At 34.3% G+C, this 57,671-nt stretch carries 48 protein-coding genes and 5 tRNA genes (1 of these 53 running past the window's edge); 37 read left to right on the top strand and 16 right to left on the bottom strand.

Annotation, left to right across the window (positions count from 1 at the left end):
- The 4 genes from MODO_RS12230 to MODO_RS12215 form a co-directional block, all read left to right on the top strand.
- Nucleotides 1–473, top strand: the 3' portion of a protein-coding gene (locus MODO_RS12230) for a GNAT family N-acetyltransferase (RefSeq protein WP_006257249.1). The gene continues 73 nt to the left of window position 1, outside the view; the window shows 473 of its 546 coding nt (coding positions 74–546); its start codon lies beyond the left edge, outside the window; its stop codon occupies nucleotides 471–473.
- Between the two features lie 306 nt (nucleotides 474–779).
- Nucleotides 780–1,757 carry a pyruvate dehydrogenase complex E1 component subunit beta gene (locus tag MODO_RS12225; protein WP_006257250.1) on the top strand — a complete coding sequence of 326 codons (978 nt, stop codon included), beginning with the start codon at nucleotides 780–782 and terminating at the stop codon, nucleotides 1,755–1,757.
- Nucleotides 1,758–1,830: 73 nt separating this feature from the next.
- Complete coding sequence (locus MODO_RS12220; RefSeq protein ID WP_006257251.1) at nucleotides 1,831–4,320, top strand: DUF5686 and carboxypeptidase-like regulatory domain-containing protein; 2,490 nt, start codon at nucleotides 1,831–1,833, stop codon at nucleotides 4,318–4,320.
- A gap of 83 nt (nucleotides 4,321–4,403) precedes the next feature.
- The gene (locus MODO_RS12215; RefSeq protein ID WP_006257253.1) at nucleotides 4,404–4,931 is read left to right on the top strand and encodes an inorganic diphosphatase; all 528 of its coding nucleotides are present in this window, start codon (nucleotides 4,404–4,406) and stop codon (nucleotides 4,929–4,931) included.
- Nucleotides 4,932–4,992: 61 nt separating this feature from the next.
- Here the strand turns inward: MODO_RS12215 and MODO_RS12210 are convergent, their stop codons facing one another.
- Nucleotides 4,993–5,484, bottom strand: coding sequence for a DinB family protein (locus MODO_RS12210; protein WP_006257255.1), 492 nt, complete (start codon nucleotides 5,482–5,484; stop codon nucleotides 4,993–4,995).
- 288 nt (nucleotides 5,485–5,772) lie between these two features.
- Between MODO_RS12210 and MODO_RS12205 the strand changes: the two genes are divergently transcribed.
- The 4 genes from MODO_RS12205 to porT all read left to right on the top strand — a co-directional run bounded on the left by MODO_RS12205 (nucleotide 5,773) and on the right by porT (nucleotide 9,555).
- Nucleotides 5,773–7,221: an alanine/glycine:cation symporter family protein gene (locus MODO_RS12205; RefSeq protein WP_006257256.1), complete on the top strand. Its 1,449-nt coding sequence runs from the start codon at nucleotides 5,773–5,775 to the stop codon at nucleotides 7,219–7,221.
- Between the two features lie 55 nt (nucleotides 7,222–7,276).
- Nucleotides 7,277–7,837: a GNAT family N-acetyltransferase gene (locus tag MODO_RS12200; RefSeq protein WP_006257257.1), complete on the top strand. Its 561-nt coding sequence runs from the start codon at nucleotides 7,277–7,279 to the stop codon at nucleotides 7,835–7,837.
- Nucleotides 7,838–8,027: 190 nt separating this feature from the next.
- On the top strand, nucleotides 8,028–8,756 hold the full coding sequence (ubiE, locus tag MODO_RS12195; RefSeq protein ID WP_006257258.1) for a bifunctional demethylmenaquinone methyltransferase/2-methoxy-6-polyprenyl-1,4-benzoquinol methylase UbiE: 729 nt from the start codon (nucleotides 8,028–8,030) through the stop codon (nucleotides 8,754–8,756).
- A 1-nt stretch (nucleotide 8,757) separates the two neighbouring features.
- A complete protein-coding gene (gene porT / locus MODO_RS12190) occupies nucleotides 8,758–9,555 on the top strand; it encodes a type IX secretion/gliding motility protein PorT/SprT (protein ID WP_006257259.1) in 798 nt (265 codons plus the stop codon).
- 50 nt (nucleotides 9,556–9,605) lie between these two features.
- Here the strand turns inward: porT and MODO_RS12185 are convergent, their stop codons facing one another.
- Nucleotides 9,606–10,340 carry a TrmH family RNA methyltransferase gene (locus tag MODO_RS12185; protein WP_006257260.1) on the bottom strand — a complete coding sequence of 245 codons (735 nt, stop codon included), beginning with the start codon at nucleotides 10,338–10,340 and terminating at the stop codon, nucleotides 9,606–9,608.
- Nucleotides 10,341–10,418: 78 nt separating this feature from the next.
- Between MODO_RS12185 and tamL the strand changes: the two genes are divergently transcribed.
- The 3 genes from tamL to accD are packed head-to-tail and all read left to right on the top strand — an operon-like array spanning nucleotide 10,419 to nucleotide 14,960.
- Entirely contained in the window at nucleotides 10,419–12,947 is a 2,529-nt protein-coding gene (gene tamL, locus MODO_RS12180; RefSeq protein ID WP_006257262.1) for a translocation and assembly module lipoprotein TamL, read from the top strand.
- A gap of 46 nt (nucleotides 12,948–12,993) precedes the next feature.
- Entirely contained in the window at nucleotides 12,994–14,061 is a 1,068-nt protein-coding gene (fbaA, locus tag MODO_RS12175) for a class II fructose-bisphosphate aldolase (RefSeq protein WP_006257263.1), read from the top strand.
- A 44-nt stretch (nucleotides 14,062–14,105) separates the two neighbouring features.
- The gene (gene accD, locus MODO_RS12170; RefSeq protein WP_006257264.1) at nucleotides 14,106–14,960 is read left to right on the top strand and encodes an acetyl-CoA carboxylase, carboxyltransferase subunit beta; all 855 of its coding nucleotides are present in this window, start codon (nucleotides 14,106–14,108) and stop codon (nucleotides 14,958–14,960) included.
- Nucleotides 14,961–15,033: 73 nt separating this feature from the next.
- On the opposite strand, the gene MODO_RS12165 is transcribed toward accD, so the two are convergent.
- A complete protein-coding gene (locus MODO_RS12165; RefSeq protein WP_006257265.1) occupies nucleotides 15,034–16,281 on the bottom strand; it encodes an ABC transporter permease in 1,248 nt (415 codons plus the stop codon).
- Between the two features lie 192 nt (nucleotides 16,282–16,473).
- Between MODO_RS12165 and purH the strand changes: the two genes are divergently transcribed.
- The 7 genes from purH to MODO_RS12130 are packed head-to-tail and all read left to right on the top strand — an operon-like array spanning nucleotide 16,474 to nucleotide 24,180.
- Complete coding sequence (purH, locus tag MODO_RS12160; protein ID WP_006257266.1) at nucleotides 16,474–18,000, top strand: bifunctional phosphoribosylaminoimidazolecarboxamide formyltransferase/IMP cyclohydrolase; 1,527 nt, start codon at nucleotides 16,474–16,476, stop codon at nucleotides 17,998–18,000.
- A 53-nt stretch (nucleotides 18,001–18,053) separates the two neighbouring features.
- Nucleotides 18,054–19,082, top strand: a complete 1,029-nt coding sequence (locus MODO_RS12155; protein WP_059051044.1) for a rod shape-determining protein — start codon at nucleotides 18,054–18,056, stop codon at nucleotides 19,080–19,082.
- A gap of 9 nt (nucleotides 19,083–19,091) precedes the next feature.
- Nucleotides 19,092–19,922: a rod shape-determining protein MreC gene (gene mreC / locus MODO_RS12150; protein ID WP_006257268.1), complete on the top strand. Its 831-nt coding sequence runs from the start codon at nucleotides 19,092–19,094 to the stop codon at nucleotides 19,920–19,922.
- A complete protein-coding gene (locus MODO_RS12145) occupies nucleotides 19,915–20,439 on the top strand; it encodes a hypothetical protein (RefSeq protein WP_006257269.1) in 525 nt (174 codons plus the stop codon). Before mreC ends, MODO_RS12145 begins: the two co-directional genes overlap by 8 nt.
- Nucleotides 20,436–22,316 (top strand): penicillin-binding protein 2, encoded by a 1,881-nt coding sequence (mrdA, locus tag MODO_RS12140; RefSeq protein WP_006257270.1) that lies wholly within the window; start codon nucleotides 20,436–20,438, stop codon nucleotides 22,314–22,316. Before MODO_RS12145 ends, mrdA begins: the two co-directional genes overlap by 4 nt.
- A gap of 18 nt (nucleotides 22,317–22,334) precedes the next feature.
- Nucleotides 22,335–23,588: a rod shape-determining protein RodA gene (gene rodA, locus MODO_RS12135; RefSeq protein ID WP_006257271.1), complete on the top strand. Its 1,254-nt coding sequence runs from the start codon at nucleotides 22,335–22,337 to the stop codon at nucleotides 23,586–23,588.
- Between the two features lie 49 nt (nucleotides 23,589–23,637).
- Entirely contained in the window at nucleotides 23,638–24,180 is a 543-nt protein-coding gene (locus MODO_RS12130) for a hypothetical protein (RefSeq protein WP_230456708.1), read from the top strand.
- Nucleotides 24,181–24,502: 322 nt separating this feature from the next.
- Here the strand turns inward: MODO_RS12130 and MODO_RS12125 are convergent.
- The 3 genes from MODO_RS12125 to MODO_RS12115 form a co-directional block, all read right to left on the bottom strand.
- Nucleotides 24,503–24,575 (bottom strand) — tRNA-Phe (locus MODO_RS12125).
- Between the two features lie 26 nt (nucleotides 24,576–24,601).
- Nucleotides 24,602–24,674: transfer RNA gene (locus tag MODO_RS12120), tRNA-Phe, on the bottom strand.
- A gap of 35 nt (nucleotides 24,675–24,709) precedes the next feature.
- Nucleotides 24,710–24,782, bottom strand: a tRNA-Phe gene (locus MODO_RS12115).
- Nucleotides 24,783–24,910: 128 nt separating this feature from the next.
- On the opposite strand from MODO_RS12115, the gene MODO_RS12110 reads away from it, so the two are divergent.
- From MODO_RS12110 to MODO_RS12080, 7 genes are all read left to right on the top strand, one after another.
- Nucleotides 24,911–25,660: a type III pantothenate kinase gene (locus MODO_RS12110; RefSeq protein ID WP_006257273.1), complete on the top strand. Its 750-nt coding sequence runs from the start codon at nucleotides 24,911–24,913 to the stop codon at nucleotides 25,658–25,660.
- A complete protein-coding gene (gene bamG, locus MODO_RS12105) occupies nucleotides 25,638–26,903 on the top strand; it encodes a BamG family beta-barrel-assembly machinery protein (RefSeq protein WP_006257274.1) in 1,266 nt (421 codons plus the stop codon). The genes MODO_RS12110 and bamG overlap by 23 nt, the downstream gene beginning before the upstream one ends.
- A gap of 18 nt (nucleotides 26,904–26,921) precedes the next feature.
- Entirely contained in the window at nucleotides 26,922–27,479 is a 558-nt protein-coding gene (gene lptC, locus MODO_RS12100) for an LPS export ABC transporter periplasmic protein LptC (protein WP_006257275.1), read from the top strand.
- A 1-nt stretch (nucleotide 27,480) separates the two neighbouring features.
- Nucleotides 27,481–27,672 carry a hypothetical protein gene (locus MODO_RS12095; protein ID WP_006257276.1) on the top strand — a complete coding sequence of 64 codons (192 nt, stop codon included), beginning with the start codon at nucleotides 27,481–27,483 and terminating at the stop codon, nucleotides 27,670–27,672.
- Nucleotides 27,673–27,908: 236 nt separating this feature from the next.
- Nucleotides 27,909–30,014, top strand: a complete 2,106-nt coding sequence (locus MODO_RS12090; RefSeq protein ID WP_006257277.1) for a peptidylprolyl isomerase — start codon at nucleotides 27,909–27,911, stop codon at nucleotides 30,012–30,014.
- Between the two features lie 114 nt (nucleotides 30,015–30,128).
- Nucleotides 30,129–31,001, top strand: a complete 873-nt coding sequence (gene fabD / locus MODO_RS12085; RefSeq protein WP_006257278.1) for an ACP S-malonyltransferase — start codon at nucleotides 30,129–30,131, stop codon at nucleotides 30,999–31,001.
- 85 nt (nucleotides 31,002–31,086) lie between these two features.
- Nucleotides 31,087–32,265: a multidrug effflux MFS transporter gene (locus MODO_RS12080; protein ID WP_036471117.1), complete on the top strand. Its 1,179-nt coding sequence runs from the start codon at nucleotides 31,087–31,089 to the stop codon at nucleotides 32,263–32,265.
- A gap of 61 nt (nucleotides 32,266–32,326) precedes the next feature.
- On the opposite strand, the gene MODO_RS12075 is transcribed toward MODO_RS12080, so the two are convergent.
- Nucleotides 32,327–33,457, bottom strand: a complete 1,131-nt coding sequence (locus MODO_RS12075) for a DegT/DnrJ/EryC1/StrS family aminotransferase (protein ID WP_006257280.1) — start codon at nucleotides 33,455–33,457, stop codon at nucleotides 32,327–32,329.
- A 170-nt stretch (nucleotides 33,458–33,627) separates the two neighbouring features.
- Between MODO_RS12075 and MODO_RS12070 the strand changes: the two genes are divergently transcribed.
- From MODO_RS12070 to MODO_RS12060, 3 genes are all read left to right on the top strand, one after another.
- Nucleotides 33,628–34,863, top strand: coding sequence for a 3-deoxy-D-manno-octulosonic acid transferase (locus MODO_RS12070; RefSeq protein WP_006257281.1), 1,236 nt, complete (start codon nucleotides 33,628–33,630; stop codon nucleotides 34,861–34,863).
- A gap of 709 nt (nucleotides 34,864–35,572) precedes the next feature.
- Nucleotides 35,573–37,726 carry a S46 family peptidase gene (locus MODO_RS12065; protein WP_006257282.1) on the top strand — a complete coding sequence of 718 codons (2,154 nt, stop codon included), beginning with the start codon at nucleotides 35,573–35,575 and terminating at the stop codon, nucleotides 37,724–37,726.
- A 119-nt stretch (nucleotides 37,727–37,845) separates the two neighbouring features.
- Nucleotides 37,846–38,076, top strand: coding sequence for a hypothetical protein (locus MODO_RS12060; protein ID WP_006257283.1), 231 nt, complete (start codon nucleotides 37,846–37,848; stop codon nucleotides 38,074–38,076).
- A gap of 207 nt (nucleotides 38,077–38,283) precedes the next feature.
- Here MODO_RS12060 and MODO_RS12055 read toward each other — a convergent pair whose 3' ends face one another.
- A complete protein-coding gene (locus MODO_RS12055) occupies nucleotides 38,284–39,807 on the bottom strand; it encodes a GH3 auxin-responsive promoter family protein (RefSeq protein WP_006257284.1) in 1,524 nt (507 codons plus the stop codon).
- 111 nt (nucleotides 39,808–39,918) lie between these two features.
- On the opposite strand from MODO_RS12055, the gene MODO_RS12050 reads away from it, so the two are divergent.
- The gene (locus MODO_RS12050) at nucleotides 39,919–40,716 is read left to right on the top strand and encodes a DUF2797 domain-containing protein (RefSeq protein WP_006257285.1); all 798 of its coding nucleotides are present in this window, start codon (nucleotides 39,919–39,921) and stop codon (nucleotides 40,714–40,716) included.
- 52 nt (nucleotides 40,717–40,768) lie between these two features.
- Here MODO_RS12050 and MODO_RS12045 read toward each other — a convergent pair whose 3' ends face one another.
- Together MODO_RS12045 and sppA are read right to left on the bottom strand one after the other, a co-directional pair.
- Nucleotides 40,769–43,399 (bottom strand): AsmA-like C-terminal region-containing protein, encoded by a 2,631-nt coding sequence (locus MODO_RS12045; protein WP_006257286.1) that lies wholly within the window; start codon nucleotides 43,397–43,399, stop codon nucleotides 40,769–40,771.
- Nucleotides 43,400–43,534: 135 nt separating this feature from the next.
- Nucleotides 43,535–45,301, bottom strand: a complete 1,767-nt coding sequence (gene sppA / locus MODO_RS12040) for a signal peptide peptidase SppA (protein ID WP_006257287.1) — start codon at nucleotides 45,299–45,301, stop codon at nucleotides 43,535–43,537.
- Between the two features lie 126 nt (nucleotides 45,302–45,427).
- Between sppA and folK the strand changes: the two genes are divergently transcribed.
- Nucleotides 45,428–46,576 carry a 2-amino-4-hydroxy-6-hydroxymethyldihydropteridine diphosphokinase gene (gene folK, locus MODO_RS12035; protein WP_006257288.1) on the top strand — a complete coding sequence of 383 codons (1,149 nt, stop codon included), beginning with the start codon at nucleotides 45,428–45,430 and terminating at the stop codon, nucleotides 46,574–46,576.
- On the top strand, nucleotides 46,566–47,126 hold the full coding sequence (locus tag MODO_RS12030) for a DUF1543 domain-containing protein (RefSeq protein WP_006257289.1): 561 nt from the start codon (nucleotides 46,566–46,568) through the stop codon (nucleotides 47,124–47,126). The genes folK and MODO_RS12030 overlap by 11 nt, the downstream gene beginning before the upstream one ends.
- Nucleotides 47,127–47,171: 45 nt before the next feature.
- Here MODO_RS12030 and MODO_RS12025 read toward each other — a convergent pair whose 3' ends face one another.
- The 6 genes from MODO_RS12025 to MODO_RS12000 all read right to left on the bottom strand — a co-directional run bounded on the left by MODO_RS12025 (nucleotide 47,172) and on the right by MODO_RS12000 (nucleotide 52,689).
- Nucleotides 47,172–47,894 carry a DUF3667 domain-containing protein gene (locus MODO_RS12025; protein ID WP_006257290.1) on the bottom strand — a complete coding sequence of 241 codons (723 nt, stop codon included), beginning with the start codon at nucleotides 47,892–47,894 and terminating at the stop codon, nucleotides 47,172–47,174.
- Nucleotides 47,895–48,065: 171 nt separating this feature from the next.
- Nucleotides 48,066–48,596: a YceI family protein gene (locus tag MODO_RS12020; RefSeq protein WP_006257291.1), complete on the bottom strand. Its 531-nt coding sequence runs from the start codon at nucleotides 48,594–48,596 to the stop codon at nucleotides 48,066–48,068.
- A 130-nt stretch (nucleotides 48,597–48,726) separates the two neighbouring features.
- Nucleotides 48,727–49,563, bottom strand: a complete 837-nt coding sequence (locus tag MODO_RS12015) for a DUF3806 domain-containing protein (RefSeq protein WP_006257292.1) — start codon at nucleotides 49,561–49,563, stop codon at nucleotides 48,727–48,729.
- A gap of 106 nt (nucleotides 49,564–49,669) precedes the next feature.
- On the bottom strand, nucleotides 49,670–50,722 hold the full coding sequence (locus tag MODO_RS12010; RefSeq protein ID WP_006257293.1) for a serine hydrolase domain-containing protein: 1,053 nt from the start codon (nucleotides 50,720–50,722) through the stop codon (nucleotides 49,670–49,672).
- 104 nt (nucleotides 50,723–50,826) lie between these two features.
- Nucleotides 50,827–51,705, bottom strand: coding sequence for a DUF3806 domain-containing protein (locus MODO_RS12005; RefSeq protein WP_225582007.1), 879 nt, complete (start codon nucleotides 51,703–51,705; stop codon nucleotides 50,827–50,829).
- A gap of 459 nt (nucleotides 51,706–52,164) precedes the next feature.
- Complete coding sequence (locus MODO_RS12000) at nucleotides 52,165–52,689, bottom strand: RNA methyltransferase (RefSeq protein WP_006257295.1); 525 nt, start codon at nucleotides 52,687–52,689, stop codon at nucleotides 52,165–52,167.
- Nucleotides 52,690–52,973: 284 nt separating this feature from the next.
- On the opposite strand from MODO_RS12000, the gene MODO_RS11995 reads away from it, so the two are divergent.
- From MODO_RS11995 to MODO_RS11970, 6 genes are all read left to right on the top strand, one after another.
- Nucleotides 52,974–53,261, top strand: coding sequence for a hypothetical protein (locus MODO_RS11995; RefSeq protein ID WP_006257296.1), 288 nt, complete (start codon nucleotides 52,974–52,976; stop codon nucleotides 53,259–53,261).
- Between the two features lie 163 nt (nucleotides 53,262–53,424).
- Complete coding sequence (locus MODO_RS11990; RefSeq protein WP_006257297.1) at nucleotides 53,425–53,943, top strand: FUSC family protein; 519 nt, start codon at nucleotides 53,425–53,427, stop codon at nucleotides 53,941–53,943.
- A 71-nt stretch (nucleotides 53,944–54,014) separates the two neighbouring features.
- Complete coding sequence (mutS, locus tag MODO_RS11985; protein ID WP_006257298.1) at nucleotides 54,015–56,612, top strand: DNA mismatch repair protein MutS; 2,598 nt, start codon at nucleotides 54,015–54,017, stop codon at nucleotides 56,610–56,612.
- A gap of 201 nt (nucleotides 56,613–56,813) precedes the next feature.
- Nucleotides 56,814–56,886, top strand: a tRNA-Gly gene (locus MODO_RS11980).
- A gap of 9 nt (nucleotides 56,887–56,895) precedes the next feature.
- A tRNA-Leu gene (locus MODO_RS11975) sits at nucleotides 56,896–56,981 on the top strand.
- 108 nt (nucleotides 56,982–57,089) lie between these two features.
- Nucleotides 57,090–57,461: a hypothetical protein gene (locus MODO_RS11970; RefSeq protein WP_006257300.1), complete on the top strand. Its 372-nt coding sequence runs from the start codon at nucleotides 57,090–57,092 to the stop codon at nucleotides 57,459–57,461.
- Nucleotides 57,462–57,671 lie beyond the last annotated feature (210 nt).

Below are 57,671 nucleotides of genomic sequence, written 5' to 3'. Positions count from 1 at the left end.
CAAAAGACGAACAAGTAGGTCCAGCAGCAGGTTGGCCAGCCCATAAAAGTGTAGAAGAAAGTAAAGCAGTAATCAACAACGAATTTGCACACCCAGAGATATACGCCGTAGCTCTAAAAGACACTAATGAAGCGATAGGATGTATTGGTTTATTAATCGGAAAAAACAGCAACTTTGACATTTCTGAAAACGAAGCAGAAGTAGCCTACTGGATAGGTGTACCACACTGGGGCAAAGGCTATATCCCAGAGGCACTTGAGCGATTAATCAAACACGCATTCGTAGACCTTAAGATGGTAGACCTCTGGTGTGGATTCTACGAAGAAAACACAAAATCACTACGTGCACAATCTAAGTGTGGATTTACATTCGCTTATAAATCAAAAAACAGATACGACAAATACTTTAAAGACGACCGTATCGAAGTAATCACCAGACTTAAATATGAAGATTGGTTACAATCACAGCAATAACACTTCACCCTTCTATCTCTATAGGAGGGTTTCTTTTGATTGGGCACATAGAGATGGCGTAACACCATGAGTTAAGAAATCTCAACGATACAACGATAAACTATAAAAGCTAAAATACTACAACACCTTCAACTAAAGGCGTATAATATTAAAGAATTGTAAATCAGAAATAAAGTAGGTTATAAAAAATATAATAAAAGAGGACGCATAAGATTAAAACCTATAAAACAATAAAACAGATACTCAAGATAAAGATATTTTTTCCTATTTTTGCTTTCGTAAATTAATTACACAAAATAGAAAATTATGAGAACGATTCAATTTAGAGAGGCCGTGTGTGAAGCGATGAGCGAAGAAATGCGTCGCGACGAATCAATATATTTAATAGGTGAAGAAGTAGCTGAATATAACGGTGCTTATAAAGCTTCTAAAGGTATGTTGGACGAATTCGGTCCAAAACGTGTTATCGATGCTCCGATTGCAGAGTTAGGATTTGCTGGTATTGCAGTTGGATCTGCAATGAATGGTAACCGTCCTATCGTTGAGTTTATGACTTTCAACTTCTCTTTAGTAGGAATCGACCAAATTATAAACAATGCTGCTAAGATGCGTCAGATGTCTGGTGGTCAATTTAATATTCCTATCGTATTCCGTGGACCTACTGCATCTGCAGGACAATTAGGTGCAACTCACTCACAAGCTTTTGAAAACTGGTATGCTAATGTACCTGGATTAAAAGTAGTAGTACCATCTAACGTATATGACTGTAAAGGATTATTAAAAGCGGCTATCCGTGATAATGACCCTGTTATCTTCATGGAATCTGAGCAAATGTATGGTGATAAAGGTGAAGTGCCAGAAGGAGAATACACTATCCCATTAGGAGTAGCTGATATTAAGAGAGAAGGTACTGATGTAACTATCGTTTCTTTTGGTAAAATCATCAAAGAAGCTTATAAAGCTGCTGATGAACTAGCTCAAGAAGGTATCTCTTGTGAAATTATTGACTTGCGTACTGTACGTCCATTAGATCAAGAGGCTATTCTTAAATCTGTAAAGAAAACAAATCGTCTAGTAATTCTAGAGGAGGCTTGGCCATTTGGAAGTATTTCTTCTGAAATTACTTATATGGTACAAGAGCAAGCATTCGATCATTTAGACGCTCCTATCCAAAGAATCACGACTGCTGATACACCAGCACCATATTCTCCAGTATTACTACAAGAGTGGCTACCTAACGCTAACGATGTAGTGAAAGCTGTAAAAAAAGTACTTTACAAGTAAAAAAAATAACGTATATTTGATAGACTCCATCTTATGCTAAGATGGAGTCTTTTTTTATGAATACTACTTTACTATGAAAAATAAAGTTAAGTTTCTATTATTATTTCTACTCGTTTCAGCATTTAGTTGGGGACAAACCAAAGTAAGTGGGAAAATAATTGACGAAAACAACTTAGAGGTGCCATTTGCTAGCGTTTACTTTAAAAACTCTACTGATGGGGTAATTGCTAATGAATCTGGTAAGTTCTACTTAGAGTCTACCAAGACCTATACTACCCTAGTGGTATCTTTCGTGGGTTATAAAACACTTGAAATTCCGTTAGAGGGAAAAACAAATCTAGATCTAAAAGTCGTTCTACAAGATGACAACACCTTAGATGAAGTTAAAATCTATGCTGGTAAAACTTCTAAGAAGAATAACCCTGCCTTAGATATTCTACGTAAAATATGGGAGCGTAAACGCAAGAATGGTTTATATATGTTCTCTCAATACGAGTATGATAAATACGAAAAAGTAGAGTTTGACTTAAACAGTATAGATAGCGCATACCAGAAGAAAAAACTATTCAGAGGTATGGAGTTCATCTTCGAACAAGTAGACACCAACCGCATTACAGGGAAGACATACCTACCTATTTTTATCAATGAAAATATAGGTCAGGTATATGGTGATAATAGAAACGGTAAGAAAATCGAAAAAACCTTAGGAAACAAAAACTCAGGTTTTGATACGAATCAACATATTATCGAATTCGTTAAAGACCTATACGCTGAGTATAATATCTACAACAATTATATCAAGATATTCGATAAAGACTTCGTCAGTCCACTATCTCGTACAGGTATTAATGTGTATAACTATGTACTAGCAGATAGTGCTTATATAGATGATAAATGGTGTTTTAATATCGTATACTACCCTAGACGTAAAGGAGAACTAACATTCAAAGGAGACTTCTGGGTGAACGACTCTACATTCGCAATCAAGAAAATTAATATGGAAGCGAGTAGAGATGCAAATATTAACTGGGTTAAAGAGATTTATATAGAGCAAGAATTCGATGTTCTAAATGATTCTGTATTCCTATTGACTAAAGATCACTTCATGTCTGACTTTGCCCTTTCTAAAAGAGAGAAGTCTAAAGGGGTCTATGGTAAGCGTACTTCTATCTATAAACATCACAAATTTGATATAGAGCATCCTGATGAATTCTATCAAAAGAATGTGAATGTATATGATGAAGGAATCTATAAAAGAGATGAAGACTTCTGGAAAAGTTATCGCTTTGAATCATTAAGTAAAGACGAACTAGGAATCTATAAAATGCTAGATACATTAAAAACAGTACCTAAGTTTAAGTTCCTATTTGATCTATCATCTACTATAGCGAGTAACTACTACAATATCGATAAGTATAAATTTGACTACGGACCTATCTTTTCTACTTTTGGATATAACGATATTGAAGGGTTGCGTTTGCGTGCTGGTGGAAGAACTTACTTTGGTCCGAATGACAGATGGAGATTAGAAGGATATGGTGCATACGGATTTAAAGATAATCAGTTTAAATATGGCGTAAGTGCTAAAGTACTATTGCACAACGATAGTAGATTAATCTTATTCGGAGGAAACCGTAGAGATATAGAGCAAATAGGTGTAAGTCTTACAGAGACAAATGATGTATTGGGAAGAAGTTTTGCTTCGAACTCTTTATTTGCGAGTGGAGATAATACGAAATTGACTAAAATTAATCTTTCTACAGTAGGTTTAGAAATAGAACCTGTCAAGAACTTAAAGTTTAGTACTTCGTTTAATTATAGAACACTAAGAGCGGCATCAGACTTATTTAACCTAGACTACTACGAGGATAAAGAGAATAATATCATCGCTAACGAAACAAAACAGTCTGAGTTTAACCTAACTGCCGAATATACACCTAAACGAAAAACAATAGGATACGGTGTAGATAGAACAGATGTAGATAAAAAATACCTACGTATGTTCTTAAAGTATACACAAGGGTTCAAAGGTGTAATAGATAGTGACTTCGAGTATAAAAAAGTTCAATTCTATGCTAGAAAACCTTTATTGTTAGGAGGCTTTGGTACATTGACACCTACATTCGAAGCAGGGAAGACATTCGGAGAAGTACCTCTAGGGTTATTAAGTGTTGTACCTGGTAACCAGTCGTGGTTTAATATCGAAAATACGTTTGCGAACTTAAACTACTACGAATTTGTTACTGATCAATATGCATCATTGCATTTAGAGCACAATTTTGGAGGTCGTTTATTCTCACGTATTCCATGGTTAAGAGATTTCAATTTACGTGAGATCGTAGGAGTTAGAGGAATATACGGAAAGGTTTCACAAGAGAACATAGATTTAAATGCATCAGGACTACAATACAAGGCACCTAGTGATGTGTATTATGAATATTATATAGGTGTAGGTAATATATTTAAAATCTTTAGACTTGATTTAAGTTGGAGAGGAAATTACCTAGATATGCCTGACGCTAGAAAGTTTGCTATTAGAGGATCTTTCGGAATTTATTTCTAATAATTAATCTAAAACTTGTTATAAACAAGTAATTAGAGTACTTTTGCACACGATTTTTAGAAATAAGATTTAAATAAAAAAATATGAATACATTCGAAACTTTTGATGCATTTGTTGAGATTCCAGCAGGCAGCAGAAACAAATATGAGTATGATTTTGATTTAAAAAGATTGCGTTTTGACCGTCTTTTATATTCTAACATGAGATATCCAGCTGATTACGGATTCATTCCAGAAACATTAGCTTTAGATGGAGATCCTCTAGACGTACTTGTAATGTTCACTGAGCCATCTCTTCCAGGAATGGTAGTAGAGGTAAAACCTGTAGGTGTTTTCTATATGGCTGATGATAAAGGACAAGATGAAAAAATCTTATGTGTACCTGTATCTGATCCAATCATGAATAAACTAAACGATATTCAAGATGTAAACGAGCACTTCAAAAAAGAAGTAGAACACTTCTTCAAAGTATACAAAGACTTAGAAAACAAAACAGTTACAACTGATGGTTTTGGAGATAAAGCAGCTGCTGTTCAACTAATCAAAGAATGTACTGAGCGTTTTGAAAAATTAGAAAACAAAGCTGAAGGTTTATTCAGCATCCGTTACTAATAAAATATAGTAAGAGAGCCACTCAAATGAGTGGCTCTCTTCTTTTATATCTACTACTTAATTATTTTTTATCTAAATATCTTTCTAATAAGATATCTATATGGTGTAAAGTATGACCATAGTTAAGCCTACCAATCTCTTCTACAGAGAGTACATAATGAGCCATTTGGTTTTTTAAAGCTAAAGCTTCTGTTGTAAAACCTTTAAACTGATAATACACACTCTTCATCAGTGTGATATATTCTTCTCTTAAATCTTGAGGTTCTTTACATTCCCCTTTTGAATTATCTACATACAGATTCTCATCAAATCCACTTAAGACACTTGTGTCCTGACGTGCGATATGCAAGGCACGATAACTAAATATACGTTCACAGTCTATCAGATGCTGTATCAGTTCCTTTACCGTCCACTTCCCTTCTGCATAAGCATAATCCCATTTATGTTGTAAGGTTACTTTATCCATTACCTCTAAGACAATAGGGATACGAGCTAATAATATCTCTTCTAAAGGCAATCCTTCTGAACGTCGAATGTAATCTGTGTGTGACATAGAGTTTATTTATAAGGTTTAGTCTGGTTATTTGTCTATCCAAAGTTAAAAAATGTCTTCATTAGTTATCGATATTTTTTACAAACAAAAACACAATACTTCACCGAAATAGCTTCATAAATAAAGTAAGATTTAGAAAGAATGATTTTAAATTTAAAAAAAGATAATTTTAACACCTTTCAATACTTAAAATTTTCTTAATTTCCACAAATATAAAACAAGCATATCTCTACTTAATAACAAAGAGATGTACTACAAACACACACAACAAAAAGCACAAACAACACAATGGAAGAAATTATTAAATTACTAAATGACTTAATTTGGTCTAACATTTTTATTGCACTCTGTCTATTAGTAGGACTTTATTTTACGATTACAACAGGATTTATACAGATCAGATACTTTCGCCATATGGTGAAATTACTTTTTACAGAAGGTTCTTCCGATAAAGGGGTAAGCCCATTTCAAGCCTTTAGTATGGCTATCGCTGGACGTGTAGGAGTAGGTAATATCGTAGGAGTAGCTACCGCTATCGCTGCCGGAGGTCCTGGAGCTATCTTCTGGATGTGGGCTATTGCCTTCTTAGGAAGTGCATCTGCTTTTATAGAATCTACATTAGCACAAATTTACAAAGTAGATAAAAATGGTCAATACGTAGGAGGTCCAGCCTTCTACATCGAAAAAGGAATGAAGAGTAAAGCATTTGCCCTATTCTTCTCTATCGTAACTTTAATCAGTTGTGGTCTATTCTTACCGAGTATCCAAAGTAATAGTATCGCCGTAAGTATGCATTCAGCTTTCTCTATCCCTACATGGGTTAGTGGTATTGCTATTTGTTTATTCTTAGGATTTGCAGTATTTGGTGGAGCGAAGAAAATGGGATTAATTGCTCAGATCATTGTACCTTTTATGGCTAGTGCATATATTATCATGGCTGCCATTATTATAGGGTTAAACATACAAGAGGTACCACACATCTTTGCTTTAATATTTAAATCTGCCTTTAACTTAGAGTCTGCTTTTAGTGGAGTCTTCGGTGCTGCAATCGCATGGGGTGTAAAAAGAGGTATATATTCTAATGAGGCTGGGCAAGGTACAGCACCACACGCTTCAGCTGCCTCTGAGACATCTCATCCTGTAAAACAAGGATTAGTACAAGCTTTCTCTGTTTATGTAGATACCTTATTCGTATGTACAGCAACAGCCTTAATGATCTTATTTACAAATTCGTATAACGTGATAGATGAATCAGGGACTTATATAGTAGAAAATATGCCCGGTGTAGAAGCTGGAGCTGCTTATACGGTAAAAGCAGTGGCAACACACTTTCCTGTATTCGCTTCTCAATTCATTGCTATAGCACTAACTTTCTTTGCTATCACTACAGCTATGTCTTATGTGTTCATCGCTGAATCAAACTTCGAATACTTAAGTAAAAAGAAAAACATTATCCTAAGATGGATCATGCGTATCATCATATTAAGCATTGTATTCTTTGCCTCTACTAGTGAACCAAGTATAGCATGGGGAATCGGTGATATCGGTGTAGGAGCTATGGCATGGATTAATATCATCGCTATCTTTATCCTAAGAAAACCAGCATTAAAGGCTTTAAAAGATTATGTAGCACAACGCAAAGAAGGAAAAGATCCTGTGTTCGAACCTAGTAAAATAGGTATAGAGAATGCTTCTGAGGAATGGGATAAAATAAATGAACGAAGAGCACATCAGTAATAATCACGAGTTCTCTTAAACTTTCTTACCTTTGTACTAATTCAAATTAAGAAAAATGCATTATACAATTAGACCTGCAAAAAGAGAAGATTACGACGTAGTTCCAGAATTAATGCTACAAGCAATGGAAGATATTGTCTTCACATTTATCCAAAAAGAAGACATCGAAGAAGCCATTAACTTTCTAACTATTATGTTCCGTAAACCGGGGAACTTATATAGTTATGAAAACACTTTCGTAGCGATAGATGAAGAGGGTGATATCGTAGGTTCTATAACTGGATATAACGGAGATGACTTTATCACGTTAAGAGAGCCTGTACTAGACCTAATGAAGCAACAGTATAATAATGACATGATACCTGAACCAGAAACCACTGGTGGAGAATATTACTTAGACACTGTAGCTGTATCTCCTAAAGTACAAGGTAAAGGAGTAGGTAGCCACTTACTGAAACATGCTGTAGACTATGCTAAGTCACAAGGTCATAAACAAGTAGGACTAATTGTAGATTTAGAAAACCCTAGTGCAATGAAGCTTTATTCTCGACTAGGATTTAAACAAGGAAATCAACTAGAGTTTGCAGGTGGTGAATACTACCACATGTATATCTAACCTCATACAGATAAACCTGAGCATGTGTTCAGGTTTTCTTTTTTTTTCAGATCCCCTATTCTTTGTTTTAGACAATAGATCATTGTCTTTATCTACTTCCTTATTTAAAAAGCATTTATTCTTCATTTTGACACAAAACGAAACTTCTCATTTGGCTTTTAATAATTATATTTGTCAAAAATAAAATACAATGTCAAAAAATATTACTCCATACGAAGGATCTGAATTAGGCAAGAAACAACAAGTCGAACAAATGTTTGATACTATTTCTGGCAATTATGATAACTTAAATAGAATGATTTCTCTTGGTACTGATCAAGGATGGAGACGTAAGGTATTAAAGTTAGTATCTGAACAAAAACCAACTACAATATTAGACATTGCTACTGGTACTGGTGATTTAGCTATTCTGCTATCTAAAACAGAAGCTACTAAAATCACTGGACTAGATTTATCCGCTGGAATGCTAGAAGTAGGTAAACAAAAAATCAAAGCGTTAAACTTAGATAATAGAATCGAAATGGTACAAGGAGACTCAGAAAACTTGCCATTTGCAGACAATACTTTTGATGCTATCACAGTAGGTTTTGGTATTAGAAACTTCGAAGACTTAGAAAAAGGATTGTCAGAAATACTTCGCGTATTAAAACCTGGAGGAATATTCGTTATTCTAGAAACTTCTGTTCCTACTAAATTCCCATTTAAACAAGGATATTTCTTCTATACGCAGAATGTAATGCCGTTCATGGGTAAATTGTTCTCTAAAGACCAAAAAGCTTATAAATATTTATCTGACTCTGCAAAAAACTTCCCTTTTGGAGAAGCTTTAAACAATATTTTAAGAAAAGTTGGGTTTAAAGATGTAAAGCATCTTCCACAAACGATGGGAATTGCTACGATATATTCATCTTCAAAATAATATGAAAAGACTAATTGTATTTTTTTTAATCCTATTCGTTAGCTCACAGTCTTATGGGCAATGGATATTTGGTAGAAACCCGATGCTTAACAAAAGAGATTGGGACAAACAGCGTGTCCATTGGGGCTATTACTTAGGAGTCAATTCATACAATTACAAGTTTGATTATAATGCAGACTATTATCACAAGCTACAAGCATTAAAAGAAAAATACCCAAATGACTATACTGAAATACAAGTAAAGTCTTCTATGGGATTTAATGTAGGACTTGTTGGGAACTTGCGTATCATGGAGCATTTAGACTTGCGCTTTGAGCCAGGACTAACATATGCAAAAAGAGAATTGTCTTTCCCTAGAGCGCTTATCTATGATTATTATGCTACACAGCACAATAATCCAGAACCTTCTGAATATGAATTAAACAGTTCTTCGGTCAAGTCAACTAGTGCTACATACCTACACTTCCCTTTATTATTAAAATTCTCTGCTCTGAGAACTGGAAATATACGTCCTTATGTCTTAGGAGGTTTTTCTTTGGACTTAAACTTAGGAAGTAATAATAAAGTAGATAGCGATAACTATGAGGGAGTCTGGCGAGTAGAGAAGCTTACAGCTAACTACGAAATAGGGGTAGGTATCGACTTTTATTTTGAATATTTTAAATTTTCTCCTTCTATTAGAGGGGTATTTGGAATTAATGATGAATTAATCAGAGATAAAAATGCGCAAAGTCCATGGACTGGAAATATAGAATCAATGAAATCTAGAGGGATATTTGTCAACTTTACCTTTCATTAAAAACAGATATAAAAAAAGGGAACTTACTTAAGTTCCCTTTTTTTATATGCTTAAAAATTATGTCTTCTAAATTCGCTTAGTACAATAGAGGCTGCCATGGCAACATTTAAACTTTCTGTCTGTTGTAAATTTCCATAACGAGGAATCGCTACTCTTTCTGTTACTAAATTTTCAATAACATTCGAAATACCATTAGCTTCATTTCCCATGATGATAATTCCTTTATTCGCCACTGTTTTCTGATAGATATTATCTCCATCCATAAAAGTACCATAAATAGGAAGCTCCCCTCCTGCTCTAATTAATTCTGGTAACTCTCCATATACAAGATTAACACGAGCAATTGACCCCATTGTAGCCTGTACCACTTTAGGATTATAGACATCTACTGTCTCACTGGTACAAATAATATGCTTGATCCCAAACCAATCGCATAATCGTATAATAGTCCCTAGATTACCTGGATCTCTAATATCATCTAAAGCAACGATAAGATCACTATAATCTACAGACTCTTGTTCCGTGCAATGAAATACAGCCAAACAATTAGAAGTCGTACTCAGCGCAGACATCTTTTTTAAATCTTCTTTACTGACAATAGAAACCTTCGACTGAGGAACATTAAACTTCAGTTCTTCTGTACAATATATGTGCTCTAAAACCAACGAAGACTTCACTAATTCTCCAACCACCTTAACTCCTTCTGCAATAAAAAGTTGGTGTTCTTTTCTATATTTTTTCTGATGTAAACTCTTAATTAATTTGATTTGGTTTTTCGTAACCATAAAAAACTGTATTTTTGACTGAAAATTGACTATACTACTTTGAGCAGATTTTTACCAAAAATACTACTATTTCTATTAATGAGCATAAGTTTTTTTGCATGCTCTATCACGGAGCAGGTTCCAAACGACCGTGCTCTATTAATGGATAATACCATTCTCGAAAATGGTAAAAAAATATCTAAAGAAGAGGTTATGGCGCAGCTATACCAACACCCGAACAGCACTTTTCCCATGACTAATATGAGGTTAAGACTATATCTGTACAATCTGGCAAAGCCAAATGCTGATTCACTATATCAAATATGGTTAAAAGAAAACCCTGGTAAAGAAAAGGTAATGGAGAGTGTTCTTTCTAAGAAACAAGTTGACCGATTAGGAGAGTCTTTTATTATATCTGGGATTAATAACTTCCTATTAAAAACAGGAGAAGCACCTGCTTTATACGATAGCCTGAGAACAAACAAATCTAAGATTCGTCTAAAAAACTACTATTTCAACAAAGGTTTTTTTGATACAAAAATTACAACTCAGTTAGATACCACTGGAGTAAAAAAAGTAAAAAACACATATAGCATTACTACAGGAGAACCGTATGTAATAGATAGTATTAACGCTAATATCAGTACGAAAGCTTTAGAAGATCTATACCTTAAGTCTCTATCAAAATCAAAAATCAAGAGCAATACTGTATTTGATGTTAAAAACTTCGAAGAAGAACGAAAAAGATTAGCTACAGACTTTAGAGATAATGGTGCGTATCATTTTCAAGAATTAAATATTCGCTATGAAGTAGATACTATTATCAATAAAAAAAACAGAGCGAATATAGAATTAATCATTGATCCTAGAACAGTAAAGTCAGGGGATTCATTAAAAGAAGTTCCGTTTAAAATATATACGATTAGCGACGTAAATATCTTCACAGATAATAGTTCTAAAAACAAAGAATACGTCTTAGATAGTGTTCACTATAACAACTTTAATATTTATAGTTCTACAAAACTTCAGTATAAGCCAAAGGCACTTACAGATGCTATATTTATAACAAAAGGAAGTACTTTTAGTGACTTCAGAAGAGTATTAACCTCTCGCTCTATCAGTAATTTACGTACTTTTAACTATCCTGTTATAGAATATGTAGAAGATAAAAGAGATACTACTGGACAATCATTAATCAGTAATATCTACCTAACATCTCGTAAAAAGATGACTTTCAACCCATCATTTGATGTTACTCACTCGAATATTCAAGATTTCGGTATTGGTGGTAGTATGGGGTTACTGTTCAGAAATGTTTTTAGAGGAGCTGAGATATTAGAAATCAACTTAAAAGGATCATTAGGTTCTTCTCGCCAAATGAGCAACCCTAATGATGTGTTCTTCAATGTAACAGAATATGGTGGAGATGTTAAACTAACTTTTCCACGACTATTATTTCCAATAAATACGGATAGATTAATTCCTAAAAGTATGTTACCAACAACTTCTATGAGCTTTGGGCATACTAAACAGAAAAATATTGGGCTAGACAAAAACAGTTTAACAGCTATTATAAACTATACGTGGCTACCATCAAGAAGGAATAGCTTTAGTGTGGATTTAGCTAATATACAATACATTAGAAACACCAACCCTAGTAATTACTTCAGTGTTTATAAATCATCTTATACTAGATTAAATGACCTGTCTAAAAACTATACTACTATCAATCCAGACTATTATGATCAGAATGGAAATCTAACGATAGCTGAAGGAGGAAGTAATCTATTTATAAAAGATGCTCTAGATACAAATAATCCTCTAGGTATCTCTGCTCAAGATCATCAAGAGATAAGAAGTATAGAAGAAAGACGTATACGCCTATCTGAAAACAACTTAATTATAGCGAGTAATATCACTTTTACGAATACGACTAGAACTAATCTATTAGATAACAGCTTCTATACGCTAAAAGCTAAAGTAGAGTCTGCAGGTGGTCTTATGAACTTATTAATGCAAAATACAAGTTCTAAAATAGGACCAACAGGGAAAAAAACAATAATGGATGTAGAGTTTTCTCAATATGTAAAAACAGAGGTAGACTTCGTTAAATACTTTGATCTAGGCAAAAAACGTGTTGTTGCAATGCGTGCTTTCGCTGGTCTAGCAGTACCTTATGGCAACTCCAATTCCATTCCATTCACAAGGAGTTATTATTCAGGAGGATCAAATGACAATAGAGGATGGCAATCTTACCGATTAGGTCCTGGGCAAAGTGGAGGTATCAATGACTTTAACGAAGCGAATATGAAATTGTTCTTCAGTACTGAGTATCGTTTTAACATAGGAGGGAAATGGTATGGAGCACTTTTCGTAGATGCCTCAAATATTTGGAACGTATTTGATGATATTAAAGATAATACCTATACCTTTAACGGCATTTCTTCATTAAAAGATATGGCAGTAGCATCGGGATTAGGATTGAGATATGATTTTAGTTTCTTTGTATTCAGATTAGATATGGGATTCAAAACATATAATCCTGCACAAGATAAAGGACAAAAATGGTTCAAGGAGTTTAGCTTAAAAGAATCAGTCTTAAACGTTGGAATTAATTATCCATTCTAATTCAAATAATAATTAGTATTTTTGTACAAAATTTAAACACACAACTATGGCTCATAATATTAAACCAGGAGTTGCTTTTGGCGACCAAGTTCAAGAGATTTTTAGATATGCAAAAGAAAAAGGTTTTGCACTACCAGCAGTAAATGTAACTAGTTCAAGTACTATCAATGCAGTATTAGAAACTGCTGCTAAATTAAATTCTCCAGTGATTATTCAGTTTTCAAATGGAGGAGCATCTTTTATGGCAGGTAAAGGGTTGTCTAATGAGAATCAAAAATCAGCTATCATAGGAGCTATTGCAGGAGCAAAACATGTACATGCATTAGCAGAAGCTTATGGAGTAGCTGTTATTCTACATACAGACCACTGTGCAAAAAAACTATTACCTTGGATAGATGGCTTATTAGATGCTGGTGAAGAACATATGAAACAATATGGTAAACCTCTATTTAGTTCACACATGATTGACTTATCAGAGGAGCCTATTAAAGAAAATATTGAGATTTCTAAACAATACTTAGAGCGCATGGACAAACTAGGTATGACATTAGAAATAGAATTAGGAATCACAGGAGGAGAAGAAGATGGAGTAGATAATACGGATGTAGATTCATCTAGATTATATACGCAACCTGATGAAGTAGATTACGCTTATGAAGAATTATCTAAAGTAAGCCCTAGATTTACAATCGCTGCTTCTTTCGGAAACGTACACGGTGTATACAAGCCAGGTAATGTAAAACTGACTCCTATCATTCTTAAAAACTCTCAAGAATACGTAGCGAAGAAACACAACTTAGGACACAATCCTGTTGATTTCGTATTCCATGGTGGATCAGGTTCTTCTTTAGAAGAAATTAGAGAAGCTATTAGTTACGGTGTAATCAAGATGAATATCGATACAGATACACAATTTGCTTACACAGAGGGAATCAGAGACTATATGTCTTCAAAAATAGACTATTTAAAAACTCAAATAGGTAACCCTGACGGTTCAGATATTCCAAACAAGAAATATTATGATCCAAGAGCGTGGGTTAGACAAGGAGAATTGACTTTAATCGCTCGCTTAGAACAAGCTTTTGAAGATTTAAATAACGTAAATACGTTATAATTCCCCCCTTGCTTTCAAATTAGTATAAACAAAAGAAACATTTTATGGCTTGGTTTAAAAGGAAAGAAAAAGGTATTCAGACGCCAACAGAAGACAAAAAAGATATTCCAAAAGGATTATGGTATAAATCTCCGACTGGAAAGATAATTGATCAAGATCAGTTAGAACAAAATTTATGGGTGAGTCCAGAAGATGGATATCACGTTCGTATTGGTAGTAAAGAATATTTTGAAATTCTTTTTGACAACAACGACTACAAAGAAATAGCCAAAAGCCTTTCTTCAAAAGATATTTTGAAATTTGAAGATACTAAAAAGTATGTAGATCGTTTAAAAGAAGCAATGACTAAAACACAATTAAAAGATGCTGTTAAAGTCGCTGTTGGTCAATCAAAAGGAGAAAAATTAGTAGTTGCTGCAATGGACTTTGCTTTTATTGGAGGTTCTATGGGATCTGTAGTAGGAGAAAAAATCGCACGTGGTATAGACTACTCATTAAAAAATAAGATACCGTTCTTAATGATTTCAAAATCAGGAGGAGCTCGTATGATGGAAGCAGGTTTTTCATTAATGCAAATGGCAAAAACATCTGCTAAATTAGCAATGCTAAGCGATGCTAAAATTCCATACATTTCATTATGTACAGACCCTACAACAGGTGGTATATCAGCTTCTTTCGCTATGTTAGGTGATATCAATATAGCTGAACCAGGTGCATTAATTGGTTTCGCAGGCCCACGTATTGTAAAAGATACAACAGGTAAAGACTTACCTGAAGGCTTCCAAACTTCTGAATTTTTATTAGAACACGGATTCCTTGATTTTATTACACACAGAAGAGACCTGAAAAAGAATGTAAATCAATACTTAGATTTGATCTTAAATAGACCTATGAGATAATCTCTTAAGGTTAGAACATAAAAAAAGGATACTATTTTTTGCAATTAGTATCCTTTTTTATTTCTACTTATTTCTATCCTCCCATTCTAATAGCTTCTACAGGATCTAACTTTGCAGCTGATCTAGCAGGTAAGTACCCAGACAACACTCCTATAAAACCTGATAAAATCAGTCCTACGAAAATATTAGAAAGACTCAATACAAAAGTAAAATCTAATAAACTAGTAACTAGTAGACCTATCCCCCATACCATAACGATCCCCACTAGCCCACCAATAAGTGATAATATAATTGCTTCAAACAAAAACTGAAATAAGATAAAATGTCTCTTTGCTCCAATCGCTTTTTGAATACCAATAAGATGAGTACGCTCTTTCACTGATACAAACATAATATTAGCAATACCGAAACCTCCTACCAATAAAGAAAAGCCACTAATAATCCATCCCACTACATTCATCTGTCCGATAATTTTCTCAATCATATCTAACATCCCTCCAAATACATTGATAAAGAAATTATCATCCTCTCCTTCTTTCAATCCCCTATACAATCTTAATTTCGCTGCTATTTCATCTTCAAACTGTTTAATATCTACATCTTTACTAGGTTTAAGAATCACTACGGTAGTAGAAACTAAACTATTATCTCCAAACATTTGTCTCATAATATTCACTGGCATATAAACACTCTCATCTTGACTCCCTCCAACGCTTATAGATCCTTGCTTTTCAATAACACCAATAACTGTAAAACGCTTACCATAGAGTCGAACATACTGTCCTACTGGATCAAAATCCTCAAATAATGTATTAGCTACTTCATGCCCTATCACTACCACAGGAACACCATTTGTTGCCTCTGATTCATTAAAAAAACGCCCGTTAACCACTTTCACATTATCCAAAAACTGCATATCAGAAGAACATGGTCTCATAATAACTTCTGCATAGTTCGCACCAAACTTCATCTGTTCAGACTTAGTAAAATAATTAAACGATGCATACTCTACATTGGCTAGATTTCGTTTAAGATAATCGTATTCGTCATACTTCATCTTTGGATACTGCTCATACTTCCATTTAGGAACTTCGGTTGGCCCAAAAGAACGATCGAAAACATAAATCATATTTCGATCAAAACCACTCAATTCACTTTTAATATTCCTATCCATCGAATCTACTGCTGCTAAAACAGCTATAATCGAAAAAATCCCAATAGTAACACCAAGAAAAGAAAGTGCAGTACGAAGCTTATTAATACGTAACGCATTAATTGCAAAACTAAAACTCGTGGATAAAAGTCTTAAATACACTCTCATAAGGCTAATCGCTTTTCTTTATAGATATAACATAACTCCCTTAATCTTGTCAACAACACAAAAAACAGAGAGATATTTTTCTAAATTAATCAATATTAGAAATAAAATAAAAAGAAAGTTAAAAAACTTCTTCATTAAACTTTATTAATACCTAGACAATAGTTACTTTTGCGCATTGACAAAAAACACAACATGAGCACAACTAAAAAAATTCAATCAGCCCTAATTTCTGTTTTTGATAAAAATGGATTAGAGCCAATCGTAAAAGAGTTACACAAGCACAATGTAACTATCTATTCTACTGGTGGTACAGAAACATTTATCAAAGAGTTAAACATACCTGTAGTACCTGTAGAAGACGTTACTTCTTACCCTTCTATCTTAGGAGGAAGAGTAAAAACATTACATCCTAAGATCTTCGGAGGGATTCTTAATAGACAAGATCACGAAGGAGATATTGCTCAAATGAAAGAATATGAAATCCCACAAATTGATTTAGTAATTGTGGATTTATATCCATTCGAAAACACTGTAGCATCTGGAGCACCTGAAGCTGATATTATTGAAAAAATAGACATTGGAGGTATTTCTTTAATCAGAGCTGCTGCTAAAAACTTTAAAGATACAGTAATCGTACCTTCTGTAAACGAATACGAACTATTCTTACAGATGATTCAAGAGAATAATGGGGCGACTACTTTAGAAAACAGAAGATTATTAGCTACAAAAGCTTTCCATGTTTCTTCTCATTATGACGGAGCTATTTTTAACTATTTCAATACAGACGAAACAGTCCTTAAAATTAGCCAAGCGAATGGAAATGAACTTAGATATGGAGAGAATCCTCACCAAAAAGGTCACTTCTTCGGAAACTTTGATGCCCTTTTTGACAAGTTAAATGGAAAAGAACTATCTTACAACAACCTACTAGATGTAGATGCAGCTGTAAACTTAATGAATGAGTTTAAAGGTGAAGCTCCTACATTCGCTATATTAAAACACAATAATGCATGTGGTGTAGCACAAAGAGGTACAATGAAAGCAGCGTACTTAGATGCTCTAGCTGGTGATCCTACTTCTGCATTTGGTGGAGTTTTAATTGCAAATAACACTATTGATGTAGCAACTGCTGAAGAAATCAACAAATTATTCTGCGAGGTTGTAATCGCTCCTGCATACGACGAAGCTGCTATTGAGATTTTAAAAGAAAAGAAAAACAGAATTATTTTAGTAATAAAAGAAACTGAACTTCCTAAGAAACAAGTACGTACTTGCTTAAACGGAATTTTAGTTCAAGATAAAGACAATATTACAGACAATAAAGAGCTATTAACAAACGTTACAAAATTATCTCCTTCAGACAAGGAAATAGAAGATTTGTTATTTGCTTCTAAAATCTGTAAACACACCAAGTCAAATACAATTGTATTAGTAAAAGATGGTCAACTGTGCTCTTCTGGTACAGGACAAACCTCTCGTGTAGATGCTTTACGTCAAGCAATCGAAAAAGCTAATTCATTTAATATAGAACTAAAAGGTGCTGTTATGGCTAGTGATGCATTCTTCCCTTTCCCTGACTGTGTAGAAATAGCTCACAACGCTGGAATTACAGCTGTAATCCAACCTGGAGGGTCTATAAAAGACGATTTAAGTATCAATTATTGTGACGAAAATAATATCGCTATGGTTTGTACAGGAATTCGTCATTTTAAACATTAATTTACTACTTTTGTAAAGCATTAAAATATTAACTATAAAAGCCTTTTAATTATATGGGATTTTTTGATTTTATGACTGAGGATATCGCTATAGACCTTGGAACAGCGAATACCCTAATCATCCATGGAGGAAAAGTTGTGGTAGACAACCCTTCTATTGTTGCCCGAGATAGGACCACGGGTAAAATTATTGCTGTCGGAAAAGAAGCAAGCTTGATGCAGGGAAAAACGCATGGTAATATCAAAACAATTCGCCCATTAAAAGACGGAGTTATTGCTGATTTCGATGCTTCAGAAAAAATGATAAGCCTCTTTATCAAGAGCATTCCTGCATTAAGAAAAAAAATGTTTACGCCAGCATTACGTATGATTGTATGTATTCCTTCTGGAATAACAGAGGTAGAAATGCGTGCTGTAAAAGAATCTTGTGAGCGTGTGAATGGTAAAGAGGTTTACCTTATACATGAACCTATGTCTGCTGCAATTGGTATTGGAGTAGATATTATGCAACCAAAAGGTAATATGATTGTAGATATCGGAGGTGGTACTACTGAGATTGCTGTTATTGCCTTAGGAGGTATTGTATGTGATAAATCTGTTAAAATTGCAGGTGATGTATTCACTAACGATATCATCTATTATATGCGTACACAACACAACTTATTCGTTGGAGAAAGTACTGCAGAAAAAATCAAAATTCAAATCGGAGCAGCTACTGAAGATTTAGAAACTCCTCCAGAAGATATGCTAGTTCAAGGGCGTGACCTATTAACTAGTAAACCAAAACAAGTAACTGTATCTTACAGAGAGATCGCTAAAGCTTTAGACAAATCTATCCAACGTGTAGAGGATGCTGTAATGGAAACATTATCTCAAACTCCACCAGAACTAGCTGCTGATATCTATAATACTGGTATTTATTTAGCAGGTGGAGGTTCTATGCTTAGAGGTTTAGACAAACGTATTTCTCAAAAAACAGACCTTCCTGTATACATTGCAGAAGATCCGTTAAGAGCAGTTGTAAGAGGTACTGGCCTAGCAATCAAGAACATTGACAAATACAAAAGTGTATTGATCAAATAAAAATAACTTATGCAGCAGATAATCAATTTCTTTATAAAAAACAGTACTAAGCTACTGTTTTTGCTGCTTTTAGTCATATCATTCGGGCTAATAATACAAACGCATACTTTTCATCAAAGTTCGTTTATTAGCTCAGCGAATGGTGTGACTGGTTATGTCTATGAAAATGTAAACAACTTTAAGGAGTATATGCATTTAAAAACAGAGAATGACGCTCTTGTTTTAGAAAATGCACACCTAAAGGCCATCGCTTTCAACAATACTACTGCACAAGATTCTATAGAAATTAGAAACTTAATGCCAGAAGAAAGACAAGAATACTCTATTATAGTCGCTAAAGTAATCCGTAATACTTTTAATACTAAAGAAAACTATCTTACCATAAAAGGTGGTTCTAAACAAGGTATTGAAAAAGATATGGGGGTGATTAATAGTAATGGAGTGATCGGAGTTATAGAAAAAACATCTAAAAACTACTCTACAGTACAAAGCATCTTGAACGTTAAATCTAAGATCAATGCTAAAATAAAAGGTACGAATCACTTCGGTCCTCTAGAATGGGATGGAAAAAACACTGGATATGTTAATTTATCTGATATACCAAGGCTAGCTGAGATTTACAAAGGAGATACTATTGTTACAGGAGGTATATCTACGATATTCCCTGAAAATATTCCTATTGGAGTAATCGAGAAAGCATATACTAATGAAACTTCAAATTACTTTACAATTTCTGTTCGCTTGTTCAATGACATGACGAACCTTGGTTATATATACGTAATTAAGAACAAAGATATTGAAGAAATTAACCAACTAGAAGCTGAAACAAAAGATGAATAGTGTTGCATTTTCAAATATTGCTCGTTTTATTGCGTTACTAATCGCACAGATTCTTATTTTCAATAATATAGATCTTTTTGGTTTTATAAACCCATTTCCATATATCCTTTTTATCATTTTATACCCAACAGACAACAATAAAGCTGTTTTTTACTTAACAAGCTTTTTTTTAGGTCTTATTGTAGATATGTTTGAGAACTCTGGTGGAATGCATGCAGCTGCTAGTTTAATTCTAGCCTTTGCTAGACCATCAATATTAAAGTTCTCCTTCGGGATCAGCTATCAATATCACAATTTAAATATCATCAAAAAAATCACTAAAGATATTTTTAAATCTCTGGAGGTTTTTGGTTATATTTCAATATCCGTTGTTATACATCACATTATACTCTTTGGATTAGAATTCTTTAGATTTAATTTTATCTGGGAGATTCTTTTAAGAACTGTACTAACAACTATAACTACACTACTAGCGTGTATTTTGATATTATTTCTGATTAAACCGTCAAAAAAATGAGAAAGCTTTTATTACCCTTAATTATTATAGTAGTTACTATTGTAGTACTAGCTAGATTGTTTTTTTTACAGATAATAGACGATACTTATATTAAAAAGTCAGAGAATAACGCTTTAAAAATTGTTTACGAATATCCTGAAAGAGGATATGTCTTTGACAGAAACAATAAATTACTTATAGCGAACCAACCTTCTTATGATATTATGGTTGTTCCTAGAGAAGTTAAGAATATTGATACTCTAGCTTTATGCAGTTTACTAGATGTTACTTATGACCAGTTTGTTTCTAAATTAGAAAAAGCAAAGGTATATAGTCCTAGACTACCTTCTATTTTCTTACCTCAATTAAGTAAAGCTGAATATGCTGCCTTTCAAGAAAAAATAAGACACTTCAATGGGTTTTATATTCAAAAAAGATCTCTAAGAGACTATCAAGTATCTTCAGGAGCAAACCTTTTCGGTTACATACGTCAAGTAAATGAACAGAATATAAAGTCTAATTCATATTATAAATCAGGTGACTTGATTGGTATACAAGGTATCGAACAAGAATATGAAGAGACATTAAGAGGTACTAAAGGTGTAAAATATATTCAAAGAGACCGTTTTAATAGAGAAATAGGTTCTTTTAAAAATGGAATATATGACACTTTAGCCGTAAAAGGAGATGACATTATTCTTACAATAGATAGTGAACTACAGGCTTATGGAGAGTTATTAATGCAGAATAAAAGAGGGGGTATTGTTGCAATCGAACCTAAAACGGGAGAAATACTAGCTTTAATTAATGCTCCTAGTTATGATCCTGCTCTACTCGTTGGAAGAGAACGTTCTAAAAACTATACTGCACTATATAATGATTCACTTGCTAAACCATTGTATAATCGTGTATTATCAGGAGAATATTCTCCAGGATCCCCATTCAAAATACTTACTGGTTTAATAGGTTTACAAGAAGGTGTTATTAATGAACATACTACTTTTGCTTGTAATAGAGGTTTCTATTATGGTAAAGGTGCGTGGATGGGATGCCACGATTCTGGTCATTGGAATTTAAACATCGCTATTGCAAAATCTTGTAATACATACTTCGCTAATACATATAAAAGAGTAATAGAGAAGTATAAATCACCTGCTGAAGGAATCAATAAATGGAGTGAACATTTACATTCATTTGGATTAGGCCAATTCTTAGGATATGATCTACCTGAAGGAAGAAAAGGACATATCCCTGATGCCGACTATTACAACAGATGGTATCCAAATGGAGGATGGAAAAGTACGACTACTATTTCTAACTCTATTGGTCAAGGAGAAGTTATTATGACTCCAATGCAATTAGCCAATGTAATGGCTGCTGTAGCTAATAAAGGTTATTACTATACACCTCATATCATTAAGAATATAGAACATCACGACATAGATAAAAAGTTCACTACTAAAAATATCACATCAATAGATCCACGCCATTTTGAGCCTATTATAAAAGGTATGAATGATGTATTTAATATTGGTACTGGTCGTTCTGTGAGAGTAGATGGCTTAGAAATGTGTGGTAAAACAGGTACTGTAGAGAACTTTACTAGAATCAATGGTAAACGTTACCAATTAACCGATCACTCTGTATTCGTAGCATTCGCTCCTAAAGATGATCCTAAAATAGCAATTGCTGTATTTATTGAAAACGGATATTGGGGAGGTAGATGGGCAGCTCCTATTACTAGCTTAATGGTTCAGAAATATCTTCTACCTGAAATAGTAAGAACTGATTTAGAAAAACGAATGTTAGAAGGAAGTTTGAAAAATGAATATGACAAAGTGCTTCATCTTTATGACACGTCAGATAAACCTAAAAAAACACATAGAATTAATATATAGCTTTAGATTAAATCAAAAATGAAAAACGTTAGTGTTCAAAAAAACATAGATTGGATATCAATACTTCTGTATATGCTTTTAGTCATAGCTGGGTGGATTAATATCTATTCGGCTTCTCTACCTGCAGAAACCACATCTATTTTTGACTTAAGCCAAATCTATGGTAGACAACTAATGTTTATTATTTTTTGTATTCCACTTATTATATTGATTGTATCCATAGACACTAAGTTCTATGAGAAGTATGCTATGGTTTTCTATATCATTGGGCTGCTTTCCATACTTGGTTTATTTGTATTTGGTAAGTCAGTAAAAGGTCAAACGAACTGGTATCAAATAGCTGGTTTCGGTATACAGCCCTCAGAGTTTGTAAAAACTACTACTGCCCTGCTACTCGCTAAATTTTTATCAGATAGTCAATCCCATCTAAGTTCTTTTAAAGAACAAATTATAGCTTTAGTTATCATCGGTGTACCTACCCTATTTATATTAAAGCACGATACTGGTAGTGCTATGTTATTCGTTTCTCTTGTATTTGTTTTGTACAGAGAAGGACTGCCTAGTTGGTACTTATGGACTGGATTTATAACAATTATTCTATTTGTCGCAGCACTTGTAGTAAAACCAGGTATCATCATAGCTTCTATACTTGCAATAGCGGCATTACACTTCTATTTAAACAAAAAGATTACTCGTAACCCTTTAATATATATTATACTAGTTGTAATCATGTCAGCCTTCGTATTCTCTGTAGATTACGTTTATGATGAAGTACTAGAACCACACCAAAAAGACAGGATTAATGTATTAATAGGAGAAGACGTTAACTTACAAGCTGAAGGGTACAACCTTAATCAATCCAAAATAGCCATTGGATCAGGAGGCTGGACAGGAACAGGATTCTTAGAAGGAACTCAAACAAAGGGAGGATTCGTACCAGAACAACACACAGACTACATCTTCACTACAGTAGGGGAAGAATGGGGGTTTGCTGGTGCTTCTTTTGTAATCATTCTATTTGTCTGCCTATTTTTCAGATTAATACACTTAGCAGAAAGACAGAAAAAAATATTTAACCGTGTTTATGGTTATTGTGTTATCTGTTTTCTGTTTATACATTTCGCCTTTAATATTACAATGCTTATTGGACTATTCCCTACCATTGGTGTACCCCTACCATTCTTTTCATATGGAGGTTCTAGTTTAATGGCATTTACTGTATTACTTTTCATCTTTCTAAAGCTAGATGCTAATAGAATTAATGAATGGTAAATACATACTCACGAAACAAATATTTAATACAATTCACACAAACAAAACAATGAAAAACAAAATGCTATGTGCTGCTGCAATATTTGTAGCAACAACATCTGTGGTTAAAGCTCAAGAAATTAAAACTACTGATCTAAAAGAGATCCCTACAGAACACACTTCACTTGAGTCATTAATTGATGAAAAGAAACTAGTTGAAGAAAGCTTAAAACTTGAAGAGATTAAACTTCAAAATGAAAAGGATGCTACTAAAAGATTAGAACAAGAAAAAGAAATAGCTAAACAACAACAAAAAGAAGAACTAAAAGCCCAAAAGCAATTAGAAAAAGAACATAAAGCTGAACTTAAAAGACAAAAGAGTATTATCAAAAGTCAGAAAAAAGTAAGCAAACAAACATTAAAACTTCAAAAAGCAGAAGATAAATACAATGCTAGAAATAGCAAATATGTTCAACTAAATGCTTCAGGTAGGCTTACTCCAATAGAAGATTTAAAATTCAAAAAGCAATTACTTGATTTGCAAACTAACATTAAAACCCAAGAGTTAGAACTAAAAAAACTAACAATGGAGTTTGAGGCAATCAACAAATAATACATAAAGCTCACTTCTATGAAGTGGGCTTTTTATTTTCTTCCTATCCTCTCCTCAATCACCAACACAAAGACACACAAGCCCCCTTAAGAACGTTCTTTATACACTTATACATGATTAATCAATGATTAAATACTTCTCTTAAAACTCTTTATTTTAGCAGTGAGCATTATTTTCAAATGTATTTTACTTTTTAGATTAACTAGACTTTTTGCCTAGTCCCCAACTTTTGTCACTGATCCCAACTTTTGTCACTGATCCATTTCTTTTACATCAGGGCGCAAAATAAAAAAAACCACTACTGATGAGTAGTGGTTTTTTGTGGTGCCTCCAGGAATCGAACCAGGGACACATGGATTTTCAGTCCATTGCTCTACCAACTGAGCTAAGGCACCTTATGTTTCGCTTAAGTTTAAATTAGTGGTGCCTCCAGGAATCGAACCAGGGACACATGGATTTTCAGTCCATTGCTCTACCAACTGAGCTAAGGCACCTTTTTTTAAACTATAACAACTAAAAGCTAAATTAGTGGTGCCTCCAGGAATCGAACCAGGGACACATGGATTTTCAGTCCATTGCTCTACCAACTGAGCTAAGGCACCAATTGGCTTTTAGTATTGAACAATCTTGTTCTGTTAAGCGGTTGCAAATATAGAACAGATTTTCGTTCTTCCAAAACTTTTTAGAAAAAAAATCATTTACTACCTTTGCCTAACACAAGAAACACACTATGATTCTAGCAATTGATATAGGCAACACAAGAACCAAATTAGCTATCTTTGAAAAAGATACGCTTTTAGAAACTCATTTTTTTGAAATAAATTTATTAGAAAAAAAAATTAAAAATATTTTAAAAATAAATGACGTAAAGCCTAAAGTTATACTCTCTTCGGTAGGAAAATTAGAATCTACAACTTACAATTGGTTACTAGAAAACACAGAAGTAATCGAAATTAGTCATAAAAGTGCTTTCCCTTTTATGAATAAGTATGCAACTCCAGCTACTCTTGGCATAGATAGAATGGTTCTAGCTGCAGGAGCTACTATACTATATCCAAATTCTAATCGTTTAGTTATTGATACAGGTACTTGTATAACCTACGAATTTATTAATGACAAGGATGAATATCTAGGCGGAGCTATTTCTCCAGGTTTAAGTATGCGCTATAAGGCTTTAAATCATTATACCGCAAAGCTTCCATTATTAGAACCAACTGATATAGATTATTTAATCGGAAATCAAACAAATCAGTCCATTCACTCTGGCGTAATTAATGGAATAACCCTTGAAATAGATGGCATCATTAACCAATACAAATCCTTGTATCCTGATTTAAAAATAATTTTGACTGGTGGAGATACACTTTTTTTGGTCAAAAGATTAAAAAATGTCATATTTGCTAATTCAAACTTTCTACTAGAGAGTCTGAACAATTTATATCAATACACAATTGAAAATGATAAAAAAAATCTTCTTTAGCCTGAGTTTACTATGCGGTACAGCTGCTCTAGCTCAACAAGGCAATGCGTCTCCTTACTCTTATTATGGCGTAGGTAATATTAATTACAACGGTACGAATGAATACAAAGCTATGGGGGGAACAAATGTTTACGCAGATAGTATTCATATAAATTTAAAAAACCCAGCTTCATTTGGTAAGCTTAAGCTTACTACTTTTTCATTAGGAGCTACAGGTACTTCTTATAATTTTAAGACTGATGCTGGTTCAGAAAATGCAAATAGACAAACGATAGACTATGTTGCTGTAGGGTTACCTATTGCAAAGAAGTTTGGTGTTGTGTTTGGGTTGTTACCTTACTCTAATGTTGGTTATAAAATCAATGGAGAAAGAACAAATCCTCAAGGACAAAAGATAAACTCTAGATATGAAGGTGATGGTGGAGTGAACAGAGTATTTTTAGGTACTGGATATGAAATCAACAAAAACTTTGCTGTTGGAGTTGATGCTGGATACCACTTTGGTCATACCAACAATGATCTGTATGAGAACATCACAGATATCGGAGACGGAACATCACTTCAGAATATTACTAGAGAATTGAGAAGATTAGACTACAAAGGATTCTCTTTTAATTTCTCAGCACAATATACAGGTAAGTTTAAAGGGTACGATTGGCAAGCTAATGTAACTTATAGTCCTGAAACAAAATGGACAAACGACAACCTTACGAAACTGCAAGTTTTAAAAGGAAATCAAATCGCAGATCAAAAAACTGTGATTGATGATTCTAGAAAAATTACTAATCCACAAGCTCTTTCTATGGGGCTAGGCTTTGGTAAAGAATTTAAATGGTTCATTGGTGGTCAATATACATTTACACAAACAAGTAAATTAACTGACTCTTGGAATAAAACGAATATTTCTAACTTTGAAAACTCTAATCGTTTTTCTCTTGGAGGATTCTATATTCCGAAGTACAACTCATTTAGCAGTTATCTAGATCGCGTTGTCTATAGAGCTGGTTTCAGATATGAAAATACTGGACTTATCTTACATGACAAAGCTATCAACGATATGGCTGTTAATCTTGGTGTAGGTTTACCTATAGGAGAGCGTCGTAAATTCACTAACCTAAATATTGGTTTTGAATACGGTAGCAGAGGAACTAAAAACAACGGATTAGTTAAAGAGAACTATTTCAGTGTTTATGTAGGATTCTCATTAAATGACCTTTGGTTCCAAAAACGTCGTTTTGATTAATTTGTAGTAAGCTAACAAATGAAATTACTTTCTAAATTCTTAAGCATACTATTCTTTTTCACGATTGCTGTAAGTTTATTTTCTTGTGAAAGTAACTTTAAAGAAATACAAAACTTCAACAAAGTAAGTTTCTTTCCAGCCAGTGAAGTAGAAAATATGCGTGGTCAATACATAGATTCTGGAAGAGTCAAAGCTATTTTAGTAAGTCCAAAAATGCTAGATTACAGCAATGTCAAATATCCCTTTACCGAATTTCCAGTTGGAATTCACTTAACAATATATGACAAGGATAAAAATAAAAATACTGTAATAGCCGATTACGCTATTCGCTATACTAAGACAGACCTAATAGACCTACAAGGAAATGTGGTGATAACAACACATGATGGTAAGAAGCTTGTTTCTGATCAACTTTACTATGATCAAAAAAACGAATGGTTCTTTACAGAAGGCAAATACAGAGCCTCTACTGATAGCGAAAACTTCACTAGAGGAATAGGAATAGACTTTGACAGTAAAATGAGCAAGGTAAAAGCAACTAACAGTTACGCCGAAAGCGTAAAAAACAACGAATAAAATGAAAGCATTACGCATAATACCTTTCTTCTACTTATTTATCGCAGTACTATTTATATACGACGGTGTATCTAAAATAGTAGCTGGTGACACAGGATCTTGGTTGAGTTTCTTGATAGCAGCAGTAGCGATATTCATGTTCTTCTTCCGAAGAAAATTCTTAAAAAAGATGGACGGGTATAACAAAAAATAATACACTACTAGAGGCGAGATACTAAATATCTCGCCTTTATTTTTTTAATAAAACCACGATAACAATCCTCTCTTATCTACTCTATTTCAACATTAATTATAAAAAAACAAATTAATTATTCTGAAATCTAAATAAAAACTTAACGAAAGCACTAAAATAATAGCACTACCCCTTTTATTATTAAATAGATAATTGTATTTTCGCTCACTGAAAAAAATTACACATAATAAAAAAGCATGGCAGTTTTATCAAAAATTAGACAAAAATCCGCTCTGTTAATTGCCGTAATTGGTATTGCATTATTAGCATTCGTTATTGGCGACGTAGTAAGAAGCACGGGAGGTGGACTATCAAGAAACATTGGTAGTGTAGATGGTGAAGAAATTAATACCCAAGAATTCCTACATAAAGTAGCTCAAGCCGAAAAGCAAGGACAGATGAGCAATACTCAAGCAGGAGTAATGGTGTGGAACAGCGAAGTAAATAATATTTTACTTACTAACGAATTTGAAAAGTTAGGTTTAAGACTTGGTAAAGACCAATTAGTAAACGTTGTTAAAAACAACCCTACATTCGCTAACAATCCAGAATTCCAAAACGCTGTTGGGCAATTCGACATCAACAAATTCAACCAATTTGTTGCTATGATGAAAGGTGCTGGTCAAGAGCAATGGAACCAATGGTTAGCTTATGAAAAAGAATTAGAGAAAGTTGGTTTAGAGCAAATGTATTTTTCATTAGTTCAAGGTGGTATTTATACTACTAATGTTGATGCTAAAGCAGCATACTCTAATGAGAATGACAAAGTTTCTTTTGACTATGTTACTGTTCCTTATTCTACTGTGAATAACGAAGAAGCTGCTGTTTCTAATACAGAGATATTAGATTACATGAAAAAACATGCTAACAGATTTAAATCTGAGCCTACTCGTGTATTACAATATGCTTTCCTTCCTAGTCAGCCATCTGCTGCTGATAAAGAAGCTGTAAAAGAAGTTATAGAAGGTTACTTAAAGCCAACTGTACAATACAATGCTACAACTAAAAAGAACGATACTATCCCTGGTTTTAAAACTGTAAAAGATATCGAAACATTTGTAAACACAAATTCAGATATCAAATTTGACAGTTTATACTACGCGAAGAAAGACCTTCCTTTAGAATACCAAGAAGAATTATTCAACTTACAACCTGGTCAAACTTTTGGTCCATACATTATGGGTGACTACTATTGTATCTCTAGAATGATTGATAAAAAAGCAGGTCAGAGAGTTGATGCTTCTCATATCTTAATCGGTTTTGCAGGTTCTGCAGCTCCTGGAGCAACAAGAACCAAGGAAGAAGCAAAAGCAAAAGCAGAAGAAATCTTAGCTAAAGTAAAAGCTAATCCTTCTTCATTCGCCATGGAAGCAATGACGCAAACAGAAGACCCAGGTTCTAAAAACAACGGTGGTAAATACGAAGATATCCCAAGAGGACAAATGGTTAAACCTTTTGACAACTTTATCTTTAACAATGCTGCTGGAACTATCGGTTTAGTAGAAACTGACTTTGGATACCACATTATCCAAGTAAACGAAAAGAAAGAAGGTGCTAAATTAGCAACTGTAGCTCGTAAAATAGAAGTATCAGACGTAACTGCTGATGACTTATTCACTAAAGCTACTCAATTAGAACAAGACGCTCCTACAGCTAAAGACTTTATCGCTACTGCTGAAGGATTAGGTTTCAATGCTCAGAAAGAAGTAACTATTCGTCCATTCGAAGAGTTCTTACCTGGAGTAGGTAACCAAAGAAGTATTATCTCTTGGGCTTTCAATAAAGAGACTAAAGAGAGTGCTATTAAGAGATTTGACAATGCTGACGGACACATCATCGTTAAAGTAACTTCTAAAAATGATACAGGTCTTGCACCAGTAGAAGAAGTGAAATCAATCGTTGAGCCAATCTTAATGAACGAGAAAAAAGCAGTTGTAATCAGAAAGAAAATGACTGGAAATACTATTCAAGAAGTATCTAACAGTTCTAAAGCTTCTATCGCATCTATAACTGATGTAACTACAGGAGCTCCACTGATCACTAATATTGGTAATGAGCCATTAGTAGTAGGAACAGCTTTCGCAACTGCAGTAAACAAAGATTCTAAGTTAATCGACGGTTTACAAGGTGTGTATATGATCCAAACTAAAAATGTAACTAAAGCACCTGAATTAACTGCTGGTTACGCTAGTTATAAAGCTAGAGTAGAAAACAGCGTTAGAGGTATGGCACAAATGCAAGTACTGAAAGTATTAAAAGACAATGCTAAGATTAAAGATAATCGTGTAGGTGTTATCCAATAATACAAAAACATATCATAACGAAGCCATCTGTATATCAGATGGCTTTTTTTATGTCTATATGGTTTACTAATAAAAATACCTTATTTTTGCCTTACAAAATTTAAAACTAAACTTATGAAAGCATACGTATTTCCAGGTCAAGGAGCTCAATTCACAGGAATGGGGAAAGACTTATACGAAAACTCACCTATAGCTAAAGAGATGTTCGAGAAAGCAAATGAAATCCTTGGATTTAGAATTACAGATATCATGTTCGAAGGTACTGCTGAAGAACTAAAAGAAACTAAAGTAACTCAACCAGCGGTATTCTTACATTCAGTTGTATTAGCTAAAACATTAGAAAACTTTACACCTGAGATGGTAGCTGGACACTCACTAGGAGAATTTTCAGCATTAGTAGCTAATGGTACTTTAGCTTTTGAAGATGCACTTAAACTAGTTTCTCAAAGAGCGATGGCTATGCAAAAAGCATGTGAAATCACACCTTCTACTATGGCTGCTGTACTAGGTTTAGAAGATAGCATCGTAGAACAAGTATGTGCTGGTATAGATGGTGTAGTAGTAGCTGCTAACTATAACTGCCCTGGACAATTAGTAATCTCTGGTGAAACTACAGCTGTAGAGAAAGCGTGTGAAGCACTAAAAGAAGCTGGAGCGAAGAGAGCCTTATTACTTCCTGTAGGTGGAGCATTCCACTCTCCTATGATGGAACCTGCTAGAGAAGAACTAGCTGCTGCTATCGAAGCAACTACTTTTAACACTCCTATCTGTCCAGTGTATCAAAACGTAACTGCTAGTGCAGTGAGCAATCCTGAAGAGATTAAGAAGAACCTTATCCTACAGTTAACTGCTCCTGTAAAATGGACTCAGTCTGTAGAACAAATGATCGCAGATGGAGCTTCTTTATTTACAGAAGTTGGACCAGGTAAAGTATTAGTTGGACTAATCAAAAAAATCAATAAAGAAGCAGAAACTCACTCTGCATAACAAATTGGTAAAACATACAACAATTATATAATAACAAAAATCCTTGGTTGTACACTTCCAAGGATTTTTTTTTAAAACCTATATAGTGGATAAACTTTCAGCACAAGAATGGATCCTTATCTTCACTCTAGTGAGCCTTACTGCATTAGGCCCTTTAGCTATAGATATGTACCTTCCTGCATTCCCGAAGATAGCACACGATCTAAATACTGAGATTAATAGAGTTCAGATATCACTTTCTACATTCTTAGGAGGATTAGCAATCGGGCAACTCTTTTGGGGACCTATATCAGATAAGTATGGTAGTAAAAAACCAATCATACTGTGTCTGTCTATTTTTATACTTTCATCTCTAGCTGTAGTATTTGTAAAGAACATTGAAGTCATGTGGCTATATCGTTTTTTACAGGCCTTCGGTAGTAGTGGTGGAGTAGTTATCGCAAGAGCCATTGTCAATAAAAGGTTTGATAAAGATCAGACACTTAAGATATTTAGTATACTAGCCGTGATCGGAGGAATAGCTCCCATCATCGCTCCTATATTAGGTAATATAGTCTTAAAGTATCTAGATTGGACTCATGTATTTACTACGATGGCCTTGTTTGCTACACTGAGTATTGGTATGACAGTATTCTGTCTAAAAGAAGACTATACTAATAGAATACCAACTTTAAATGTAGGAGGTATACTAACGAATTATTTTAAGCTCTTTAAGAACAAACTGTTTATAAGATATACTATTATCGGAAGTATAGCCTATAGCTGTCTAATGATCTATATCTCTAACTCTCCTGTTCTAGTAATGGAAGTAGGAGGACTATCGAGTACACACTTTAGCTTTGTATTCATGGCTAACTCATGTGGTCTAATGTTAGGATCGTTCTTAACCTCTTCTATTTTGAGAAAAAGACTATCTCCTAAAAATATTATTAAGCTAGGAGCGAGTACACAGTTTATAGCTGCTTCACTATTATGGTTATTCATACAGTTAGATTTGAGCATATATATACAGTTAGTACCTCTTTTCTTCTTTGTGATGCCATTAGGACTACTATTCCCTACTACGACTACTTTAGCATTAGCACCCTATAAAGCAGAGTCAGGTATAGCGTCAGCTCTTTTCGGAGCTTCTCAACTAGCCTTTACCTTCATGACCTCTATCTTATTAAATAGTTTGAATAATGGCTCTATGAGCATCGTAGCGCTCTCATTAGTAGCATGTGCACTCGTTTCGTTCACATTAATATCTACGACAAAAGAATAACATCAATACATAAAAAAAGCAGACCTTATCGGGTCTGCTTTCGTTTTATAGTACTATAAGACTATCCTAAGAATGCCTTAATCTCATCTGTGATAAACTTGATTTGCTCTTCGTCTAACTCAGTATGCATAGGTAAAGAAAGAACCTCTTGTACCAACTGATTAGTCACTGGGAAATCAGCCTCATTATAACGAGGATCTAAATATGCTTTCTGATTGTGTAATGGTATTGGGTAATAGATAGCACATGGGATACCTTTACCTTGTAAGTGTGCTAATAATGCATTTCTATCAGCATTCACGATACGCAATGTATACTGGTGGAACACGTGGCTATTCTCATCTCCTACTACTACTGGAGTAACGATATTAGGATGATTAGCTAAAGCAGCAGAATACATCTGAGCAGCAGTACGTCTAGCTACATTATAAGCATCTAGATTAGGTAACTTAGCATTTAACACAGCAGCTTGGATACTATCTAGACGAGAGTTCACTCCTACTACATCGTGGTGGTAACGCTCATACATACCGTGATTCACTATTCCTCTTAACGTATGTGCTAATGCATCATCGTTAGTGAAGATAGCTCCACCATCACCATAACATCCTAAGTTTTTAGATGGGAAGAATGAAGTAGCAGCTACATGTCCGATAGCACCTGTTTTTACCACTTTTCCATCAGGATAAGTATAATCTGCTCCGATACCTTGTGCGTTATCTTCGATCACATATAAGTTATGTTTCTCAGCTAACTTCATGATAGCGTCCATATCAGCAGACTGTCCGAATAAGTGTACTGGTACGATAGCTTTAGTTTTAGGAGTAATCGCTTTTTCGATTGCTTCTATCGAAATATTGAATGTATCAGGACATACATCTACTAATACAGGAGTTAATTGTAATAAAGCGATTACCTCTACAGTAGCTGCAAAAGTAAAGTCAGCCGTGATTACTTCATCACCTGGTTTTAAACCTAATCCCATCATAGCGATCTGAAGAGCATCAGTTCCATTAGCACATGGTATCACGTGTTTAACTCCTAAATATTGCTCTAAGTTTGCCTGAAATGCGTGTACTTGTGGTCCGTTGATAAAAGCAGAAGATTCTAATATTTCTTGAATCGATTGATTCACTTCTTCTTTAATTCCTTCATATTGACCTTTCAAGTCAACCATTTGAATTTTTTTCATTCTAATTGTCTTTTATATCTTTTGAACTATTCATATAATTACCAACAAGTTACCTATATAAATAGCACTTAATTTCGATATTAGTTATCACTACAAAAATAATAAATTCTTTGCGCCAAAGCTCAAACTTTATCAAAAGAAACGTAATTTCGCTCAATAAAGATTTACCTATGTTTTTCCTATATAATATACTGACCTATATTTCTATATTCTTCATCCGTATTATCGCGCTGTTCAACAAAAAGTTAGGCTTATTCGTTGCAGGGAGAAAACAATCTTTTCAAATCTTAAAAGACAATATACTTTCTACTGATAAAGTGTTCTGGATACATGTAGCTTCGTTAGGCGAATATGAACAGGGGCTTCCTGTCATGGAGCAACTAAAACAGAAGTACCCTACGCATAAGATAGTGCTTACCTTCTTCTCTCCTTCTGGATATGAAGTGAAGAAAAACAATACTATCGCTGATGCCACATTATACTTACCTATGGACACACTAGCGAATGCTAAAAAGTTCTTAGCCTTGTGTCATCCAGAACAAGTATTCTTTGTGAAATATGAATATTGGCCTAATTATTTAAATCAATTGCGTCAACAGAATATCCCTACCTATTTAGTATCAGGGATACTAAGACCAGATCAAGTATTCTTTAAATGGTATGGAGGATTCTACAGAACAGCATTAAAGGCATTTACATACTTCTTTGTTCAGAATGAAGTATCTAAGATACTTCTAAATCAATTGCAATATAACAATGTAGAGATAGTAGGTGATACGAGATTCGATAGAGTATCTCAGATATTAGAACAGCACAATGAATTGGCATTTCTAGAAGCCTTTACCTTAAATAAAATGGCGAAGACTATCGTCATCGGTAGTTCATGGCCAGAAGATGAAAAGATTCTAGCCAATTATATCAACAATACACAAGATAATTCTATCAAGTTTATCTTTGCGCCACATAATATCAAAAAGGATCAGATAGATAATCTCGTTCAAAACATAAAGAAACCAACTGTACTGCATAGCCAACATCAAGAGAAAGATCTTAGCCAGTACTCTGTCTATATAATAGATGCCTACTCTATATTGACTAAAGCTTATAGTTATGCAGATATTGCCTATATAGGAGGAGGTTTTGGAGCAGGTATTCACAATATCCTAGAAGCCGCGACCTATGGAGTGCCTGTTATTATTGGTCCAAATTATAAAAAGTTCCAAGAAGCTAAGGATTTGATAACATTAGGTAGCTGTATAGTAGTAAATTCACAATCAGAATTAGACCAAATCTTTGATGAATTATTATACAATGACGCTAAAAGAATCGAATTAGGTAAAACAAGCAATCATTTTATCCTTAAAAATAAGAATGCTACAGAAAAAATAATGAAGCATATACACTAAAAGTAAAAAGGTAAGTAATCAAAGTGGTTACTTACCTTTTTTATATGAATTAATAATTATACTAGTCGTGAACTTTTATATTAAAAGTCTACTCGATCGGATTTTAATCCCGATGTACCAATATAAGACAAAATATTGATTACTGCAACACCACAATCACTAATTATGATTTTTTCAACACACTAATTCTCTTTTTTGTGTTCTCACACACCTTTTTTTCGCATTAGAAACTACTTTTTTGAAAAGATAACACCTCACACAAGACAGGGTACAGTCTCATACCAAAATGGTGCTATATAGACATAATTCCAGCAACACTTAGATACATCACTACAAATTCTACTCCTTATATATACACAGTAGTATAGTTATCTTATTTCTCCCTCTAAACACACCTCTCTATCTATAAGATAAGGTAACTCCACTCCTTACTTACATTCTATCACATAGGTACTTATAATGAGTTTCAATAGAAATGAGTCCGTAGTGAGTCCGTTATGAGTCCGTAGTGAGTCCGTTATGAGTCCGTAGTGAGTCCGTTTTTTTGACCGTTTTAACGGAGTCAATACAGACAGATTACTTTCTTAGTATACTAATATTACGAACCACTATACTCCAACAGTACTATCGCGTATTAACATATTTCGATTTTAGCGTTCCCATGTAATATTGTATCTTGCCAGCGAATTCAATTCTAACTAACACTTTTATGAATAAAAAGATTAAAAATCTATTTAAGGCACTTGTAGTATTGGTAGCTTTACCTATCTATGCACAACAAGGTGGGATGTGGATTCCTTCTCTGCTAAAGGGAATGAATGAAACAGAAATGAAAAGCCTTGGAATGAAGATGTCTATCGAAGATATCTACGATGTGAACCAATCTAGTATGAAAGATGCTGTCCCTCACTTCAATGGTGGGTGTACTTCTGAAGTTATCTCTTCACAAGGTCTTTTACTAACTAATCACCACTGTGGGTATGGACAGATCCAAGCACACTCTTCTGTAGAGAATGATTACTTAGCTAACGGGTTCTGGGCTAAATCTATGGCTGAAGAGCTACCTAACGAAAACTTAGAAGTTACTTTCATCGTTCGCATAGAGGACGTGACTAAAGAAGTAATGGCTGGTGTAGTAGCTAAAGATTCTGAAATAGAAAAACAAGCTAAGATCCAAAAAAACATTACTACAACTGTAGCTAAATTTCCTAAAGAAAAATGGCAAGACAATAAGATTAAATCTTTTTATGAAGGAAACCAATACATCTTATTCGTAACAGAGACTTTTAAAGATGTACGTCTAGTAGGTGCACCACCATCATCTATTGGTAAGTTTGGTTCTGATACAGATAACTGGGTATGGCCACGTCACACAGGTGACTTCTCTCTATTCAGAATATACGCTGACAAAGACAATAAACCAGCAGCATACTCAAAAGATAATGTACCTTACCGTCCTAAGCACTTCTTCCCTATCTCACTTAGTGGTGTAGAAGAAGGTGACTTCACTATGGTATTTGGTTACCCAGGTAGAACACAAGAGTACTTACCATCTTATGCAGTAGAACAAATCGTAAACGATCTAAACCCTGTAAGAATCGGTATCCGTGATAAAGCACTTAAGATCACTGACGAGTTTATGCGTGCAGACCAAGCAATCAAGATCCAATATGCATCTAAATATGCTAGCACAGCTAACTATTGGAAAAAATGGATCGGAGAAAGCCAAGGTTTAAAAAAGACGAACGCTGTACAAGCTAAACAAGATTTCGAAAAAGACTTCATCGCAAGAGCTAAGAAAAATAAAAACACTAAAGCTTATGCTGATATCCCTGCTAAGTTCGAAAAACTTTATGGAGATATTAAACCTTATGCTATTAGCAAAGATTACTTCGCTGAAGTAGTACAACGCAATGCTGAACTTCTAGCTGCGGCTTGGAGAGTATATGCTTTAGAGACTTATGCGTCTAATGAACAAGCATTCAACAGCAGACGTGAGAACTTAATCAAAGGTCAAGACAAATTCTACAAAAACTATAGCAAGGCAGTTGACGAAAAAGTATTCGAGGCTATCGTAGAAATGTATGCAAAAGATGCGCCTAAACAATTCTTACCTAAAGAATTAAACGGAGCTAACATCTCAGCTATCACTAAAGATATCTATGCGAATAGTAAATTAACTACTTACGCAGGACTACAAGAATTATTAAAAGGTAATGCTGATCAAGTAGTGAAAAATATCAACAACGATAAAGGATACGCTTTTGCTAAAGCACTAATCGAAAACTATATTCAGAATGTATTACCTAAATACGAAGAATTAGAAAGAGAAATAGCTGCTTTACAACGTACATTTATGAAAGCTCAGTTAGACTTATATCCTGATGCTAGAATATTCCCTGATGCTAATAGTACACTACGTGTTACTTATGGTAAAGTAGATGGGTACTTCCCTAAAGACGCTACGTACTACGAACCTGTAACTCACTTAGAAGGTATTATGGAGAAATATGTACCTGGTGACTATGAATTCGACGTACCTGCAAAATTAGTAGATCTATATAATAAGAAAGACTACGGACAGTATGCAGATAATGGTAAATTACCTGTGAACTTCATCGCTACTAACCATACAACTGGAGGAAACTCTGGAAGTCCAGCTATCGATGCAGAGGGTAATCTAATAGGGTTAAACTTTGACCGTGTTTGGGAAGGAACGATGAGTGATATATACTATGATCCATCTATTTGTCGTAACATTATGGTAGATGCTAGATACATTTTATTCATTATAGATAAGTTTGCAGATGCAAAACATCTAATTGAGGAGATGAAATTAGTAGAACCTAAGAAAAAAAAGTAATTAAGACATTGGTTTACAGAAACTTATTGATTAAAAAAAAATATTCAAAAAAAGTTTTGCGAACCAAAAAATTCATATATTTGTCACGAATTAATAATTAACTTTTATAATTTAGTAAGATGAAAAAAATCGCATTAAGCATCGCTTTAGTAGCAATGATGGGAGTATCTTTCGTTTCTTGTAAAGAAACTGCAAAAGAACCAGCTGTAGAAGAAACAACAACTGAAGAAGTAGTAACTGAGGAAGCTCCAGCTACTGAAGAAGTTGCTCCAGAAGCTACAGAAGAGGCTACTACTGAAGAAGCTCCAGCTACTGAGGAAGCTCCAGCTACAGAAGAAGCTGCTAAATAATTTTAGCAAAACTGTTCATAAAAAAGACCCTGCTAGGCAGGGTTTTTTTATATCTATACTTTTCTAAGTTACCATCTATCCCATATATCATACATCACTGTATCACCTACAATTACTATCCTTCTTACTTCATTAGTTTAGCTATTAGATATAAAAAAAGCATCCATTAAAATGAATGCTTTGATGAATTATAATAACTACACAATATTATACTAATATACGTTGCATTGATAATAGTTCTTCTAGTAGTGTACGCTCATTAGATAAGCGTGGTACCTTATGCTGTCCTCCAAGTTTATTGTTATTCTTTAGCCAATCATAGAATAGATTCTTACGAGCGCTATGTAATACTAATGGATTTAAAGTCATATTATTCGTACGCTTCGCCTCATAATCAGAGTTGAGAGCTTGTAGATTCTTGTCTAGTACTTCACTGAACAATTGTAGATTGTCTGGAGCTTTACTGAACTCTACTACCCATTCGTGAGCACCTTTCTCTTTTCCTTCCATAAATATAGGTGCTACCGTGTACTCAGCTACCTCAGCATTCAATTCAATACAGGTCTTTGCCAATGCTCTGTCTGTATTCTCTATCATCAACTCTTCACCGAATACATTGATAAAATGTTTAGTACGTCCTGTTATTTTAATACGATAAGGTAATAGACTAGTAAAGCGCACTGTATCTCCGATTAAGTATCTTACTAATCCTGCATTAGTAGTGATCACTAGTGCATAATTCTTACCTATCTCTACTTCTGATAATGGAATTATCTTTTGATTAGAAGTTCCGAAAGTATCCATAGGAATAAACTCATAGAATATTCCGTAATCTAACATTAACAACAGTTCATTACAGTCATTCTGATCTTGGATAGCAAAGAAACCTTCAGAAGCATTATAGATCTCATAATATCTAAATCGATCACTAGGTAGTAGCTTTTTATACTGATCCTTATAAGGCTCAAAACTAACTCCTCCATGGAAATAAACCTCAGCATTAGGCCATAGTTCTAATAAATCTCCTCTACCTGTCTCTTGTATAATGCGGTTTAATAACACCAACATCCACGAAGGTACTCCTGCAAAACTAGTTACATTCTCATTCCTTACTTCCTTAATAATTGCATTCATCTTGCTTTCCCATTCAGACATTAGCGATGTCTTGTTACTAGGAGTACTGCTTAACTCTGCCCAAAAAGGCATATTATCAATTAAGATAGCCGATAAATCTCCAAAGAAAGTATTCTTGTCTTCATAAAGTTGTTTACTTCCTCCTAACCTTAAGCTCTTCCCAGTAAATAACTGGGAATCTTCATTATTATTTAAGTATAAACACAATAAGTCTTTTGCTGCTTTATAATGACAGTTCTCTAATGCTTCATTACTCACAGGTATAAACTTACTTTTTGCATTAGTAGTTCCACTTGACTTAGCAAACCAACGAATAGGCTCTGGCCAAAAGATATTATTCTCTCCTTGACGAGCGCGTTCTATATAAGGCTCAAACTCTTCGTATTTAAATAAAGGCACTCTCTCTGCGAAGTCTCCATAGCTCTTTATACTATCGTAGCCAAACTGCTTTCCTAAGATTGTCTTCTCATTTGTCTTCATTAAATTCAAAAACAAGTCATTTTGTACTTCATTTGGATATTTTCTAAATAGATCTATCTGGTGAATTCTCTTCTTCAATATCCAAGAAGCGATAGAATTAATAATTGTGAATGCCATATCTTATTAATTAGTCAAGTATCTAATCTTTTCATTATGAAAAGTTAGTAATTACAGTGGTAAATGTTTTTTCGTACTTTTACGACTTACCCAAAAATAACAATTTTATCTATGCAATACGAAGGAGTTTTAAACAAAATGCAGACGGAATTTAACACCCCTATTGAATACTATTTAGTATTTAAAAGCAACTTCATCAATATAAATCAGATTCTTGACAGAAACATAAAGATTGAGTTTACAGGATATGAATGTTTAAACTGTGGACAGCACAAAAAAATATTTAGACAAGGCTTTTGTTATGAGTGTTTTTACTCTAGTGCACAAGTAGGTGATTGGATCATGAGACCTGAGTTAAGTACAGCGCACCTAGGGATAGAAGATAGAGACTTAGAGTATGAAACAAAGGTACAGATACAGCCTCATATCGTATATCTAGCTGTAGCTAGTGATGTAAAAGTAGGGGTAACTAGAAAAACACAAGTACCTACCAGATGGATAGATCAGGGGGCTTCTAAAGCAATAGAGATAGTAGAAGTACCTAATAGATACTTAGCAGGAATCACTGAGGTAGCTCTAAAAGATATGTTTACAGACAAAACGAATTGGAGAAAGATGCTACAGAATGAAGTACTAGAAACAAACTTAGAAGAAATAAGAAATTCTCTAAAAGAGAAACTACCAGAAGAAGTAAGACCTTACTTTGACCAAACTGACTCTTCTATCTTTAATCTAAATTACCCTGTCATACAATTCCCAACAAAGATAAAAAGTCTTAACCTTGATAAGACTCCTTCTTATGAAGGTAAGTTAAAAGGTGTCAAAGGACAATATCTACTATTCGAAGATGGTACTGTATTTAATATCCGTACTTATGAAGGATATATGGTTAATATCGAAGTGATCTAATAACATATATAAAAAAAACGAGCTCCCTTAATTGGAGCTCGTTTTTTTTATACTATTCTGTTTCTTCTGTCTTTTTCTTTTTACCGAAAAGCCCTTTTAAGCCTTCGCTAATTTTGTTGACTGTTTCTTCAGTTTCATTTTTCTTTGTCACATCCTCCTCATTTGGAGTATTGTTTTCCTTTTTACCTCCTAAGATATCTAACAATGCATCTTTACCTTTTCCTACTAATTGATTCTTCTGTTCTTCTAAAATTTCATTTGTAATATTCTTTACTACATCAGCCATATTAGCAGACACCTTTGGGTTGGTAAAGTCACCAGTCACTCCTACTTTCACAGGTATTGCATCAAACTTATTACTAGATTTAGGTCCTAAAGCAGTCAATGCATTAGCGACATCATTACCTAATAATTTAGCTGGTACTTTAAAGTCCAAAGCATAATTAAGGCTTTGATCAAAGCCATGCTCACCTGATACAGTCACCGCTAAGTCTTTTGTTTTTATATCAAAAGGCTTGAACTGTACACGTCCATTATTAAAAACAATGTGCATCTTTTTATTACTCAAATCTAGATTCTTCAAATCAATGAAGTTCAACGCTCCATCTAATGAAGATAGTAGTTTAGAATTCTGAGCAGTAATACTAGCATTCGCTAAATCACCTTTTATATCACCTGACATTGTATTTAAGTCTGGTGATAAATCTGCTGCATTTAACTTTCCTTTCATCACTACAGCTGCATTTACTTTCCCTGACATCACATTAGCAATAGGTGCTACAGCTTTTAAAAACCCTAAATCAGTAAAAGTCTGTTTGATATCTAAACTTTGTAGTCCTAAGTTCATATCAAATGTAGGTATAGCTTCTTTTGTTGACACATTTCCTCCGAAAGCTATTTTCCCACCAAAAAGATCTGTTGACATATTTTGAAGACGTGCTGCTTCATCTTTAATCACTAATGTACCTTTTACATTCTTAAGTGTTAGGTCGTCGTATACTACTGTCTTTGCATTTGCATTAATTGTACAATCTAAGAACCCTGGAATCTTTAATGGATCGGATGCTTTTGTTGTAGTTGATTTCTCTTTCTTCTCTTCTACTTTCGCAGTATCTTCTTTTAATAAATCAGCTAATACAAAATTATTAGAGTTTAAATTAAAGTTTCCTTTTAAGGTCTGCTTCTTAAATAAGAACCCATATAGATTATCTAATCTCCCGTCTGCATTTAGATCTGAAGTACCCGTTTTTATAGCAAGCTTATTTAGCGTAACATTACTTGTATTAAAAGTAAGAGCTGCCTCTTGTATCTGCATTGGCTTAGCCATCGCATCTGTACTAAAATTAAAGCCTGTCAAAGATACACTACCACTGTTTTTTATATTTTGATATTGTTCTTTCTCTACAGAGTTCATATCAAAATTAGTAGCTACTTTCGCTTTTAATATCCCTGTCAGTGGTGTATCTAGTTTCACAGGATATGCTTTAGATACATTTGCCAAATTAATAACTCCATCAAAATTCGCATCTACTAATGCATTCTCGCTAATGTTCTTAATCTTTGCTTTCGCATTGAATATATCTTGATCTATCTTAAATGACAATTGGTTAATATCTACATATAGATCTTTCATTATCCCCGTCTCATTCATCACATTAATATCTAATAGAATATTCTGAACTGCTTTAGGAAGATCTGGATACTTAAAGGAAGCATTCTTTGCATTCATATGAATAGCTAGTGTAGGAATAGTCGTTTCTGTCATTTTACCTTTTACCTTTCCTTCTACTTTAAAATCACCTGATGTAGTCACCCCTTTTAGATTACCCGCATAAGCTTCTGGTATTAATCCTAAGAAGTTTTTAAAGTCTGAGTCAGGAGTAGCAAAACTCAAATCAAACTGCTGTCCGTCTTCTAATAACTGCACTGAACCATCAAATGCTAAAGGCAACTGATTAATCAATGCTTTATTCTCTTTAAATGAATACAATTGATTCGTCATATCCATTCCAATTAAAGCTTTCAGTGATAAGTTAACCTCATTCAGAAACTTAGTATCCTCCATTACAAACGAAACTTTTGCTTTAGATTCTGTATCTAAATCCAGTATATCATCTGATAGATTACCTGTCCCTTGGTGATAAAACTCGTTAATAGTAAACATCATTTTACTACCTAAATCTTTATATGTCAAGTTTAGATTGTCTATCTTATAATGATTTAAAGCTAAAGAAAACGGATCTTTATCCGAAGAGTCCTCTTCCTCTTCATCCTCTTTTTTTAATGCTATATCATAGTTAGCTACCCCTTGTTCATTCACTATCACGTTAACCTTAGCATTTTCTACTAAGATATCTTCTATACTCATAGGCTTATCCGCCCCATTGAATAACTCCATAATAGACATCTTTAGCCCTATCATTTTTGCAGAGACTAAGGTGTCTCCTGCAAATGGTTCTTTATTCACAACAGCTAAGTCCTTAATCACTACTGTTGCTTTAGGAAAGTTACGTATAAAACTCAAGTCTACTTTTTCAAATGTCACCTTTGCATTTAAGTTGTCATTGATAGTCTTTAGCACTAAATCCTGTATCTTTCCCTTAAACAAAATAGGTGTTAGCATTAGTAAGATAAACAATCCCAACACTATACCTCCTGTCCATTTTAAAACCTTTTTATTCATAACTTTTCATTTTATTACAAAATAACAAAAAAAAAGAGTTATCCCTAGTTTAAAAGGATAACTCTTTATTCGATATTAATCAATTTATGTCTTCTTTAACGAAAGCATAAATTTGACTAAAACATTGTCTTATTACTACTCTATTTTTACTTCAAAAGGCAATATTGCTTGTACACCTCTCATATTGTTGAAATAGTTAAGTCTCTCTATCATTTCATAGTTAGCTTCACCTATCTTTTCTTTGATTAGCTCTTCTTCTGATTTAAATACAGAAGCACCTAGATACCCTCTAAGCATATCTTCGAACTTCATTTTATACTCTGGGTAGTTCACTACTTTATAGTCGTCTATCTCTACCTTTTTAGCAGCATAAGCGATGGCTGTATCTAATCCTCCTAGTTCATCTACTAATTTATTTTCTAGTGCATCTTTTCCAGTCCACACTCTACCTTGCGCTAATTCGTTTACTTGTTCTACTGTCATCTTTCTTCCATCAGCTACTCTCTGAACGAATGTCGTATATACATCCTCTATGCCTTCTGTCACCATCATTCTAAAGCCTGGATCAACATCTCTAAACGGACTATAATTAGCCGCATTATCATGTGTCTTCACTTGCTCAGCATTTACTCCATACTTTGTCGCTAATGCTTTAAAGTTCGGAACCATACCGAATACCCCTATAGAACCTGTAATCGTACCTGGATCTGCAAAGATTCTATCTGCATTACTAGAGATATAATACCCCCCAGATGCAGCTACATCTCCCATAGAAACAATCATTGGTTTCACTTTTTTAGTCAACTCTATCTCTCTCCAGATTAACTCAGAAGTCAGAGCACTACCTCCAGGGCTATTTACTCTTAGCACGATAGCTTTTATCTTATCATCTTTTCTTGCTGCTTTTAGAGCACGATTGATAGATCCTTCACCAATATAGCTTACGCTACCTTCACCATCTCTTATCTCTCCTTGTGCATAGATTACCGCAATACGATCTTTAGCTGTTTTTGCACTATTTTTCACAATCACATCTTTAACGTAATCTAAGATATCTACGCTATTATAATCTTTATCTCCTTCTACTCCTAATTCATGTTTGATAGCTGCATGATACTCATCCTCATAAGCTACTTTATCCACTAATCCTGTTTTTAAAGCTAATTTAGGTGTTCTAGCTCCTAGATTATTCGCTATACCATTTAAGCTATCTACAGATATCTTTCTACTCTTAGAGATATCGTTAACTAATGTTTCCCAAATAGACTTTAAGAATACTGTTGTCTGCTCTCTATTCGCCTCGCTCATGTTTTCTTGTAAGAATGGTTCTACAGCACTTTTATATTTACCGTGTCTCATTACTTCCATTTGTACTCCCGTTTTATCTTGTAATCCTTTTAAGTAAAGAATCTCTGTAGACAATCCCTTAAAGTCTAACCCACCTACTGGATTAATATAAATAGTATCTGCAATAGAGTTTAAATAATATTCTCCTTGTGAATACACATTAGCATACGCCAATACGAACTTACCTGTTGCTTTAAACTCTTCTAGTTTATTTCTAATCTCGCGTTTCTGTACTACTCCTAGCATAGAGTTATTATTCAGAATAGAGATCCCTTTAATACGATCATCTGTCTTCGCATACTCTATAGCTGCTAGTACGTCAGACACACCATCTTTTCCAGCTTCTCTAAAGCCGAATTCCTTCATATTATATTTACCTGCATAATCATATTTCACACTAGATAAATCTAAATTAATAACTGAACTATCTTTTACTGTAACAGTATCAGAACTACTTCCCATAGCTACACCGATGATCATCAGTCCAAAAAATAATATTCCGAAGAATATAAACAGACCTACTATCGTAGCTAAAACATTTCTTAAAAACCTCATATTAAAAACAATTTATCTTATTAGTATTCAAATTATAAAAAAAGTTACAGATTATACCCGTAAATTTGCATTATTAACTGATACAAAAGTAACGATTATTCAATTTTCTTTTATTTACTTTGCCCCATGTTTACGCAAAATCAAATAGTATTATCAATAGGTTCTAATCAAGGAGATAAATTATCGAACATAGAGAAATCTATCGAACTGATTAACAAGCATATTGGTACAGTCATAAAAATATCACCTATTTACGAATTTCCTGCTTGGGGTTTTGAGAGCGATCCTTTCTTTAATTGTGCTGTATTATTACACAGTACGCTAAAAGCTGAAACGGTTATTCTAAAGGTACTCGAAATAGAACAAGTACTAGGTAGAATACGTCCACAGCATACAGTGGGGTATAGTGCTAGACTGATAGATATCGATATTATCTCTTTTAACCAAGAAGTGTATAATACTGATAACCTATCTGTACCTCATCCCTTGATGCAAGACAGACAGTTCGTACTACAGCCATGCGCAGATCTAAACTTAGAATGGGCACACCCTATACTAAAGCAAAGTTTCAAAGAATTACTGAATAGCTGTAAAGATAAAACATCTTTTAAGATAGTAGGAGAGATAAAAAGTCCAATTCTTCAATATGGCTTTACTCATGTAAACTTTATCGCCATAGAAGGTAATATAGGTGCTGGTAAGACGACTTTAACTAATCGTATATCAGAGGACTTTAATGCAAAGAATATCCTAGAAGGTTTTGCGGACAACCCTTTCTTGCCTAAGTTTTACAAAGATGCTACGAGATACGCATTTCCATTAGAGATGTCATTCTTAGCAGACAGATACTCACAGTTATCTGATGATTTAGCACAGTTTGACCTTTTTAAAGAGTTTATCATTGCTGATTATTATATCTACAAGTCTATCATCTTTGCTCAAATCACTTTAGAAGAAGACGAGTTCAAGCTGTATCAGCAGATATTTGAGATTATGTATAAAGAAACTCCTAAGCCTGATCTATATGTCTACCTATATCAGAACACAGATCGCTTATTAGAGAATATACAGAAACGTGGTCGTTCTTACGAAAGTGAAATCCCAGGTACTTACTTAGATCAAGTGAACCAAGGTTATTTTAACTATATCAAGACAATGCCTGCAGACAAAGTGTTGATCATCGATATATCAGACTTAGACTTCGTAGCTAATCAAGAAGATTATATCTACATCTTAGATAAGATTCAACATAAACTAGTGAAGCATGACGAATAAACTATTTATGACCATGCTAGGAGTCACTCCTCCAGGACGTCATATAGAACAGCATGATATCTACTTCGGTATAGGCACACAGATGAAAGACCTCATCCCACAGATAGTTGACTTTTGGCCAGAAGCAGGACCTAAACTACACGTAGATGCATGGAGAGAAGTAACGTCTGTACAAGGTCATCACATAGAAGTAGTCTCTAGAGAAGCATACCTACCTAATGATCTAAAGTTATTCTTTATCAATCTAGGCGGTTATAAACCAGGTATTTTTGACGAGTTTCACCAGACGTGTCTAGTAGTCGCTAATAGTCAGAAAGAAGCTATCCAGTATGTAAAGAGTACAGCCTTCTATGAAGAGTATAACCTGCCTCCGAGAGGATATAGTCACGTAGATAATAAGTATGGTCTAGATGTAGATGATATCTATGAGATGGACGAAATCTTAAATGAAAATTTAAAACAGCAATACGCTATCAAAATAACTCCTTCTATAGAACCTCTAACAGATGATCACATAGAACTAGGGTATATGAAGCTAAGCAGTTTCTAACTATAAAGAACGTCCCATGATAGTATATCATGGGACGTTCTTTATTTACTTACTTTGGAGTATGACATAATCAAGTAGCTCTCCTATTATAATCACTAATACTGAGAATGTGAGCATCCCTAGAACATAAGCAAAGAAAGCTTTCAAATAACTCTTTATACGTTTCACTTCAAAGAACTGACCTATTCCCCAAGTACAATAGAGCACTCCTACCACTCCTGCAATAGCCATTAAATTAACCTTTACTATCCCTTGTATTATAGCAAATACAGAAAATATCAACATAGACATTCCTGTCACAAAGCACAATAAAATTAATATCTCAAATAAATTAAAAGAGTGTTTTTTAAATAACACCTTAGCCCATACCGCTATAAACACTCCTATAATTATATTCATATACCCTGAATGAGTGTCTCCCCATAGAAATATACTATCTGCCACTCTTCCACCTCCTGAATGATGGTAAGAAACAAAACTCTCTATGTGAAAATAATGAGCAATAAGGGAATAAATAAGAGAAGCTATAATAATGAATATAATAGGCTTTACTAATTTACTTCTATCCTCAGTAATATACATCTGAACTGTAATACCTGGTTTTAGCAATAGTTCTTTTATAGTATAGAATATACCCTTCTCAACGTGTAAAACGTGGCTTATCTCATGCAAAACATAGTGACTATCTATTCTCTTTAGCTTAATTGATTCTCCACAATCAGGACAATATCCTGTTGATAAATCTGTATGAGACGTTTTACAACTCATGATTTTCTGTATATTAAGTTCAGTTATCTTATATAGTCACTACATAGTGACTAAGGAAACAAATATAATAAAATCACTTAATTCTCAAATACAATTGCGAAAGCCTTCAAAGAGATCTCTTTGAAGGCTTTCGCAATTGTATATAAAAAATTTACATCTATGAAGACATCATTAAGCCTTAGCAAACTGTACTTCAGCGAATAACTTAATATCCTCACCTACTAACACTCCACCAGTTTCTAAACCAGCATTCCAAGTCAATCCAAACTCTTTACGGTTAATCTTAGACTCTAGAGACAGTCCTATCTTAGTATTCCCCCATGGGTCTACTAGTACTCCACTATATTCTGCATTAAATGCTACCTCTTTCGTCTCTCCTTTTATCGTTAGCATACCAGTTACTACATAGTAGTTATCTGTTTTCTTCTGAATAGAAGTAGAAGTAAACACGATATCTTGATAAAGCTCTGTTTCGAAGAAATCTGCACTTTTTAGGTGAGTATCTCTATCCGCATTATTTGTATCTATAGAAGCTACCTTTGCTGTAAATGATATTTCTGAAGTTTCGAATGCTGCATCTACATTCTTAATTGTCGATGTGAAGTCATTAAACTTACCTGATACATTCGTAAACATCATGTGTTTTACTTTAAATCCTATTTCTGAATGTGTAGGGTCGATATTCCAAACTGTATTTGTCATAATAATTCTATTTTTTAAGGTTATAACCACTGTCTTATCAGTAGCGTTTTGTATGAGACAAATGTATAACCTCTAACACCCTCATACACTTAACCTAAATTAAGAACGTATCTAACTACATTTATTCTTCCTAGAACTGATCTTCTACAGATTGAAATATTTTATCTAATAATCGAGGGATTTGGATATGTTCTCCTGCTTCTAGACGAGAGACTACTAAGCTAATCGGAAAAATAACGACCTCTGTATCCTTATACTGTAAGGCATACTCATAGCCTAGGTCACCTTCTACACCTACCCATTCAAAATCGATATAATAATAACGAAGTAATGCCCCGAATAACAATCCTAACTTACCAAGATATTCTTTATCCTTTAGATCAAAACACTGCTCATCGAATAACCACTGAAGTATGTCCAACGCCTTACCAGAATCAAATACGGATTTTAACTCATATTGATTGGCTCCTAAGAGCGTACTTACACTAGACTCTATAAACTCGAGCTCTTCAGGAGTCAAGGCTTGACTACTATGGTCTTCATTGAGGACTATTCCTACATATTCTATCATCTGTACAGCCTCTTCTAAATAGCCACTTGCTAACTCAGAATTTACATCTGACTGACTGATGAATAACTGTAGCTCAAAGCGTACATTGTTATACAATACAGAATACTCATAGATATATAGATCTTCTATCTCTAGCTCTGTCATATAATAGAACTTATCTCCTACTTCCTTTACCTCCTCTTCTATATGACTCGCTTCAGTAGTAAAGTCTTCTAACACCTGCTCGAAGTCAAAGTCCTCTCCTCCTACTGTCCTTATATCATACACAGAGATATAAGGTAGATAACTCACTCCGTCTTTAGTCAAGATAAACCCTCCATAATCTGCTAACTCTACATCATACTCATCAGGTATTACCAATACTAACTTCTCTACTCCTAAATCTATATATTGCATACGCTTTACTTATTATCCTTAGATAAATATACCTTTTTTATTGTAGTCACAAAAGTTATATTATCATCTTATAAAAAAAGCTAACCATTACGTTAGCTTGTCTATTTTAGTCTTCTTCTTTCAGTATTTTATAGCCGTTAGGGTACAGCATATTCACTATCCCCTTAAACACCTGATCAGGTACCTGCTGAGCATTACTGCTATAAGCGATAGATACTTCATCATCGGGATTATATACTAGCATCGTATGCGTCCCTAGTGTGTCTCCACCATGCCCGTAAAAACTTACATTATCATAAACTAAATGCATTATACCTCTACCAAATTTACCTTCTATCTTTTGGGGCAACATTGATTCTAACGAGGCTGATGTAATTACTTTACCATGAAATAAATTATAAATAAAGATATTCAACTCTTTAGTCGTCGTGGTCAAATCTCCCACCCCTATAATATTCATCGGGTTGATGTCTATCATTTCTGCCCATTGTCCGTGTTTGAATTGATATGGTTTATGTACATAGATAGGCATCGATTTAGCAGAATATGTACTTTCTAACCTCAATGGATTCACGATATACTGATTGACTAATAAATGATAAGGTTTATCAGTCACCTCTTCTATTATTTTAGTCAATAGATAATAAGCCGAATTAGAATATGCTCGATCTGTATCAGGAGCAAACTTCACTCCTTGTTCTTTAATCAAGTTTAATATCTCCTGCTCTGTCACTTTCTCTGTCACCCACACTTCTCCTTTTTTGACTACATAGCTCCCTAGTCCACTACTGTGATCTAGCAGATTCTTAATCGTGATACGATCAGCATTGGGCATATCTGGATAGAAGTCAGATAACTTAGTGGTCAACTCTAATTTGCCCTCTTCGATTAACTTAAATATAATCACAGCAGTATAAAGCTTAGTCACCGATCCTATCTGATACATCTTATTCTCATCAGACGAGGTATCGGGTAAATTCTCTTGTCCAAAGTTTTTATGATAGACTTCTACTCCCTTTTTAAAAATAGAGAGACTGCCTGCTTCTGTATTATTCTTAGACAATTCGTTTAAATAATGATCTAACTTATATCCTTGTATTTCTTGTCCAAATACAACAGAAGATAACATCATCACAAATAATAGTATCTTGGTGTTCATCCTAATCGTTTTAATGTATTATCATTAATTAGTAGCTATCACACTACGACTGTTACAGTTATATATAAGTCAAAAGAAAGTCAATCTCTTGATGACTATTCTTATTAATAATTATACTCTAGTCGGGTGTACCCTTTATCACGCTCTATACCAATCTCTATATGCTGTACCACTTCCTCCATTAAGGCTATAACATTGATCTCTACCTCATCTTCAATTCGCTTAGTAATCATCGAAATCGGAAAACATTGCAAGGCGTAGTCTTGATACTGTAACGCCAACTCTCTACCATACTGATCATGTACTACTATCCAATGAAAATCACTGTACTGATACTGAAAACAAGCTCCGAACAAGATACCTAGTGCCTGATGATATTCATAATCATTCACGGCATACTCTCTTAGATTCAGTATCTCCTGTAACTTCGTTATAGCGTCACCACTCTCGTGATAAGCCTGAAGGTCTTCTGACGCTATCCCTAATACTTTAGCCGACGCTGTCTCTAGATGTACTAGGTCATCATACTTAGGTTCTAGTAATGGAAACTGTAGAGAAGATAGACTATCTATACTTCTGATCATCTCCTCTATCTCTTCTAGATAGACAGCTACCTCATCACTCCCTCTATCCTCCTTATTTATAATCAATGATGCTATGACAATATCATCACCATACATCACCTCGAATATGTGCATATACAGCTCCTCCTGATCTTCATTATCATAAGAGAAATAACTTTTTCCTTTATACGTCACTGCCTCTGTATTCCTCTGATGAGCTTTATCCTTAAAATCTTGTAATAGGGCTTTCTGTGTCACTCCCTCAGCTCTCGTAAAAGAGATAACACTAAATCTAATCAGAGGCTCGTCATCATGCTCGCCTCTGTATAGTATCACAGTACTATCCCCATCATTACAACTATAATAATGACTCGGCCCTTTTATAATGGTCTGTCCACTTCCTATTTCGAATACCTTCATTATTTCTCTTTTATTTATCTCAAAGATATTATTTAGTCCATTACTATAACGTGATAATATCATTAAATTATACATATTACCTTGCCCTCATTTGGTTATTTTGGTTACTTATGACCATGCTTTATCTAGCTTATTACCATTCTTAAGTCAATGAAATTCAATATTTATACAAATGTTATTCGGATACAGTTTTGCTATCCTTCGGTAAAAAGGTGTTTTTCCGAGCAAAACCAATGCTTTACCCAAATACTACCCGAACGATTCTAGTAAAAACCAAAACAAACAACTATATATCAACCAATTAACACAAATCATATTCTCCATACAAGGGCAATAACTCCATGATCATTCATTATCTCCACTAGAGGGCATTATAGGTCAATAATTTCTATTGCATAGACATAAAAAAAGCTACTTCGTATAGAAGTAGCTCCTTGATATATAAATATTGATAAGATATTACATCTGTTGGAACAAGTCCCAGATTACGATTCCTGCACTTACAGAGATATTTAAAGAATGCTTCGTACCTAGCTGTGGAATCTCGATCACTCCATCACTTAAGTTTACCACCTCTTGATTAACTCCTTTTACCTCATTACCGAATACTAATGCGTATTTCGCTCCTTCTGTCACCTTAAAGTCATTTAGCATCACGCTATTCTCTACTTGCTCTACAGACTGTACAGATACACCACTCTCTTTTAATGACTTCACTACTTCTACTACATCCTTAGCATATTCCCACTCTACAGTTTCGGTAGCCCCTAGAGCTGTTTTGTGTATTTCTTTATTTGGAGGGGTAGCGGTGATACCACATAGATATACTTTCTCAACTAAAAAAGCATCGCACGTTCTGAATACAGACCCAATATTATGTAAACTTCTTACATCATCTAAAACTACAATAATAGGTGTTTTCTCAGAAGCTTTAAACTCTTCTACATTTTTACGATCCAATTCGCTATTGGCTAATTTACGCATGACTTAAAAATTTTAGCAAAAATACTATTTATCAAATGGATTACTCTCATCTAGGTTTTATTTTTAACTAATTATACCTTAATCAATATTATTACACACAATAAAAAAGCAATATTATTACACACAATAAAAAAGCAATATTATTACACACAATAAAAAAGCAATAGTATTCAAATATAACACACTCGATATTACACTTTTAAAACAAAGATTGCACCAAGTAGTGCTCCCTTTCTTCCTATACAATAGCTAACTTTGTTATAAACCAACAAAGCCACACCACCATGACTAAAAAACTACTCAATCAGCTGGCTCTGCTCACCATACTAAACAATATTGTCTTTGTGGTGATATATCAAGGGTCCCTTATTGCTGACTTTGCTCAGAGCCCTCAATACATACATTTGGTCGAATTGGCATGGATACTATGTCTAACAGGACTCATTATCTTCCCTACGATTATCTGTACGTTATTAGAATCTAAACAAATCAGTGTTCAAAAATTCCCAATATTAGCTATTGCTCTATCCTTTATCTCTGTTATATTTTTTGCATTTGCTAGTATTCCATAATTTTCAGCTTGATATAGACCTAAAACGACATACGTCTTCTTTACCTGTTTTTTTACTATTTTTTAACACTATTTCATTCTTTTTAGCTATATAAAAAACAGAAATAAGATATTATTGCAATATCAAATGAGAGTTCCTACCTTTGCATACTCAAAAAAAATCTATGGTAAGAACTCTCATAACTAGAATTATAACATCCCCAGTCATTATCTATACAACCAGATGCTTTATCGGGTTTTACATCGGATACCTACTATTCTTAAAATATCCGAACTATGAAATCCTGTGGACTTTAATCTCGATTATGCTAGTTATCTCACCAGAAGGTCAGAATTCTAAAAAGCTATCTGTAGAACGATTTAAGTCAAATCTAGTGGGGTCTGCTGTTGGTTTAGTTTGTTTAGAGATTCATCCTAGCCCTGATTTCTACATTAGTTTATTAGGTGTATTTCTAACGATCATGACCTGTTATCTATTCAAGATATTAAATATGGCTCGCGTAGCCTTAGTAGCTCTTATCATTATCCTTGTACAGCCGCATACTGCTAGCTCAGTAGAGGCTACTCCGCTGTTTAGATGCTTAGCAGTGACCTTAGGGTGTGTGATAGGTCTGACGATAACAGTACTTACCTCTATGATCATACGCAGACTAAAAAGGTATTATGGAATACCACTCTCTTAGAAGTTCATTAAGCAAATAGCGTTTGTAAAATGTATCTGTTATATTTGTAATTTGAAACACAAAACTACATTATGACTGCTAAAGCGAAAGCACCTAAGGAAACTCCATTAATGAAACAATACAACGATATAAAAGCCAAGTATCCTGATGCTTGTCTATTATTTCGCGTAGGAGATTTTTACGAGACATTCGGTGAAGACGCTGTCAGAGCATCTAAAATATTGGGCATTACATTAACCAAACGAAGTGCAGGTACAGCTAGTGAAACAGAATTAGCAGGTTTTCCTCATCACTCGATTAATGTTTACCTACCTAAGTTAGTCAAAGCTGGACTAAGAGTAGCTATCTGTGACCAGCTAGAAGACCCTAAAACAACTAAAACTATTGTCAAAAGAGGCGTTACTGAGTTAGTAACACCTGGTGTTGCCTTAAACGATGAAGTGTTACATTCTAAATCTAACAACTTCTTATGTGCAATACACTTTGCTAAAAAGACAATCGGTATATCATTCTTAGATGTTTCTACAGGAGAGTTTTTGACCACTGAAGGAGATCAAGATTATATAGATAAACTACTACAGAACTTTGCCCCTAGTGAGATTCTAGTACAGAAGAGTAATAAGACACACTTCTTACAGAACTACGGGACTACTTATAATCTATTCTTACTAGATGACTGGGTATTCAAGACTGACTTTGCATTTGAGTCTTTGACTACTCATTTTAAAACTAATTCCCTAAAAGGTTTTGGGGTAGAAGATTTAGTAGAAGGGACGATAGCCTGTGGAGCGATACTATATTACCTATCAGAGACACAGCACACTAGACTAGAGCATATCTCTAATATACAGCGTATCGCTGAAGATGCGTATGTGTGGATGGATCGTTTTACGATCAGAAACTTAGAGCTATACAACAGTGCTAACCTGAATGCGATAACGCTATTAGACGTGATAGATAAGACCTTATCTCCTATGGGAGGTCGTCTACTGAAGCGTTGGCTAGCGTTACCACTTAAGGATACCAAGAAGATTACGGATAGACATAATATCGTAGAGATACTAAAAGAGAACAGTGAACTCCTAACACTCTTCCAAACCCAAATAAAGAAGATATCTGACTTAGAACGATTAATCTCTAAGATCGCTACTGGTAAGGTATCTCCTAGAGAGCTAATCTATCTGAACGATTCTCTAGATGCTATTATTCCGATCAAGGAGACTGCCCAAAAAAGTAGTAATGATTCTCTAAAACAAATGGGAAATAAGCTACATGGATGCGAGCTACTTAGAGAAAAGATCAGAGGTACCATCAGTGAGGATGCTCCTGTAGCGATAGCAAAAGGAAATGCAATAGCAGAGGGTGTACACCCAGAGTTAGACGAACTGCGCAAGATCTCTACTTCTGGTAAAGAACTGCTAGAGGCTATGGAGATCAGAGAGAGTGAGAAGACAGGTATTCCATCGCTTAAAATATCGTTTAACAACGTATTCGGGTACTATATAGAGGTTCGTAATACGCATAAAAACAAAGTGCCTGCAGAGTGGATTAGAAAGCAGACGCTAGTGAATGCAGAACGTTATATCACGGAGGAGTTAAAAGAATACGAAACCAAGATACTAGGTGCAGAAGAGAAAATCTATAAGCTAGAGAACGAATTGTTTGAACAGTTCGTAGCTTGGTGTGCTCAATATATCAAACCTGTACAGCTAAATGCTAATCTTATCGCACAGCTAGACTGTCTGAGCTCTTTCGCTCAACAGGCTCTTGAGAATAACTATGTAAGACCACTGATAGATGACTCTTATGAACTAGATATAAAAGATGGTCGTCACCCTGTAATCGAGAAACAACTAGCGTATGACACACCTTATATCACGAATGATGTCTATCTAAACAATAAGGAACAACAAATCATCATGATCACTGGACCTAATATGTCTGGTAAGTCTGCTATTCTTAGACAGACAGCACTTATTGTATTGTTAGCTCAGATGGGAAGTTTCGTTCCAGCTAGAGAAGTACGTATGGGGCCAGTAGATAAGATATTCACACGTGTGGGAGCATCAGATAACATCTCTATGGGAGAATCAACTTTCATGGTGGAGATGAACGAGACAGCCTCTATCTTAAATAATATCTCTGATAGAAGCTTAGTCCTATTAGACGAGATCGGACGAGGTACGAGTACCTACGATGGTATCTCTATAGCCTGGGCTATCGCAGAGTACCTACATCAGCATCCAGGTAAGCCTAAGACATTATTCGCTACTCACTATCACGAGCTCAATGATATGTCTCAGAACTTCGACGGAATAAAGAACTATAACGTCTCTGTCAAAGAACTTAAAGACAATGTGCTATTTTTGAGAAAACTAGTTCCTGGTGGTAGTGCACACAGTTTCGGTATTCATGTGGCGAAGATGGCAGGTATGCCTACTACAGTTCTAAAACGCGCTGAAAAGATGCTAAAACAACTAGAAAAAGGACATGCTAAAGATCAACAACCACTGAAAGCAGTAGAAAATGATCTACAGCTAAGTTTCTTTAATCTAGATGATCCTCTATTAGAAGAATTAAAAGAAGATATCCTTGCTATAGATGTCAATAATATCACGCCAATAGAAGCGATTATGAAGATAAATGAATTAAAGAAAAAACTAAAATAATATAAAGAAGGAAGCTCGAATGAGCTTCCTTTCTCTTTTTTGGTAAAAACCTTTGTAAAAAGGCATGAACACAGACTTTGTAAATCAAGGAGTTAAAAAATATCTTTGTTTTTTAGCTACTTTTTATTTGGATAAACAAAAAAACGTTCTATATTTGCACTCGCAATACAGAAGTAAAGCGAAGTTCTTAAAAAACATTATGCGAAAATAGCTCAGTTGGTAGAGCGCAACCTTGCCAAGGTTGAGGTCGCGGGTTCGAACCCCGTTTTTCGCTCTATATCACGCTCGAGTGGTGGAAGTGGTAGACACGCTGGACTTAAAATCCAGTGGGTAGTAATGCCCGTGCGGGTTCAAGTCCCGCCTCGAGTACATAATCCCAAGTTAACGCTTGGGATTTTTTTTTGCCCCTTTAGAAATGTCATCCCCTTAGATATTTCTACAAAAAGTAAATTTCTTTAATTTTGTTTCTTAATTGATATGAGTGCATTCGTAATTAGTTTAAAAGATAACGGAAAGTATAAGTACACTTTTGAACACAGAAGAGGTAAAACATTAATGACAAGTGTAGAGTATCCTAGTGTAGAAGCTATTCATTCTACTATATCGTTCCTTAGAACCAACTATGATTCTCTAAACTTCATTAAGTTTAAAACCCCATCAGGTAAGTCTTACTTCAGACTCGCAATAGACAAAAAGATCTATGCCAACAGTAGAAGATTTAATACCGAACTAAGATTCGAAAAGGCAATGGAGGAGATTAAGTCAAACTTTGCTAACGCTGAAATACTAGATTTATCTCTAGATATCTTTGGAAATTTTCCTTCAGAAGATATATTTGACGCAGAGTAAGTATAATCTAGTTATTATAAAAAACTGATTTACAAGACTCCATAGAATAGTTTTAAAAAAACTAAAAAAGTCTTTTTATTTAATGGAAAAACATTCTATATTTGCCATCGCAATCACGAAAAAACGTGTGCAGTCAATGCCAATTGAGCTCGAGTGGTGGAAGTGGTAGACACGCTGGACTTAAAATCCAGTGGGTAGTAATGCCCGTGC

This window comes from Myroides odoratimimus (assembly GCF_001485415.1).
GTDB classification, from domain to species: Bacteria; Bacteroidota; Bacteroidia; order Flavobacteriales; family Flavobacteriaceae; genus Flavobacterium; species Flavobacterium odoratimimum.
This window is presented reverse-complemented; position numbering and strand designations above follow the sequence as displayed.

Bases quoted from the DNA above. Each gene is read 5' to 3' on its own strand.
- MODO_RS12225 (WP_006257250.1), top strand. From the start codon at position 780: ATGAGAACGATTCAATTTAGAGAGGCCGTGTGTGAAGCGATGAGCGAA.
- MODO_RS12220 (WP_006257251.1), top strand. From the start codon at position 1,831: ATGAAAAATAAAGTTAAGTTTCTATTATTATTTCTACTCGTTTCAGCA.
- MODO_RS12215 (WP_006257253.1), top strand. From the start codon at position 4,404: ATGAATACATTCGAAACTTTTGATGCATTTGTTGAGATTCCAGCAGGC.
- MODO_RS12210 (WP_006257255.1), bottom strand. From the start codon at position 5,484: ATGTCACACACAGATTACATTCGACGTTCAGAAGGATTGCCTTTAGAA.
- MODO_RS12205 (WP_006257256.1), top strand. From the start codon at position 5,773: ATGGAAGAAATTATTAAATTACTAAATGACTTAATTTGGTCTAACATT.
- MODO_RS12200 (WP_006257257.1), top strand. From the start codon at position 7,277: ATGCATTATACAATTAGACCTGCAAAAAGAGAAGATTACGACGTAGTT.
- ubiE (WP_006257258.1), top strand. From the start codon at position 8,028: ATGTCAAAAAATATTACTCCATACGAAGGATCTGAATTAGGCAAGAAA.
- porT (WP_006257259.1), top strand. From the start codon at position 8,758: ATGAAAAGACTAATTGTATTTTTTTTAATCCTATTCGTTAGCTCACAG.
- MODO_RS12185 (WP_006257260.1), bottom strand. From the start codon at position 10,340: ATGGTTACGAAAAACCAAATCAAATTAATTAAGAGTTTACATCAGAAA.
- tamL (WP_006257262.1), top strand. From the start codon at position 10,419: ATGAGCATAAGTTTTTTTGCATGCTCTATCACGGAGCAGGTTCCAAAC.
- fbaA (WP_006257263.1), top strand. From the start codon at position 12,994: ATGGCTCATAATATTAAACCAGGAGTTGCTTTTGGCGACCAAGTTCAA.
- accD (WP_006257264.1), top strand. From the start codon at position 14,106: ATGGCTTGGTTTAAAAGGAAAGAAAAAGGTATTCAGACGCCAACAGAA.
- MODO_RS12165 (WP_006257265.1), bottom strand. From the start codon at position 16,281: ATGAGAGTGTATTTAAGACTTTTATCCACGAGTTTTAGTTTTGCAATT.
- purH (WP_006257266.1), top strand. From the start codon at position 16,474: ATGAGCACAACTAAAAAAATTCAATCAGCCCTAATTTCTGTTTTTGAT.
- MODO_RS12155 (WP_059051044.1), top strand. From the start codon at position 18,054: ATGGGATTTTTTGATTTTATGACTGAGGATATCGCTATAGACCTTGGA.
- mreC (WP_006257268.1), top strand. From the start codon at position 19,092: ATGCAGCAGATAATCAATTTCTTTATAAAAAACAGTACTAAGCTACTG.
- MODO_RS12145 (WP_006257269.1), top strand. From the start codon at position 19,915: ATGAATAGTGTTGCATTTTCAAATATTGCTCGTTTTATTGCGTTACTA.
- mrdA (WP_006257270.1), top strand. From the start codon at position 20,436: ATGAGAAAGCTTTTATTACCCTTAATTATTATAGTAGTTACTATTGTA.
- rodA (WP_006257271.1), top strand. From the start codon at position 22,335: ATGAAAAACGTTAGTGTTCAAAAAAACATAGATTGGATATCAATACTT.
- MODO_RS12130 (WP_230456708.1), top strand. From the start codon at position 23,638: ATGAAAAACAAAATGCTATGTGCTGCTGCAATATTTGTAGCAACAACA.
- MODO_RS12110 (WP_006257273.1), top strand. From the start codon at position 24,911: ATGATTCTAGCAATTGATATAGGCAACACAAGAACCAAATTAGCTATC.
- bamG (WP_006257274.1), top strand. From the start codon at position 25,638: ATGATAAAAAAAATCTTCTTTAGCCTGAGTTTACTATGCGGTACAGCT.
- lptC (WP_006257275.1), top strand. From the start codon at position 26,922: ATGAAATTACTTTCTAAATTCTTAAGCATACTATTCTTTTTCACGATT.
- MODO_RS12095 (WP_006257276.1), top strand. From the start codon at position 27,481: ATGAAAGCATTACGCATAATACCTTTCTTCTACTTATTTATCGCAGTA.
- MODO_RS12090 (WP_006257277.1), top strand. From the start codon at position 27,909: ATGGCAGTTTTATCAAAAATTAGACAAAAATCCGCTCTGTTAATTGCC.
- fabD (WP_006257278.1), top strand. From the start codon at position 30,129: ATGAAAGCATACGTATTTCCAGGTCAAGGAGCTCAATTCACAGGAATG.
- MODO_RS12075 (WP_006257280.1), bottom strand. From the start codon at position 33,457: ATGAAAAAAATTCAAATGGTTGACTTGAAAGGTCAATATGAAGGAATT.
- MODO_RS12070 (WP_006257281.1), top strand. From the start codon at position 33,628: ATGTTTTTCCTATATAATATACTGACCTATATTTCTATATTCTTCATC.
- MODO_RS12065 (WP_006257282.1), top strand. From the start codon at position 35,573: ATGAATAAAAAGATTAAAAATCTATTTAAGGCACTTGTAGTATTGGTA.
- MODO_RS12060 (WP_006257283.1), top strand. From the start codon at position 37,846: ATGAAAAAAATCGCATTAAGCATCGCTTTAGTAGCAATGATGGGAGTA.
- MODO_RS12055 (WP_006257284.1), bottom strand. From the start codon at position 39,807: ATGGCATTCACAATTATTAATTCTATCGCTTCTTGGATATTGAAGAAG.
- MODO_RS12050 (WP_006257285.1), top strand. From the start codon at position 39,919: ATGCAATACGAAGGAGTTTTAAACAAAATGCAGACGGAATTTAACACC.
- MODO_RS12045 (WP_006257286.1), bottom strand. From the start codon at position 43,399: ATGAATAAAAAGGTTTTAAAATGGACAGGAGGTATAGTGTTGGGATTG.
- sppA (WP_006257287.1), bottom strand. From the start codon at position 45,301: ATGAGGTTTTTAAGAAATGTTTTAGCTACGATAGTAGGTCTGTTTATA.
- folK (WP_006257288.1), top strand. From the start codon at position 45,428: ATGTTTACGCAAAATCAAATAGTATTATCAATAGGTTCTAATCAAGGA.
- MODO_RS12030 (WP_006257289.1), top strand. From the start codon at position 46,566: ATGACGAATAAACTATTTATGACCATGCTAGGAGTCACTCCTCCAGGA.
- MODO_RS12025 (WP_006257290.1), bottom strand. From the start codon at position 47,894: ATGAGTTGTAAAACGTCTCATACAGATTTATCAACAGGATATTGTCCT.
- MODO_RS12020 (WP_006257291.1), bottom strand. From the start codon at position 48,596: ATGACAAATACAGTTTGGAATATCGACCCTACACATTCAGAAATAGGA.
- MODO_RS12015 (WP_006257292.1), bottom strand. From the start codon at position 49,563: ATGCAATATATAGATTTAGGAGTAGAGAAGTTAGTATTGGTAATACCT.
- MODO_RS12010 (WP_006257293.1), bottom strand. From the start codon at position 50,722: ATGAACACCAAGATACTATTATTTGTGATGATGTTATCTTCTGTTGTA.
- MODO_RS12005 (WP_225582007.1), bottom strand. From the start codon at position 51,705: ATGAAGGTATTCGAAATAGGAAGTGGACAGACCATTATAAAAGGGCCG.
- MODO_RS12000 (WP_006257295.1), bottom strand. From the start codon at position 52,689: ATGCGTAAATTAGCCAATAGCGAATTGGATCGTAAAAATGTAGAAGAG.
- MODO_RS11995 (WP_006257296.1), top strand. From the start codon at position 52,974: ATGACTAAAAAACTACTCAATCAGCTGGCTCTGCTCACCATACTAAAC.
- MODO_RS11990 (WP_006257297.1), top strand. From the start codon at position 53,425: ATGGTAAGAACTCTCATAACTAGAATTATAACATCCCCAGTCATTATC.
- mutS (WP_006257298.1), top strand. From the start codon at position 54,015: ATGACTGCTAAAGCGAAAGCACCTAAGGAAACTCCATTAATGAAACAA.
- MODO_RS11970 (WP_006257300.1), top strand. From the start codon at position 57,090: ATGAGTGCATTCGTAATTAGTTTAAAAGATAACGGAAAGTATAAGTAC.